Below are 57,671 nucleotides of genomic sequence, written 5' to 3'. Positions count from 1 at the left end.
AGTCCGAAGGTTTTGTTCCAGTCGAATTGGTCACGGTTTCCGAGGTTATAGATGGCTGTTTCATTGAACTTGACGCGGCTGCTGATTCCCTTAGGGTTGGTGACGAGGCCGTAGCCGTGATAAGGGCTGGGATGGTGGTTTACTTGGGATACTGTGGATTGGAAGGATTGCATAAGGATGATGGTTTGAGTAGGTTGCTTCGCATTGACTTATTTTATTGCTTTAGCTTGGTTGTTGTCCTCATGGGCGGACGGCCCTCGCTCTCTCATTCAGCACTGCGGCCTTTGGGGTTGCTGCCGCAACTTATCCCAAATTCCTAATGTGCTTCACGAGAGAGCTGGAAATGAAGGGCTGACGCCCATTAAGGTTGTATATACTCCGCTTTCCTTGTTTTATAGGGCTAAACAGCGGTTCCGTTGGAGTTGATGAAGACGGCGTCTATGTTGAAGGTAGCGATGGCCGTACGGTGGCCTTCGGTGCCGTTGCAATAGATAAAATGGAGGCGATCCAGCGTGGCTTTTACCGTACCATGGGTGGTCAGTTCGGGGTTGATTTCTACATACTGATTCGTTTCGTAATGCCAGCGGCTTAGGGTGCAGGTATTGCGGTGTTCAATGGGACATACACCTGCGCCAAACCATTCAATGCGAAAAGGGGCATCAAGGTTATAGCCATCGCCGCAACCAATGAGGTGAAAGCGGGAATCGGGGTGATTGGTGACGTAGTCCTGAAACCATTGATAAAATTCTTCCCAATTAGTAAAAATACTGGTGTTGGGTGAATGTGCGCCAGCGATGTTGACATGAATGCCACAATGGCGTAAAATGGCGATACCGTGTGAGGGATTAAAAGACATAAAAGAAGCTGTTAATAAGTGAACGATTGTTTTGGCAGTTAGCAGTTAGCAGTCAGCAAAAAGCATATAGTGCTTGGAGAACTGCTTGACGAAATTAGAGTGATTAGTGCAGTAGTTGGGTTGAGACTGTCAGGGATGATAGGGGTTGAGCGGAATTTGTTAGGCAGGAATGGGCAATTGTGGCGCGTGTTTCTTTGTGAATGGGTTTGAGGAGTTATTTTGTTTCACTGCTTGTGAGGACAAAGCCGCTTCAGGTCTGGGCGGTCTCGCTTGTTGTATTCGAACTTTGACCTTTCGGGCTGCTATCGAAGCTTTTCCGAAATTCCTGAAGTGAGGATGCAATAAGCCGGAAATGAAGGGCTGACGCCCGTTGACTTTTTCTATCGTTTGCAAGGGATAACATTAATCAAACTAAACAATTTTATGAAACGAACAGAGAGTTTGAATGGAGTTTCAAAAAACCTCAAAATGGATGAAATACCAATCGAAGAATTGGAGAATCAGCACAATGCTTTGGCAGCACTGATTGAGGAACGCAAAGAGATACAACGACGAGCCCGGGAAAAGCCTACCTCCTCTATGCCAACTAACACGGTGGGTCGTTTAAAGAGTTTGTCGTGGGTGGTTTTCTTGCTCTTGGCAGCAGGGTTTCTGTACAATTATATTGTTATCAACGACCTCTCAATGCGACCGATTGACATAGCAGGCTTTCAAAAAGTATTGCTGTCGGTGATTGTGTTTTTCTCAGCGTTGTTACTCGTAGAAAAAGCTTTACGGTATTTTGTGCCGTATCTACACCAGTACTTTGTTAATGACCGCGCGTCAGAACAGGATTTTTCGACTCATCTTCAACAACTTCAACCATGGCAATTGATATGCGTTACCTGCTTTTTTATTGGGCTTTTTTTCTGGGGATTTGTGATGGTGCTTACGGTCAAGTGGTAACAGCCCCCCCCGCCCCCAGTGGGGGAGCCGAATTGCGGAAGTGTTTGGTAAGGACGGCTTTGTCACAGACGCGGGTACGGGAGCGGACGGGGAGGAATGACGGGGGACAGGTAATGAAGTATCTGAAAATTCTACATTTGCCAGAAGGTACGCCTTATTGTGGGGCTTTTATCGAATGGGTCTTTCAACAGTGCGGTCTCCAATCAAACGTACAGTCTCCTGCGGTAGCATATAGCTGGATACGTTATCCCAATCGAGTGATTTGGAGAAACGGCCCGTCGGGTGGCAGGAAACTACCCCAACCGGGAGATGTAGCCGTGTTTGCATGGCGGCAGCGGACAGGTGGAGTGCGGTATCATTCAGAACTGGTACTGGAGTGGGACTCCGACGAAGAAACGGAGGACTTTGTGACAGTTGGAGGCAATACTTCGGCTCCTTCTTTTGTAAAAGTTAAAGGGGAAGGAGTGCATCGGAAGTTAAGGGAGAAGGAGGAGGCGACGGTTTCGGATCATGTTTCGTTTGGGATTGCACCGAAGCCACGACCGCTTTTTTAGATTTATGACCCTGACGTTAGGAAGTGTTTGCTTCGATTTGGCTTTTTATGAACATGTTGAAACATCGAGTTGAGTTTTATCTATTGGCAGTCATACTTAAAATTTATCTGATTATGCAGAACACGGATTTGAATGTACTTGAGCGGGTAAAAGCGCCTACTCCCAAGTTTTTCCGAGTGATTCGGAATGTGGGATTAGTTTTAGGGATGGTGGGAACAACGATTTTCACCGCAGGTGCGGCACTGCCTGTGGTGGTGACAACCATTGCAGGGTATATGGTGACGGCAGGGGCAGTAGCGGCGGTGGTCAGTCAGACGACTGTGGATTGGAAAGCATACGAGCGACAGCAATTCAGGGGGATTTAGCCTTTCTTATGCCAAGTGGTGTGTCCCCAGCCTACAGCGTTAAAATTGGCTTTGATTTTCTTGAAGAAATATTCGGTAACCGTAATGCGGAAAGGTCGTGGCCGTTGGCTGCGACCTTTTTTGTTTTGAATGGTTAACTTGGAAAACCGTAAACAAGTCAGAAGCCTTATCGCTGGGATATAGCTGCTATTATGGACGGGTAAAGCACGGAATTCACCTAATGAAAAAAGCCGATGATGAGTCGGCTTTTTCATTAGGTGAATTTGATTTTACAGGATACCCGTATCTACCGAGGCAATTTGAAAAGGGTTAAATTGCCCATTTTGTAACAAGTACTTTTGACCATTGACCTCTTGATAAAACTCCAGACCCACTCCGATGAAAATAGGTTTAGCAGCATTAACGTCCACGTTCACAGCAAGTGGTATGGCGGCTTGTGGGGCATTGTTAAGGGTAGTATATCCCGAGGTCGCGTTGGCCGCCTTGATGCTGCCGTTCTCAAAATCCACTTCGGACGAACAGGCAATGTAACGCACGTGGGTAGCTCCCTGCGGTGCAGCAATGGCCACGGCAGGGGTGAGCGCAGGAATAATGACCTGACAATCGCCCGTGGTGCGGTCGAGGGTAGTGGACACCTGCGCGTACAATACGCGGCCGATGGGAGCATTGCCGTTGAAATCATAACCCTGATAGAGCGAGGTTTCGTCGTCAATGATGCCGCGCTGACCGCGTGGGTTGGTCAAATCAAGTTTCAACACCTCACGGGTGACTTTGGATAAACGATTGTGCCAATCGGAAGATTTGGCGTTGGCGATGCAGGTGCGGAAGGCTTCTCCAATCAGGGAAGTGGCCTTTGCCTGGGTACTGAATTCGCTGTTGTTTTCCAACGTACGCTCTGCCGTGATAGGACGTGAGGTAGGTTTTTGACGGACTTGGCCGTCTTTGGTAAAGTTTAGGTTGCCGAGGTTACCTTGTAACTGAACGACTCCGACGTTTTTTGCCATGTGCTGTTGATAGCCCCCACCCCCGAAGGGGGCATGTTGTTTAGTATGAATTGTGAGGGTTGTATAAAAAGTAAAAAATTGATTTTAGGTTTTGCAGTTTCTCCTTTTGTCACTCGTAGGGATTTATTTCTTGTATTTCTGCTACTGAGGGTTTTGTTTGGTTGTGTCGCTCTGGGACTGGGCGTCCCCGCCTCTGGGCCTCGCGTTCCCATTCATCACTTCGGTCTTTCGGGTGCTTCGCACTTTATCCGAAATCCCTAATGTGCTTCATAGGAACGCTGGAAATTCAGGGCTGACGCCCGTTGGGGTTTCTTGGGTCACTTATTAACCTGCTTATGCTCCGAGTGTCAGGCTGAACCGTTTTTTGCGGAGGGCTTTGCGGAAATTGGGGTCGGAGTATTCTTTGCCGAGACGAACCAGTTCGCGCAGGGCTTCGCCTACTGTTGACCAATTTGAGGCTTCTCCCCCGTAGCCAATAATGGCCACGATGAAATTACTGCCTGAACCTGTCACCGTGGCCACGGCATCGAGGGTGGAAAGGTCCTGACTTGTAATGTTAGCGACAAATTCAATAATCAAGCGTTGTTGGGCTTTGAGAACCTGATTAGTGAGGGCCGTCAGGCCGCGCGGCTTGGGAGCGACGTTAAACATTCTGCCTTTGGCATTGGTATAAGAATAAGCCAACATGAATTGTTTGGCAGCAGTATCATAAGTGATGTTTGTCATGGGTTTTTATGCAATGTTAATGTTGATTTGGAGGGTTTTAACGGCATTCCGGTGGTATTCCGTGCCATTTTTTGAGAGCATAAACAGATACTGCAATACCTGGAGTAATGACCCAGAGGTGACTGTAAGCGGGTTTCCATTCTCATAGCGATAGAGATACGCCTCGGCTGCATTTCCTTCCAATGACAGTACAGGGTTGTCCGTGGTATGCTGCCAAGAGAAAGTGGTTTTACCTCTGCCTTGGGCTCTTATCACCTGAGTAGCCAGCGAACGGAACGTCTTTGGTTTCGGATTGGCGCTGCGAACAGCTTTTCGTTTGGTGGTATAATTGTAAACGAGGGAAAAGCGTTTCTCGCCCGTGAGGTAGGTGATAGTGACCATTTCTTTTAAGTTATTGACATTGATAAAGACGTTTGACAGGGGCTTTGAAGCGGCGCCAAATCCATGGAGGGACAGGATGGTGACATTTCCACAGACCGCGGTCGAACCAGCGTGCATCGGCCTGCACAGGATCGGCATCTGCCTGATAGCCTTTGGTATTCCAACCACGTACCGACCAAGCCCAACCACGCGAGATAAGGATGCTGTCGAGTGCTACCGGGTGGTAATTAAGGTGGGTAACTTTGACCAGCCAACGGTGGTATTGGTCGTGAGCAATGGGGCGACAAGTGACACATTGATTTAGAAGCAAGGCTTTCAGGGAGTCGCCTGACTCACGCCCGAAGGATTGGTCACGTTCGGGAGCGTCAATTTCGACGATGCGGCAACGAATACGTTGAGCCCCTGTTGCATCGCTGTTTTGCAGCAATTCAAAGGTGTCGCCGTCGAGTACGCGTACGACGCGGCCCTGCATCAGCGGGAGTTGTGCTTGGGCTGTGAGCGTGGCCAGAGCAATGATAAGACAGAAAAATATTCGTTTCATGGTGTTGATTGGTTAATTTTGACACAACTTTAACACCTATAAACAGAATATTTTTAGCTTGCGTGACTGCTGACTTAAACTGACCGATTATGACACCCCTGCGAATTGTTTTGTACGCTTCGGACATTGTAGCCATGTTAGGCTGTTCGGAGGCTTCGGCCTACCGATTGATTCGAAAGATTCGACGCGAGAAGCAAAAGCCGTCTAAGTCGCACGTATCGGTCTCGGAGTTTTGTGAGTTTACCTATTTGAAATACGAGGAGGTATTATTTGCTTTGAACCGAGGAAAAGCGTCGTTGGACGTAACGGTGATTCGACGGGAGCAGTTACGGGAGGTTCAGGTGAAGTAGGTTCTTTGCGGCAGTACTACTTTCGCATTGGCTATTTTAAGGCAAAATACGTGTGCATCGCAACTTCAGTAACAGCACAAAGTTTATCAACAAAGGAATAAACTGCCCGCTGACCAACCATACGAACTATCTGGGAACTGACCGCCCTCCCAAAGCCCTCCAAATCATCCGTCAGGCCGGCAGGATACGATAATCAGGGAAGCCGTACAGGAATCCTTCGGTTATTTCCAAAAATAATTCAATTCCCGAGGTTACTTTTTGTTAAACGATGTACCTCTCCTTTTGTATAGAATCTATTTTCTCCATTCAGTATGAAATTTTTCTTAGACACGGCAAACTTAAAGGAAATTCAGGAAGCGCATGACCTCGGAGTACTTGATGGCGTTACCACCAACCCTTCCCTGATGGCCAAAGAAGGGATTACTGGAAAACAGACCATTTTGGAGCATTATAAAGCCATTTGCGCCATTGTGGAGGGCGATGTAAGTGCCGAGGTGGTATCCACCGACAGTGCGGGTATGCTTCGAGAAGCCGAAGAACTCATCAACATTGACCCAAAAATTGTCGTCAAAATACCCATGATCAAAGAGGGGATCAAAACCATTAAAGCCCTCAGCGACCGTGGCATCAAAACAAACTGCACGCTGGTCTTTTCAGCCGGGCAGGCGCTGCTGGCTGCCAAAGCGGGTGCCACCTACGTTTCACCCTTTGTGGGAAGGCTGGATGATATTTCAATGGACGGGATTCAACTTATCGCGCAGATCATCACCATCTACCGGAATTACGGATTTAAAACGCAGGTATTGGCTGCTTCCGTACGGCATCCCGTTCATATTCTCAAATGCGCCGAACTCGGAGCCGACGTAGTAACCTGTCCGCTCAATGCCATTACGGCACTGCTCAACCATCCGCTAACCGACAGCGGTCTGGCAAAATTTCTGGCTGATTATAACAAAGGAAATCAATGAATGTATTAAGCTTTTTTCGACTGTCACTGTTTTTAGGCACCGTTTACTGTGCCGTGGCCCAATCCCCGTCCACTCGTCCGATTGACCTCGTCAACCCGTTAATGGGGTCCGGATTCGACGGACGTATAAGTCCCATCGTTAGCGTCCCTTTCGGCATGGTCCAACTCGGAGCCGATACCCGAACGGGTGGTTCCGGTTATAACAAAATGAGCGGCTCCGGTTATCATTACGACGACAAAGCCATTACTGGTTTCAGCCACGTTCACAAGAGCGGGGCGGGTTGCGGCGACTTTTTGGATTTGCTTTTTGTACCCCTCAACGGCAGAAATCTCCCCGCCGGAGCAGCAAACTATCCTGATTATGCGTTAAAGTCGGCATTCTCCCATGACAGAGAGCAGGCCAAACCCGGGCATTACAGCGTTTTTTTGGATGATTACGGCATTAAAGCGGAACTCACAGCTACTGCCCGCTGCGGTTTTCACAGATATTCCTACCAAAAAAATGACGCTCAGGGGTTACTTATTGATTTAAAATACGGCAGTACGGGGGCTTGTACCATTGTCAAAGAGGACAGTTATGATACAGTACGCGTGTCGCATTTGGAAGTAGTGGATAAATATACGGTAAAAGGCTATCGAATCTCCAATGGTTTTGCCCCGGAGCAGCACGTTTATTTCTATACCAAGTTCTCTAAGCCTATCAAAAGCGTGGATTTATTTTTTAAAAATCAACGCCAAACCAATCAACAGTCAGTGACCGGAACGGACGTAAAAGCGGTATTTTATTTTGAAGCAGGCACGACGGAGCAGGTTTTGATCAAAACTGCCCTTTCGTCCGTAGACATGGAGGGAGCGGAAAAAAACCTTACTTCAGAACTCAAAGCATGGGATTTTGAAGAAGTTATCAGGCAAAATCAGCAGGCGTGGAACAAAGAACTTTCCCGCATTGAAATAAGTGATGCAAATGAGGCCAACAAATCCACGTTTTATTCGACGCTCTATTTTACGCTGATGTATCCGATGCTGTATTCGGACGTGGACGGAAAGTACAGGGGGCCCGATATGAAAGTACACCGTGCTGACTTCCCCTATTACGGGCAGGTGGTCAGTATTTGGGATACATTTCGGGGAGCCGTACCGCTGCTGAGTTTTCTGCAGCCCGATGTGATCAACGATTATGTCAAAACCTTTCTCAAACACTACGACGTTTTCGGGCAATTGCCCATCAATGTGCTGGCTGGGCAGGAGACTTTTCAGATGCTGGGTTTGCACAGTATTCCCATTATTTCCGACAGTTATTTTAAGGGCATTCGCGGCTATGATGCCGATCATGCTTTTGAGGCCATGAAAACCTCCGCCATGAAAGATACGTCCGGCTTTTCGATGCGGTATTTTGTAGGACTCAAAAATTACAAAAAGTACGGCTACGTACCGGCAGATCTGGAAATGGAGGCGGTAGCGCGCACCCTTGAATACGCCTACGATGACTGGAGTTTGGCGCAAATGGCCAAAATGCTTAATAAAAAAGCGGATTATCGGTACTTTCTCAACCGGGCTTCTTCATACCGCAATATATTCAGTAAGGAATCGCAATTGATGCGGGGTCGTTTTGCCGACGGTAGTTGGCGAACCCCCTTTGATCCTTATGCTTCCAATCACCGGCGGGACGATTATTGTGAAGGCAATGCCTGGCAGTGGAGCTTTTTTGTGCCGCACGATGTCAAAGGGCTTGCCCAAATCATGGGAGGCAAAGAAAAATTAATTGCCCGCCTGGATACCCTCTTCAGCTTAAGATCGGACATAGCCGGTAAAAATACATCGGGAGACATTACGGGTTTGATCGGACAATACGCCCACGGCAATGAGCCGAGCCACCATACGGCTTATATGTATGCTTACTTGGGGCAACCCTGGAAAACCCAAAAATACGTCGACAAAATTCGTACAACGCTTTATAACAATTCACCGACGGGGTTGTGCGGCAACGACGATACGGGGCAGATGTCGGCCTGGTATGTACTGAGTGCGTTGGGTTTTTACCCCGTTCGTCACGGCGATGGTACGTACGTCATCGGTTCGCCCCTGTTTAAAAGTGCAAAGGTTCATTTGCCAGCGGGAAAAATACTGGAGATAACGGCCAAAAATCTCAGTAAAAACAACATATACATTCAATCGGTCAGGCTCAACGGTAAGGCTTACAACAAAGCTTATTTCAATCATTTTGATTTGGTAAACAACGGAAAAATTGAGTTTACAATGGGTGCCTATCCCAATACGAAATGGGCGGCTGATGCGGCAGCGGCTCCCCCTTCGCTGGCCGATGAACTTAAAAATCTTAAATAAATGGCAATTTTACCCACAAAAACTGCATTACATTCCAAAGATAAGCGGGCCCAAAGCAATGTTTTTGCTTTTAGTGTCATTACGGGTCTATTTTTTATTTGGGGGTTTATTACCTGCCTCAACGATATTCTTATTCCTTATCTCAAACACCAATTTGTTCTGAATTACCTGCAGGCGACACTCGTACAGTTTGCTTTTTTCGGAGCGTACTTTATTGGGTCAGTGGTGTATTTTTTGTCTTCGGTAAAATACGGTGATTTAATAGAAAAAATCGGGTATAAAGACTGTATCATTTGGGGGCTGCTGATCGCCGCTGCGGGCTGTTTGCTTTTTTATCCGGCCGCTGGTTTTCGGATCTATGGCCTGTTTTTAGGGGCTTTGTTTTGTCTTGGTTTGGGTTTTACGCTTTTGCAAATAGCCGCCAATCCTTACGTTGCCATTTTAGGTTCGGAAGAAAGTGCTTCGGGGCGGTTAAACTTGGCGCAGGGGCTTAATTCGTTCGGCACCACGATTGCGCCTTTGATTGGAGGCTACTTTTTATTCAGTCATTCCGGAACGTCCGATGCTGATTTGGGAAGCAGTACCATCCAAACGATGTATCTGCTGTTTGCCGGGGTATTTTTTGTAATGGCGTTGGTCTTTCGATTCATTAAACTTCCTGCTTTCAAATCTGAAACTGAATTGGTAAAAGGAGCCAGGGCATTGAAGTACCCCCATTTAGTTTTGGGCATTTTAGCCATTTTTACCTATGTGGGCGGAGAAGTAGGCGTAGGCAGTTTGTTGATTAATTTTTTCAAACTGCCCGAAATTGCAGGATTGACTGAAGCTCAGGGAAGTCGGTATGTAGCGTTTTACTGGGGCGGTTTGATGATCGGTCGGTTTATTGGGGCTGTTTCGTTAAGTACAGGATTAGCGAGGACGCAAAAAACAGGCCTGATGATTTTGATTCCGCTCGTGTCTTTTGTAGCAATTGGCTTGCTGACCGATTGGACAACGGCAGGTTTTTACAGCATCTTTTTATTACTGACCCTTCTCGCTTTTTTTGTTGGCGCATCGCTGCCTGCCCGCACGTTAGGCGTGTTTTCATTCATTCTGGTCGTGTTGATTTCGACAGCGATTTTCACCACCGGCCCCATAGCTATGTGGTGTTTGATTGGAGCCGGGCTGTTCAACTCAATTCTGTGGTCAAATATTTTTGCGTTGGCGATTGCGGGGCTGGGAAAATATACCTCACAAGGGTCTTCTTTGTTGATCATGGCCATTTTAGGAGCGGCCTTACTTCCTGTTTTGCAGGGAGCCATTGCCGATGCTTATGGCTTACAATACTCTTTTTTTATCCCCGTCCTTTGTTATGCTTACTTGGTTTTTTACGGTTTTTTGGGGTATAAAGCGGGACGGGAAAAGAAAATAAAATCAATCGAATTAAAGCTGTTAAAGCAATGAGAAACAACGCTTTTGTAAACTTTTTGCTGATTGGATGGGCAAGTTTTTGCGCGATTGGGTGTGATACTGCCGAAATACCTAACGATGTTCAGACGGCGATGGAGCAATTGCCCGAGCATCTTGACTATAATATTCATGTAAAGCCAATTCTTTCAGACAGGTGTTTTGCCTGTCACGGACCGGATAAAAACAAACAAAAGGCCAACCTTCGGCTGGATGTGCCCGAAGGGTATGACAAGGAATGTGAAAGCGGCCGAAAAGCCATTGTGAAAGGGAATCTTACCAAAAGTGACGTCTTTCACCGTATTACCTCATCAGACCCCGATATGGTGATGCCCACGCCCGGGTCTCATCTTACCCTCTCGACGCAGGAAAAGGCTATTCTGCTTCAATGGATCAAAGAGGGGGCCGAATGGCAGGAGCACTGGTCATTGTCCAAAATTGAAAACCCTGAGGTTCCGAAGGTAAAAAATGAAGCTTGGGCCATTAATGATATTGACCGATTTGTTCTGAAAAAGCTGGAAGAAAAAGGGTTAAAACCGGGTCTGCCGGCCGATAAGGCTACTTTGCTGCGAAGGGTATCACTTGATTTGACCGGTCTGCCGCCCACTCCGGAAGAACAGACCGCCTTCATAAATGATAAAGATAAAAATGCGTACGAAAAGGTTGTTAACCGATTAATAGCCTCACCGCATTTCGGCGAGCATCTTGCATCAAATTGGCTGGACGTGGCCCGTTATGCCGATACCCGCGGCTATCAGTCCGACCCCTTTCAGAATGTATTTCCGTACCGTGATTGGGTCATTGAGGCATTCAACCGAAATCTGCGGTATGATAAGTTTATCCAATGGCAACTGGCGGGCGATCTGTTACCCAACCCAACCCGCCGTCAGCTCCTGGCCACCTGCTTTTTAAGGCTTCACCCCCAAAATATAGAAGTGGGCATTATCCCGGAAGAATATCGTACGGAGTATGTCATTGACCGGGTGAATACGTTCGGCAAAGCATTTCTGGCCCACAGTGTGGAGTGCGCACGCTGTCATGATCACAAATATGACCCCATTTCACAAAAAGACTTTTACCGATTGTATGCGTTTTTTAACAATAATCGTGAAATTGGCGAGGTGGCTCATGCCGGCGAGCCTTCGCCCTCCATGGTATTGCTGTCTCGTTCGGCGGAAGATTCGCTAAAGTCCATTCGGCAGTGGATTGCCAAGCTCAGTAAAAATACGGCTTCCTATCCTGATCTGCCCGTACGGACCGTTGCCAATGAAAATACGGTGGAAAAAGCCCTGAATTCGGCGCTGCTGACCCGGCATGGGTTTGATGATACTACCGGTGGAAAGGTAAAAAATATCGGGGCTAAAGGAATATTTAAAAACAGCGGCAATTCTCCCGTAACTTTCATTCCGGGAAAAGTGGGAAAAGCCCTGCGGCTGGAAAACGAACAATCCGTAAACTACACCGAAAAGTTGCTTTTTGACCGTTTTGAGCCATTCAGCATTAGTATTTGGCTCAATCTTCTCGACCGCGCTGCCAACGGTATTGTGCTGGGTACCGTCATGAACGGCATGATTGACGGCTACCGGGGTTACTGCGTGCAGTTAAATCCGGACCGCACGCTGTCGGTTATTTTCGCTCATTCCTACCCTGCCAACGGCATCGAAATGAAGAGCAGGGAGAAAATCACGCCAGGGCAGTGGAAACATTTGGTGCTTACCTACGACGGCAGCAGTTCGGCGAAAGGAATCTCGGCCTATGCAGACGGTCAACGACTCGGGTTTACCGTTCTTAACGATCAGCTCGAACGCAGTCTGTTATATACGTTCGGGGAAAATTACCTGCTGAAAACCCAACAGGCATTCCGCATCGGTTCCCGTATTCAGGCGAGCATAAAGGGAGTGGCCGTGGATGAATTCAGTGCCTATAACCGCGTTCTTTCCCGCGCCGAAATACAGTACCTTGGCGGAGATAAACAGGCCGTTCAGCAAATGATTGCCGCCGTTAGCCCTACTCCTCAGCAGCGTGAACTGCGGGCGGAATGGTATCGGCTAACCTCTGACCGCGCCTATGCCGAAACCCAGGCGGCACTTCGTTCCCTTAGGGAGGCGGAAAACCGTATCCTGAGCACGCAGCCGGAGGTAATGATCTACCGTGAAACGCAAACCCCTCGCTCTTCCTTTGTCCTCAACCGTGGTGCCTACGACGCGCCGGGCGAGAAAGTCAGCGCCGATGTCCCTCATAAGTTACCGCCGCTGGCTAAAGGGCTTCCGCGCAACCGGCTTGGACTGGCACAGTGGCTGTTAAGCGATGAACACCCGCTTTTTGCCCGGGTGACCGTTAACCGTTACTGGCAAATGATGTTTGGCCGGGGGCTGGTAAATTCTTCGGATGACTTCGGCAATCAGGGGGCGCTGCCCACTCATCCGGAATTATTGGATTGGCTGTCCTTCAGGTTCCGGCAGCATTGGAATACCAAAGCGCTGCTGAAAGAAATGGTCATGTCAGCCACGTATCGCCAAAGTTCTGTACCATCGCGGGCAAGCCTTGAAAAAGACCCCGACAATTTGCTTCTGAGCCGTTATCCGACTTATCGGATGAGTGCCGAGATTGTGCGCGACAATGTGCTGGCCGGAGCCGGCCTGCTCAACAGAACCGTGGGCGGAAAGAGTGTAAAGATCTATCAGCCCGACGGTATATGGGAAGCGCTGGGTAACGGTAATGTAATTAACAGCCGGTATGTGCAGGATCACGGAAAAGACTTGTACAGAAGAAGCATGTACACCTTCTGGAAACGCAATGCCCCGCACCCGGCCATGGTCAATTTTGATTCACCGGATCGGTTCAGTTGTGTCATCAAACGGCAGAAGACAAGTACTCCGCTGCAATCACTGGTAACCCTCAACGATCCTCAGTTTTTTGAGGCAGCCCGCGTGCTGGCGCAGCGAGGCATGGAAAAAGGGCTTAAAAATGACGCAATGGTTGATTTTATTTTTCAATCTCTTATCAGCCGTCGTGCCCGAAGCGATGAAAAAACAATAATGGCCGAAATGTATAAAAATGCCCTCGGCCGGTACAGTGACAAGCCCGCAAAAGCCCGACAGGTGCTGAGTGTGGGTGAATACCCTGTGCCTATGGGCTTGCCCGCCGCCGAAACAGCGGCCTGGGCCCTGGTGGCATCTACGGTAATGAATTTTGACGAAGCAATTGTAAAACGTTAACGTGCCTTTACAATGAATACACTTATTGATGAATTGCATGACCAAATGAGCCGCCGGACTTTTTTGGGAAAGACAAGTGCCGGACTCGGAGCCATGGCCCTGTCCTCCCTGCTCAACCCTTTTGGGGCACTGGCGGCATCGGACGAAAACCAATCGCTCGGTAAACCGCATTTTGCTCCCCGCGCAAAACGGGTCATCTACCTGTTTCAGAGCGGTGCCCCTTCTCAGTTGGAAACTTTTGACTATAAACCCAAACTGGAACAGATGTGGGGGCAGGATTTGCCGGAGTCGGTTCGAAACGGGCAGCGACTAACGGGCATGTCGGCCTCGCAGTCAAAATTTCCGTTGGCTGGCTCAACCTTCAAATTTGCTCAGCACGGCAAAAACCGGATGTGGGTCAGCGAGTTATTGCCCCATACGGCCAAAATAACGGACGAACTCTGTTTTATTCGCTCCATGCATACGGAGGCTATCAATCATGACCCCGCCGTTACTTTTTTTCAGACGGGCTCGCAACAGGCAGGGCGGCCGAGTTTCGGCTCATGGGTCAGCTACGGGCTGGGCTCCGAAAACCGCAACCTGCCCGCTTTTGTGGTGCTGCTCAGCAAGGGCAGAAACGGTGATCAGCCGCTGTATGCCAAACTGTGGAATAATGGATTTGTGCCTTCCATTCATCAGGGAGTCGTTTTTCGGTCGGGTCCCGATCCGGTATTTTACCTTAACAATCCCGCAGGAGTTGATAAATCCGACCGCAGAATGATGTTGGATTATTTGGCCAAACTGCACCAAAATCAGGCTCAAAAGGTGCTGGATCCCGAAATCAATCAGCGAATGGCGCAGTATGAAATGGCCTATCGCATGCAGACTTCGGTGCCCGAAACGCTGGACATCGGTAAAGAGCCCGACTACATCTTCGATATGTACGGGGAAGAATCCCGCATGCCGGGTACATTCGCCGCCAACTGCCTTCTGGCCCGAAAATTAGCGGAAAAAGACGTTCGGTTCATTCAACTTTATCATCAGGGCTGGGACCAGCACGGCAACCTGCCCAGAGATATTCAGATTCAGTGCAAAAGTGTGGATCAGGCGTCAGCGGCACTTATCAAAGACCTTAAACAAAGGGGGCTGCTCGAAGATACGCTGGTGATTTGGGGCGGCGAATTCGGCCGAACGAACTATTCACAGGGTAAACTCACGAAAGAAAACTACGGACGTGACCATCATCCGCGCTGCTTTACAATCTGGATGGCCGGGGCGGGCATCAAAAAGGGAATGATTTACGGCGAAACCGATGAGTTTGGGTATAACATTCTCCGGGATCCCGTCCATGTGCATGATTTTCAGGCAACGGTCATGCACCTGATGGGCATTGACCATGAGCGTCTGGTATTTAAACACCAGGGGCGGCGTTACCGACTCACCGATGTACACGGTCACGTAGTGAAACCCATTTTAACCTGATCATCAATGAAATCAAGAAGAGCATTTTTACGCGCAGGATCACTGGCCGTTACGGCTGCATTTCTGCCAAAAGCAGGCGCTGCATCACGCCGGGGTAACGAGGTCATTATCGGTCACGGAAGTCATCGTTACAAAGTTGTTCCCGGCTGGGGAATTTTGGATGCCGGTAAAAATCCGGTGAATAACTGCCATGAACTGATCGAAGATTCTAAAGGCCGAATTTTGCTTTTGACCGATGAAGTTAAAAACAATGTTTTGGTGTACGACAAGTCAGGGAAATTAGTGGAGACCTGGGGGAATTCCTATCCGGGAGCGCATGGGTTTACAATTGCCGGGGAAGGCAGCGACCAGTTTTTATTAATTACGGATCACAAACGGAATCAGGTCATCAAAACCGACTTGAAAGGGCGAGAAATTTTAAAACTGGATTACCCGAGAGAAACAGGATTATACGAAGCTCCTTATCAGTATCGTCCTACTGAAACGGCAGTGAACCCTGCCAACGGCGATATGTACGTGGTGGACGGATACGGACTGAATTATGTATTGCACTACGACAGACACGGAAAGTTGATTCGTCACTTCGGGGGAGGCGGGGAAAGTCTTACGGAAAAATTTGACTGCTGCCACGGGATCACCGTCGATACCAGAGACAGCAGAAATTATCGACTGTTCATTACCGACCGCAAAAGAAACTGCTTAAAATATTTCACTTTGGACGGGAAATACTTAAGTGCCGTTCCTTTGCCGGGCTCATTTGTTTGTCGTCCCCGTATTCATAAAGACTACATTTTTGCGGCAGTGTTCCGCTCCACCTCGCAGGAATATGCCAACTCAGGATACTTTCAAATTTTAGATAAAGAAAACAAAGTGATTTCTACCCCCGGAGGCTCAGCACCAACCTATATAAACGGAGTGTTGCAACCCCAGCAAAAGGAAGACCCGTTTAAAGTGTTTATGCACCCCCATGATGTTTATATTGACAGCGACGAGAATGTATACGTTGCGCAGTGGTTATCCGAAAAGACCTATCCCATTAAGTTGGAAAGGGTATAAATCATCCTTTTACTTTTCATAAATGTCTCCTTCAGAAGCTCTGGTACAGTTTGCGGGCCGATTACATCCCCTGATTATTCACCTGCCAATCGGTATTTTGGCCATTGCCGTTGTTTTGGAATTTTTTATCCATAAACCTGCAAATCAAAACCTGATGCCTGCCCAAAAAATACTCCTTTTCTGGGGAGCGGTAAGTGCCGTTGCAGGCTGTGCAGCGGGTTTTTTACTCAAACAGGAAGGCGGTTACAATGATGAGGCCGTCAGTTACCACCAATGGTCGGGCATAGCCTTGGCCGTCGCCGCCTGTACGGCTTATTTGTTGAAAAGGTTTCCCGTCAAGGCGACTGTTTCAAAAGCGCTGAGTGTCTGCATCGGGCTTCTGCTTGTGCTTGCAGGGCATTTCGGCGGCAATCTGACCCACGGCTCTGATTATTTAACCCAACCTATCCTTGCCATGGCGGGAAGAGGAGCCGCTTCCTCTCCGCTTCCTAAAAAAGTACCCGTTACCGATTCGACAAAAGCGCTCGTCTATGCCGATCTCATCGAACCGGTACTGGAACAAAAATGCCGTCAGTGTCATAATGCCGAAAAACAGAAGGGAAACTTACGACTGGATAATATTGATTTTCTTAAAAAAGGAGGTAAGAACGGTCCGGTCATTACTGCCGGAAATCCTGCCGAATCTGCCTTGTATACCCGGCTGCTGCTGCCGGAAGAAGATGAAAAGCACATGCCTCCGAAAGGAAAACCGCAGCTTAATGAAAATGAAACAGCCCTGATTCACTGGTGGCTGGAGCAGGGAGCAAGTTTCGATAAGACGGTAGCACAGGTTCCTAAATCCGATCTGATCAGGAAAATAGTGTCTAAACTAACAGTCGGGGGACCTGCCGGGAATGAAGGAGAGCCGAAAGGCTCATCGTTGGTGCCTGTATCTGAAGTAGACAAGGCCAATGACCGCGATATTGATGCATTGCTTCAATTGGGGGCTTACCTTAAACCCATTGCCGCAGACAACAATTACCTTTCCGCCAATTTTATCAATCTGCCTTCCTTTAATGACCGACAGACAAAACTGCTTTTGCCGCTGTCTAAACAGCTCGTGTGGCTGCGCCTGAGCGATACCGAAATTACGGACGGCGGGTTGGCGGATATTGCAAAGCTTGAACAGCTGACCCGCCTGGAATTGGATCATACTTCCGTGACGGACAGAGGAATGGAATACATTGCCCGTTTAAAAAATCTGCAAACGCTCAATCTGTATGATACACAGGTAAGTGATGCGGGCCTTCAGAAACTTTCAGCACTTAAAAATTTAAAGGCAATCTATCTGTACCATACAAATGTGACGCCGACAGGAATTGAAAAAATTAAATCCGGGTGGCCTTCAACGGAATTAGTAACCCAATAAAATGCAGAACTTAAAATGACTTTACAGGAAACCGTTCGATACGAGTTCATGGAAGCACAGAAAGTGCTTCAGGATTTTGTGAATAACAATGACCATTTTTTTCAGATCGGGAAAGCGGTTGAAATGATGGCTGAGAGCCTTCAGTCAGGCGGTAAGATACTGAGTTGCGGCAACGGCGGCTCACACTGTGATGCTATGCATTTTGCCGAAGAACTTACCGGAAGGTACCGAAACAACCGTCGGCCGCTGGCGGCACTGGCCATTTCCGATCCTTCCCACCTTTCCTGCGTCGGCAATGATTTCGGTTATGACCACGTATTCAGCCGCTTCGTGGAAGGCGTGGGTCGCCCCGGTGATATACTGCTGGCCATCAGCACAAGCGGTCAATCCGACAGCATTGTCAATGCGATAACTACAGCCCGTCGTCAGGGAATAAAAACGGTCATTCTGACCGGAAAAGACGGCGGAAAACTGGCCGATATCGGCGATGTCGAAATACGGGTTCCGCATTTCGGATACGCAGACCGTATTCAGGAAATCCATATCAAAATCATCCACAGCCTTATTTTAGGCATTGAACAATTATTAATCGAACAGCCATGAACATCGGAATTGAGATCGGCGGCACCAAACTGCAGATTGCCGTCGGCAACCCTGACACCGGAGAAATTGAGACCCTGTTTCGATTCAACGTTGAAAAAGAGAAGGGAGCGGCAGGTATTTTAGAAAAAATTGAGGAAACCCTCAATGACCTTGCACAACCGTCGTGTCACATCGGCGTGGGTTTCGGCGGGCCCGTGAACCGAAAGACAGGAGTTGTTGCCGCTTCTCATCAAATCGGCGGGTGGTCGGGTTTTGAACTGAAAAAATGGTTCAACCTTCGTTATTCCGCTGATGTGTTTATTGAAAATGATGCCAACACAGCGGCCCTGGGGGAAGCTCATTACGGGTCGGGTCGGGGATTTGAACAGCAACTGTACGTTACGCTGGGCAGCGGGGTCGGCGGAGGGATGGTTGTCGGCGGCCGCCTTTATTACGGCAACGCGCCCGGTGAAGCGGAGGTTGGGCTCATGACGCTTGACCGACAGGGAAATACGCTCGAATCATACTGCTCCGGCTGGGCACTGGATGCCGTCATCAGAAAGGTATTACCGCAATTGCCTGAGGATTCGGCATTAAAACAACTGGCCGGGGGAAAGAATACCGGAGAAGCGGAATTTTTGCATCCGGCACTTCTGAAGGGAGATGTCGTCGCCGAAGAGATACTCGCTGACTACGCCGATACGCTGGCCTGGGGTCTGTCGCACTGCGTTCATCTTTTCAACCCTCAGGTGATTGTGCTGGGCGGCGGGGTGTCGCTGATTGGTGAGCCGCTGGCCGAAGCGGTACAGCGTGCATTGCCCCGGCATTTGGTCAGCGCCTATCGGCCCGGACCCGAGGTTCGTCTTTCCGAACTCAAAGAAAAAGCGGTGCCGGTCGGTGCCTTATGCCTTATTCATCAAAATACCGAACAGAAATAATAATGGAAAATACTGAATTTATTACCGATTATCTTCAAAAACATCAACGGGTAATAAGCAGCCTCCCGCACGAACAAATCAAGCAGCTTATTGCCCTGTATAAAAAGGCGCTGGACGAAAATCGTCAGATTTTTGTGTGCGGTAACGGCGGTAGTGCCGCCAACGCGTCTCATTTTATCACCGATCTGAGCAAAGGGGCGTCTGACAAACTCAACAGAAGATTTCGGGGTATGTCGCTCAATGACAATACCGCCTGGATGACTGCTCTGGGTAATGATTACGCCTACGACGATGTGTTTGTAAGACAACTCATGAATTTTGCCCAACCGGGAGACCTGCTCATGGTGATGAGCGTCAGCGGTAATTCCCCCAATCTAATCAAAGCCGTCGACTGGGCGCGGAAAGCGGGTGTTTTTACCATTGCACTGGTCGGAAAACAGCGGGGAAAACTGGCCGACACCGCCGATTTTGTGATTGTTGTAGAAGACACGCATTTCGGAAGGGTAGAAGATGCCCACATGGGAATTTGCCATTTGATTTGTTATGCCTTTATGGAAAACGCTGTTATTTAAGACATTGTCTCCTTCAAAACCGCTTCATATCTCCGTTTTCCACCTGAACGAAAAATATAAATTGCTAACCTTCATTTATAATGATTTTAAATGCTGACCGTACAAAGCTTCAACAATTATTTAGTATCCCGGTCATTGTAGCGGCGCTGGGCTATTTTGTAGATATTTATGACTTACTTCTTTTTGGAATAGTAAGAATACCAAGCCTTAAAGATTTAGGTCTCAGTGAACAAGAGGTTTCCACAGTTGGAGCAAGCATTCTCAATTGGCAAATGACCGGCCTTTTGCTGGGCGGCATCTTATGGGGAGTTTTAGGTGACAAAAAAGGTCGACTTTCGGTGCTTTTTGGCTCAATCCTCACCTATTCTCTTGCCAATATCGCTTGCGGATTTGTTCAAAACCCCGAAATGTACAAAGTGATTCGTTTTGTCGCAGGTATTGGCTTGGCAGGCGAATTGGGTGCAGGTATTACGCTCGTGTCAGAGAGTTTACCAAAACAATTACGCGCGATAGGGACATCTTTGGTTGCGGGTATAGGGCTTTTAGGGGCAGTATTTGCCTATTTTACAGTGGAAATCTTCGCATGGCGAACTGCTTATTTTATTGGTGGCGGTATGGGCATCGCATTATTGTTGCTCAGAATAGGTGTGTTTGAATCCGGGGCATTTGCAGCTATCAAAGAACAAAAGCATATCCGGAAAGGCAATTTCTTTTCGCTGTTTACTAATCGGGACCGCTTGATTCGCTATTTGAAATGTATTGGTATGGGTTTGCCGACTTGGTTTGTGATTGGCATTTTGGCGACTTTCAGTAATGAATTCGGCAAAGCGTTGAACATCACTGAGCCCGTCAAACCGGGTCTTTCCATCATGTGGTGTTACATCGGGCTTTCGGCGGGTGATTTAGGGAGTGGTTTTCTGAGTCATTGGCTGCAATCGCGCAAAAAAGCCGTACTGTATTTAATGTTGTTTACGTTGGTATGCAGTGTAGTGTACTTATTCGGAGGCATTGAAAAGGCGAAGGTGTTTTACGGGCTGACGATGCTGTTAGGCATCGGCATCGGGTATTGGGCGATGTTTGTCACAATTGGTGCCGAGCAGTTCGGTACGAACCTTCGGGCAACGGCAGCGACGACAATCCCGAACATGGTTCGGGGCACGGTGGTGTTGATGACGACGCTGTTCGGCTATTTCAAAAACACATTCAGTGTGACGGAGTCGGGGGCGCTGGTGGGGGCGGTATGTTTTGTGATTGGCCTTTACTGCACGCTGACCATGGCCGAAACCCACGATAAAGACCTCGATTTTCTGGAAAAATAAGAAATGGGAGTTGAGAATCAAAGTAGATAGATAAAGTGATGAATGTAAAAGGGTGGTTATTTAACTGCTCTTTTTTATTTGTAAATTAAAGTGTCGCTAAGTCAGAGTCAATACAATATTTGTTTAACCCTTTGCCAAAATAGTGGAATTATACGCTAAAATTGCGGCAGATAATCTTAGAATAAGTCTATTTATTTATCGAATAAAACAATTACATTTGTGTCAAAAAGTAATACAAATGTAATTAACTTACCTACTTTGGCTACAAATCAAACGGATACCGAGCTATGGCTTTCCTTTAAGCAGGGCAGCGATCAGGCATTTGAGCAACTTTACCGACAGTATGCCAAATCATTGGCAGGATATGGGTATCGAATCGTGTCAAACCGATCGTTGGTGGAAGACGCCATCCATGACCTGTTCATGGATCTATGGCGTCGCCGTGAATTTTTAAGCGAAGTATCTAATGTCAAATTCTATCTCTTTCGTGCCCTGCGGAATCAGCTTTCGCGTACTGTAAAAAATGATGTATTGGAAGGGGCGGAAGATGTTAACGATTTTCTGGATTATTTGGTGACGCTCTCCGGCGAGAACCAATCCTTTGAGGTGGAAGCGGCGGTCAACCGCTCGAAAGTTATTGAAACGGCCCTCGGTAAACTGACCAATCGGCAGCGGGAAGCGATCCACCTGCGTTTCTATCAGGAATTGACACTGGACGAAACCGCTGAACTCATGGCACTGCCCAAACAGGTAGTGAAAAATCTTCTGTCCAAGTCCTACGCCGTTCTTCGCCTGAGCCTCAGAACCCTCATCTCCGTTTTACTGTTATTCATCCTGCGATAGATATTTTTGTCCTTAAATACATTACTTTAGTATAGCCTGTAAACGTTTTGTAATGTTTACAGGCTTTTTTATAAAAAAGTTTTCTTTTTTCGGTTACTATTTTCAATTCACAGTACCTCTACTTATAGAGAAGTATTTAGACTTCAATCAAGATGAATTATCACTATTATCAGATTCAGGACTTTCTAAACGACGACCGTTTTGTCAATTGGGCCTTAACGGGTGGAGACGATGCCTACTGGCAGCATTTCATGGGTCAATACCCGATGAAGACTGAGCTTATGCAGGAAGCCCGTCGGCTGGTACTGGAAATGAAGGAAGCGGAAGAACGTGACCTTCCTGAATTTGATCTGAATCGGATTTGGGCAGATATTCAAAGAGATAAAGTAACGGAAACAGTCTCGGAAAAATTGCCGATTGTTCGCCGACTTCCGGGCCTGCCAGCCCTGCGTTGGGCCGCCGGGATTGCGCTGGCCCTCGGTTTGGGATGGTATCTTCAGAAGAATCCGCAAATTGATACCGTAACCTACGGAGATTTGGTGGCTGCGGTGGAGGATAAAAATTCATTAATTGAAAAAATGAATGCTAAGGATGCGCCCCTCCGGGTGAATCTGGAAGACGGAAGTGTGATTTGGCTGGAAAAAAACAGCCGCCTCAGTTACCCCTCTCATTTTGAAAAAGAAAAACGAACGGTTTTTCTAAGCGGCGAAGCCTCCTTTGACATTGCCAAAGACCACCACCGTCCCTTTTACGTCTATGCCAATGAAGTAGTGACGAAAGTACTGGGGACAAGTTTTCGAATCAGAGCTTTTGAGGGGGATAAACAGGTGTCTGTAAAAGTCAGCAGCGGTCGGGTATCGGTTTTTCAACAGAAACGTATCAACCTGACCGACCCTGAAACCAAAGGGGTTATTCTGTTGCCCAATCAGCAGGTGGTTTACAGCAGGGAGACGGAAAACTTCAATCGTAAATTGGTGGAAGTTCCCATGCCGATTGTACAGCCACAGGTGTCAACGCTCCCGGTTCGCTACGAAGATGTATCGGTGATTGAAGTATTGAAGGCCGTTGAAACCCGCTATGGCGTCAAAATGCTGTATAATGAAGAGGCGCTGGCGGGTTGTGTCATCACTACGGCGTTGGGCAATGAGTCGCTGTATGATAAGCTTGATTTGATCTGCGGTATCATCGGTGCTACGTACAAAGAAGTGGATGCCCAGATCGTAATCGAATCCAAAGGATGTAAATAAAATAAACCGTTAACCTTCTCCCGTTCAACCCAACTTTATACCCTATGAACAAATAACCTTTTTCCGGATTTACAAAAAAGGGAACGATGCGGCTACATCATTCCCGATTGATTTTCACCGCTGCCCGGCAAGGCAGGAGGATGAGAGTGTTTTGCTTATTCAAACAAAAACAAACAAAATTATGTCAAATTTATTTACCAAAAAAGCGATTGGCAGGCTTATGAAAATCTCGGTCGCCCAACTCATGTTAATGGTCTGTATTGTGGGGGTGGGCAATGCCCGCCCCGGTCACGGACAGGAACGCCTACAGGAACGCGTTTCGCTCTCGCTCAGAAACGGGAGCTTTAAAAACCTGCTCAATACCATTGAAAAACAGGTGGATGTGATATTTTCGTACGAACGGGAGATCATTGCGTCGCAGGCACCGATAACGATAGAGTTACAGAATGAAACGCTGGAAAGCGTTTTGCAGAAAGTACTGTCACCTCGCAATATTTCGTATCGTTTATTCAGAAATAATCAAATTGTACTGAGTCGTGCGCCGGTCATGGGAAACGGACAGAGCCCGGCGGTGATCAGCGTCGAAAAAAGCAGTGAAGCCAAAGTCGATATTCCGGTCAAAGGAACCGTGACCGACGATAACGGCAGCGGCCTGCCGGGGGTCAGTATTGTGGTGAAAGGAACAAACCTCGGAACCACCACAGATCCCGAAGGTAAATTCAAAATTGACATCCCCACTGCCAATTCCATACTGATCTTCAGTTATGTGGGCTACCTCGCGCAGGAAGTTAACGTTGGCGCTCAAACTACATTCACTATTTCTCTGAAAGCCGATACAAAAGCCCTGAATGAAGTGGTAGTGGTGGGATACGGGACCGTAAAAAAACGGGATCTGACCGGCTCGGTTGCTTCTATCGGTTCGGCTGAAATTAAAGCACAGCCGGTTTCCGGCCTGAATCAGGCCTTACAGGGGCGCGTATCGGGGGTTCAGGTAACCCAATCATCTAATGCTGCAGGTGGCGGCGTACAGGTAAGAGTGCGGGGAGGTAATTCCATTTCGGCCAGTAACGAGCCTTTGTATGTCATTGACGGCTTTCCTGTCACCAACCCCACGCCGGCACAGGGACTCAATAGCGGCAATACCAGATCTGATGCATTTCCCAACGTACTGGCAACGCTCAATCCGAATGATATTGAATCTATGGAGGTATTGAAAGATGCCTCTGCCACGGCTATTTACGGGTCAAGGGGGGCAAATGGAGTGGTATTGATAACCACCAAAAGGGGCAAAGAAGGACAATCCAATATTGAATTTGAAACTTTTTACAGTATTTCCCGAATCACTAAAATGCACGAGCTTGTTAATGCCTCAGAATCACTGAAAGCAAAGAACGAACAGTTGGTGAATTTAGGCCGTACCGAACGCTTTGGTACAGACCCTGCCTACGGAACTAAAAAACCCGATGATTACCTGCCGGGTACAAATTGGCAGCGGGAAATTTATCGGGATGCACCTACACAAAGCTACCAACTTACTCTTTCAGGCGGAAGCGATAAACTTCGCTATTTGGTGAGTGGAAACTACTTCAATCAAGACGGGATTGTACTTACTAACAACTTTAAGCGCTACTCAGCCCGAATGAATTTGGATGCACGCCTGACAAACCGCATCAAAGTGGGTACCAATTTTACCATGACCCGAAGTGACAACAATTTAGTAAGTGAACCGAGCGTAAGCGGAGCGGGAAGTACTTCTTCTCCTGTGCAATCAGCGCTTGCCGCAACCCCAGCCATGACCATTTTCAATCCTGATGGCACCTATACGCTGAATTTTTTGGGGATGTCGGCAGCGGCAAATCCCGTAGCGGTGCTTAAAACCAGTACCAACACCCTGCAAAGCGACCGTATTTTAGGTTCTTTATTTGGCGAAATCAACCTGGCAGAAGGCTTAACAGGGCGTATCAGTGTGGGTGGAGACATTATTAACACCCGTCGCAATGTATTTTACACCCCTCAAACATCACTTGCCAATACATTAAATGGATACGGAAGCGTAGGTAACGCAGTAAGTACTAACCTACTTAATGAAAATACCCTCAATTACTCCAAAACATTGAACAAAGATCACGGATTTGATGTATTAGCGGGAGTTACCTTTCAAAAAAACCGTGAAGTACGTACCTATACCGAAGCGCAGGATTTCCCTAATTTCTCGCTCGGTGCGGGAAATCTCGGACTTGGGAACAAATTGCTTGCGCCCTCCGGCTCTATTGCTCAGTGGGGTTTGGCTTCCTATTTGGGTCGGGTCAATTATCGCCTGAAAGACCGGTATTTATTCACGTTTACTGGTCGTATGGATGGTTCGTCCCGATTCGGGGCTAACAATAAATACGGATTTTTCCCTTCAGGAGCATTTGCCTGGCGGGTATCCGACGAAAATTTTCTTCGTAACACCACCACAATCAGTGATTTAAAACTAAGGGTGAGTTACGGCCTAACGGGCAACGATGGCATTGGATTATACAACTCGCTTTCTGCTTACAGTACGGGGCGCACCGTGCTGAATGATCAGGAACAATTGTTCATTCAGGCCAGTCGCATTGCCAATCAGGATTTACGGTGGGAAAAAACCGCTCAGTTTGACGCCGGTTTGGATTTTGGATTATTGAATAATCGAATTCAAATCACGGCTGATTACTACATCAAAACGACCAACGATTTGTTGTTAAACGTAGAATTGCCTGCTACTACCGGTTTTACATCGGTACTGCGTAATATTGGCAGTGTAGAAAATCGTGGGTTTGAATTAGGAATCAGTTCAACCAATATTAATACTCCCAAAGGATTGAAATGGACGACCAACGGCAACGTGTCCTTCAATAAAAACAAGGTAACGAAATTAGCTGACGGGGTTTCTCAATACTTTGTAGGCAGCGAAAGCGAAGTAATTGTCAGAGTTGGTGAGCCTCTGGGTTCCATGTATGGTGTTATCTTTGACGGTATTTACCAGACTGCCGACGAAATCAAGGCTGCCGGGCCTTTGGCGGTGGCGGGTTCACTTCCCGGAGCACCTCGTTATAAGGATGTAAATGGTAATGGGGTTTATAACGCTTCCACCGACAGAACCATCGTAGGGAACGGTTTGCCTAAAGCGATTTTTGGTCTAACCAATAACCTGTCTTACAAAAACTTTGATTTATCTATTTTCCTGCAAGGAGTGTATGGCAATGACATTTTTAATTCTACATTTCGTCAGATCTACGGCGGTGATCAGGGAGGTGGAGTATTAAAGGAATGGTACGATAACCATTGGAAAAGTGATAAACCCTCAAACACCATACCTGCAAGCCGTCAATGGACAATACCGGTTAGTGACTATTGGGTGGAAGACGGCTCTTTTCTGCGAGTCAAAAACGTATCTTTGAGTTACCAGTTGCCCCTTAAAACAAAATGGATGAAGCGAGCAAGGGTTTACGTAAGCGGTCAAAATCTCCTCACCTTCACCAACTACCGTGGGTACGACCCTGAAGTCAATTCTGATTTTAACAGCAATACGCTTTACGGATTTGACCGTTTTGCTTACCCTGCCTCCCGTACCGTCACTTTTGGTGCAAATCTTACTTTTTAACTTTAAACCGACTAACTCAAATGAAAATCAAACATACGCTATTAATAGGTTTTCTGCTGCTCATCACGATGAGTTGTGAGAGCTTACTGGAAGAAACACCCGAAAGTTTCTTTGTTGAGGAAAATTCTTTTAAATCGGCTAAAGATGCCACTTCGGCGATAAATGGTGTGTATGACCGGTTAAGAACTGTTTATAATATGAATATCATTAACCTGTCTGATGTAAGCGGTGAAGAATTGGAAGTGAATCCGTTTCTGGCTGAAGCTCGTGAGATTGACCTCAATCGTTATACCTCCGCCAATACCATTTTTGATGGGTTTTATACCAACTCATACCTGCTTATTGACCGGGCAAATCGGGCAATTATTAACGTTCCTACCATAGCTATGGATACCAAACTCCGTGCTCAGGTAGTGGGAGAGGCAAAATTTCTTCGTGCTTTGGCATATTTCAATTTAGTAAGGGTATTTGGTGATGTGCCGCTTATTACAACCCCTACCGCAGATGTTGTCAATGTACAGCGCCCTCGTGACGGGGTTGATAAAATATATGACCAAATTATATTGGATTTAAAAGAAGCAGAAGGCGTTTTACCCTTAAAATACACGGTATTAAGTGAAATCGGTCGTGCCACCTCAGGGGCTGCCAAGTCAATTTTGGCCAAAGTCTATCTTACGCGTAAGGACTATGCCAATGCCGCTTCCAAAGCCAAAGAGGTTATTGATTCTAAGGCTTATAGCTTGGTAGCCGCCTATAAGGACGTTTTTCCGCCTGAAAAGAAAAATGGCCCTGAGCATATTTTTTCAGTACAGTACAGTTGCATTTTAGCCACTTACGGCAGTGCGATGGCTCAATCTTTTGCCATTGTTTTTACGTATCCCATTCAGCAGGCAGGAGGTTTTCATTACGTTACTCCTCTGCATGTCAATTCTTATATTGTTGGAGATACCCGTAAAGAAATAAACGTGGTCACCCAAGGCATTAATCCCTCCACCGGCGCTGTTATTAAACCAGGAGCCGATCAGGGCCCCGGCTCCGGTAAGTACTGGGATCCGCTGGCCTGTGGGGTCAATCAGGCTCGAAACAATTTCATGGTGGTGCGTTATGCGGATGTGCTGCTGATGTATGCCGAAGCACTGAATGAACTCAGCGGCCCAACTGCCGACGCTTACGCGGCCATCAACCAGATCCGGGCTCGTGCCAGAGGCGGAGCCGCCCTTACCACGGGTCCGCAGGATCTAAAAGGGCTTACCAAGGAGCAATTCCGGGATGCTGTAATGCAGGAACGCAGCTGGGAGCTGTGCTTTGAAGGGCACCGCCGCTGGGATCTGCTGCGTACAGGCAAATACATTGAAACTTTAACAAAAGCGGGAGTACCGGTAGCCGAAAAAAATCTGCTGTACCCCATTCCTCAAAATGAGATTGATGTCAATCCAGCCCTGAAGCAGAATCCCGGTTACTAATCTTTTATCATTTACACGGTGGAGCAGTTTTATCGAAAACTACTATACTGCTCCACTTTTTTTAAACAAAACACCTGATCTGATATGTCATCCTCAAAAAACAGCCGCCGTGAATTTGTCAAAAACACCGTAGCGGCCACAGCCACGGGGTCGCTGAGCCTTGCCAATCCGCTGCTTTCCCATTCCTCATTGTCACGATTGCCTTTAAAAACCGTCAAAACTGACGTATTGGTTTGCGGTGGCGGCTGCGCCGGTATCGCAGCGGCATTGTCTTCTGCCCGTAACGGAGCCAAAACCCTATTGGTAGAACGGGCAGGATTTTCGGGGGGGATCATTACCTGCGTAGGGTTGCCGTATTTTGACGGCCTCATTGATAAAACGACGGGTCGTTTTGTCACCTTTGGAATCGTGACTGAACTTCTTCATAAAATGGGGGTTACCCCCAAAGGCGCAAAACACATTGACGACTGCCGTTCGGAGTTGATTTCAAAACAGTGGAGTACCGTAATTATTGACAATGTAGAGCAATTTAAATTGCTCTGCGATTCGTTGATATTGGAACAAAAAAATCTGAGTGTATTGTACCACAGCATGGTATGTGACACCGAAGTAAAAGACGGGCGAATTACGGCCGTAATGATTTCCAATAAAGACGGAATTACGCGTATCGAAGCCAATCAGGTCATTGACTGTACGGGAGATGCCGATGTAGCGACTTGGTCGGGAGCGGTGGTAGAAAAAACGACCCCTTTAATGCCTTTGACCCTGCATTTTAGAATCGGCAATGTGAAAAGGCAAGACCAATCATCCAACAACAGCGGCCGGGCAGAAATGACCGAGGTTGCCAAGCAGGAAATGATCAATGCAAATAAACGGGGAGAGTTGCCCGCGTTTTACGGTCCCGGACTCATATTTGCCTTTGCCAAAGACGAAGCCTATGTCCATGCCGTACGCGTGGCCGCCGATGCCAGTGATGCCGCCGATTTGACCCGAGCCGAAATGCAAGGCCGAAAAGACGCTTGGACGATGTTTCAGGCGTGGAAGAAATCAGTGCCCGGTTTTGAGGACAGTTATTTCATCAGCAGCGGTCCGTATATAGGCGTGCGGGAAAGCCGTCGGATTGTGGGAAAATATGTGCTTTCCGTCGAAGACCTGCGTACCAATCGCCGCCATGATGACGCCATTGCGTCAGGATGCTGGTTTTTAGATATTCACCCCAATAAAGCTACCACCGATAAGCCCTACGAAGGTTCTGGTTTCCAGCCCCTGCCTTATGATATTTCCTATCGCTCTCTTATACCTCAAAAAATATCGAATTTACTGGTAGCAGGTCGTTGTCATTCAGCAAGCGCCAATGCTGCGGCATCTTCAAGGGTAACAGCTACTGCCATGGCATTGGGCGAAGCCGCTGGAACAGCCGCCGCTATTGCGACCAAACTAAATAAAGAAGTAGGCTTAATTGATGGTATAAGGGTAAGGGAACTCCTTGTTAAAAATGGAGGCGGACCTTTTACAGATAGATAAGTTGACATATTTAATTTAGGTAAATAGAACAGGGACTGAAGTTATTATGAGTAAAGATTTCACCAAAATAAAGAATTAAATAGAAATTACGATATGAAAAACAGTGTTTTTAAATGCAGTTTTTTAGTTTTTATTCTTCTTGTTTTCTTCTCATATTTTATCAATGCGCAAGAGAGGCCAATAAGAGATTACGCAGCAGAAGAATCAGCTAAACTGGAACCTGATCGTAAAATTCTTTACAAAACGGTAGATGAAAAGGAATTATATCTGCACTTTTTTGAACCTGAGGGATATAAAAATACCGACAAACGTTCCTGTTTTATCGCCATTCATGGCGGTGCATGGACAGGTGGTGAGCCTAGTAGGTTTTACTCTATAATTAATGAGTTTGTTAAAAAGGGAATGGTAGGTATTAGTATACAATACCGATTGATAAAAAAAGGGGAAAGTACAGTTGTTTTCTATTGTGTGAAAAATGGTCGTACAGGATTGCGATACATTAGGCAACATGCAGATGAATTGGGAATTAATCCACAAAAAATCATTGTCAGTGGAGGTTCTGCAGGATCACACATTGCTGCTGGTACAGCCCTTTTTAATGAAAGTAACGACAATCTATCCATTTCGCCTGTTCCCAATGCGCTGGTATTATATTATCCTGTAATAGATACGTCACCTGAAGGATATGGAAATAAAGTTATCGGAGAACATTGGCAGAAAATTTCGCCTTTGCACCAGGTCCGGGCAGGACTTCCACCAACCATCATTTTTCACGGAACCGGCGATACAGTAACTCCTTATCAAGGAGCAAAAGCTTTTTGCGATACCATGTTAAATACTGGGAACCGTTGCGAACTATACTCAAACGAAGGAAGAATTCATGGTTATATGATGTTTGAAAAGAAATTTTATCAGGAGGCCATGATGAAAACATCAGTATTTCTTAAGTCATTGAATTTTGAACAATAATCTAATAATCAATATTTTATACTTACAATTTTTGGTTAGCTTTTAGGCGTTATTTTAGGTTTTAATTTGGCTTTTGCTCAAGTCCGATTTTTAATTATGGCTTGCCCAAACAAAATGGTTGAAATGTAAGGTGAATTGACATTTAAAGATTTAATAATTAATTAAAATACTAAATCATTAATTCAAAACATTATGAAAAAAAGATTTTTATTTACCCTTTTAGTTGGTTATTTTATGTATGTTTCTTCGGGGAATGTTATGAGTCAATCTATATTCGAGACATCCTTTAATTTATCGCAGTTTAATCCAAAAACTAGTGAAAAATCAGATAATACGCCTGCATTTTTGATGCTTTTTGATACTACTTTAAAGGTCGGTGGGGGGACGGCAACTATTCCATCGGGCGAGTATTATTTATCAGGCTTAGGCTCGATTAAAATACCATCTAACACCATACCACCATGAGCAACTGCTGTAAAGAAAATTCTATGTGTGGAGTTAAACTAATTTGGCTACATATGAATTATTTTTGCTCACATACCGAAACATTTTCGGTTCAAAAATTCAAATTAGATTTTTAATATTAATTTAAAATTATGAAAAATAGTAATTTTTTTTTGTATCTAATAATAGTTGTTATTTGCTCCCTAAATTATTCTTTTGCTAAAGGAATAAATATTATACCGTGGCCAACAAAAGTTGAAATTGGTAAAGGTGATTTCATTCTTAATAAGAATACCTTAGTTTGTTATAACCACCGTGAACTTAACAGTTTATCCGAATATTTATCAAAAGGGCTACAATTAGCCATTGGATCCTCATATAAACTTGAACAAATAAATAGAAATGCTCCATTGAGCAAGGCAATAAATTTAATAGTCAACCCTTCTATGTCCATAGGAAACAAAGAGGGCTACGAGCTTACGGTAACCGAAAAACAGATCATTATAAAATCCATCGATCAGAAAGGGATTTTTTATGGGATTCAAAGTTTACTTCAACTATTACCCATTACTGGGAGCATGAAAATTCCTTGTGTTAATATTATTGATGAGCCACGCTTTGCCTGGAGAGGAATAATGATTGATGTAAGTAGACATTTTTATACCCTAAATCAACTTAGAAATGTAATTGATTACATGGGCATTTACAAACTAAACACATTACAGTTGCATTTGACAGATGACCATGGATGGAGATTGGAGATAAAAAAACGCCCTAAACTAACCACTATTGGAGCATGGAGAGTTCCAAGAACTGGTTTATGGGCTAAAAGGGATTGTCCGGAAAAGGGAGAAGTTGCATCAGATGGAGGTTTCTATACTCAAAATGAAATGAGAGAACTAATAAAATATGCAAATTCTCGAAATGTGACTATTTTGCCTGAAATCGATTTTCCGGGGCATAGCTTGGCTGCCATAGCATCGTATTCAGAATTGTCGTGTTCTGGTGATTCCCAGTTTGTTAGTCCAGGCTGTCCAATCGGAGGTATTCGTGAAAATATTTTATGTGCCGGCAAAGAATCAACATTTGCGTTTGTTGAAGATGTACTTTCGGAGGTAGCTATGCTTTTTCCTAATAAATATGTACATATTGGAGGTGATGAAGCTTTCTATAAGTGGTGGGAGAAATGTGATAAATGTAAGGCAAGGATGCGAGAAAATGGTTTAAATGATGCTCACGCATTGCAGAGTTACTTTACAAAAAGGGTCAGCGATATTTTGAAAAAGCATGGGAAAATGCTGATTGGTTGGGACGAGATTATGAAAGGTGGGCTGCCGCCAAATGCAGCAATAACCAGTTGGACTGGGATAGAGCCTGGTATAGAAGCATCAAAAAAAGGACATTATGTAGTTATGAACCCGACAAGGGAGACATATTTTGATTTCCGACAGGGAGATCCTGCTATTGAGCCACCTGCCGCTACATATGGTAAGTGTATTTTACTATTAAAAGATGTGTATAAATTTAATCCATTGCCAGAAGGCTGTGACCCTAAATTTATTTTAGGTGGGCAGGGAAGCATTTGGACGGAAGAAATTTCAACGTATCCATACTTGGAATATATGTTGCTTCCACGTGCATTGGCTCTTTCAGAGGTTTTATGGTCATCCAGTCAATTAAAAAACTGGGAGGGGTTTACGCATAGGCTTGAGAGGCATTTGGATTATTTTTTAAAAAATGATATTGTTTATTCACGCTCGCATTATGATGCCACCATCGTTCCGTCAAAAGGTTCAAAAGGCAATTTGTTGATTGATGTTGAAACCCAAATTAAGGGGCTTGATGTTTATTATTCGTTCGAGAATTTTTATCCAGATCACCATTGTAAGAAATATATAGCTGGTGAACATATAAGTATACCCAAAGATGCTGAAACCTTCAGGGTCATTACTTATCGAAATGGTAAGCCAGTTGGCAGGATAATTTCGGTTTCATTGGATGAATTACAAACCCGAATTAATCAGAAATAAATACAAAATAATGCGACCAATATTAATTTATATAATATTTTTTTTAGTATACACAACCGGATTGTGTCAGAGTTTTGAAATTACAATGGATGACAAGACCCAAGGATATTTTTTCAATAGTGATGGTGAACTGATGTTCTTTAGAGATTCTATCTGTGTTAAAAATGGACAAGGTCAGATATTTACATATCCGATACATTTTAAGAATGGTGCTTTTTATGCAGATTTAAAATCGTTTTGCTATTATAATGAGTCGATAAGAAAACAGGGGTTCAAGTTCATTGGTAATATTACGGTACAAGGTAAAACTGATGAATCATTCGTTATATACAACTATTTCAAAGTTCCGAAAGCCGGCACTAAGCCTTATTTCTGTATCCCAGATGTGTGGAGAATGTACACAACGAATTGTTGATGTTTACCAAAATACTTTCCCTCGTATTGCAGCTTATGCCGAAGTAGGCTGGACAAAGGATGAAAATAAGGACTTTGTACGATTTTCCAAAGCACTATCAAATCTAAAATTGTATTGGGACAGAAATGGTATTTATTATTTGGAGGAATAATTCCCAAAGAGAGAAAAAAAAATTAGACAATTAAACTGATTTATTAAAAACTAACACATATGAGTGGACTGAATTTAAAAGATTTATACCACTGGTGCAGCATTCCGGTCAACCAACTTGAGAATCACCCCCAGCTTAAAACACCTTTTCGAATGGTAAAGGATTCTGTAGAAATGGGCGAAGTAATGGCGCGTGATTTTATTGAAGAAATCAAACAGGCAAATAATGACAATCGACCTATCAGAGCCATAGTTCCCTGCGGACCCAAATGCTGGTACGCTCCTTTTGCAAGAATGGTAAACTGTGAAAAAGTATCATTAAAAAACCTCACTGTTTTTCACATGGACGAATGTCTCGACTGGCAAGGAAATCTGTTGGCCAAGAATGATCCCTATAATTTTAGAACCTTTATGGAAAAACATTTTTACGGGGATATTCGTCCTGAACTCTCAGTCCCGCAGGAACAGCAATTTTTTCCAGAGCCCAAATCCATTGAACTTATCAAGGGCAAAATAGCAGAAGCGCCTATTGACATAACCCTTGGTGGCTGGGGACAGGATGGGCATATTGCCTACAATCAGACACGGCGGCACCCATTCAGCAAAATCTCTATTGAAGACTTGCGAAATTCTGAGTTACGGGTTCAGGAGAATAATCTGGATACAATCATCACTCTTGGACAAAGGTCATTTGGAGCTGCTTACCAGTTTGTTCCGCCCATGTCCATTACCCTTGGAATCAAAGAATGCTTGTCAGCCAAAAAGGTACGCCTTTACAGTGACACCGGAACATGGAAACAGACGGCATTACGGGTTGGGCTTTTCTCTGAAATTACCTCTGAATATCCTATGACCCTGCTACAGGAACATCCGGATGCGCTCATAACTGCAACTATTGAAACAGCATCACACCCCATTTCGGAAAATCTGGACTGGGAATTTAAAGGTATCAATGCATGATAACCTTAAAACCTATAGGTAAACTATTCTATAATCATATTGTTGGTACCGGGGGCATTGGTTCTGGCATTTTCTTTTCGCTCGAAGGTGACCACACCCTTGGGAGAAATGAAAGCCGGATGGGAAGACTGGAACCTTTCAGGGATTACTGCAAGCAGCACATCATTATGCACTACATAGCAGTACTGCTGGGGGCTGGTAAAACAGGTTCTTTCCAGTCTTTTCCTATTGGTAAAATTGGGAACGACGATGTTGGCCATCGTTTGCGGTCTATGATGGAAAAGGCAGGCATGGATATCGGTCATGTCAAAGTCAGTAACAATGCCGCCACTCTTTTTAGCGTATGCTATCAATATCCCGACCATTCGGGGGGTAACATTACAAGCGCCAACAGTGCCAGTAACCTGGTGCACCCCCGGGATATTGATGCCTTTTTTGACAATTATACAATGAATGGAAAAGAAGGTATTGTGTTGGCCGCTCCGGAAGTTCCTTTAATAGCCCGAATCCGCATGCTGGAACAAGGTAAAAATCACGGAATGTTGAATGTGGCTTCGGTACTTTCATCTGAAATTGAAGAGTTTGAGCAAATGAAAGGATTTGAGCTTACCGATCTTTTGGCCGTTAATATTGATGAAGCCCAACGCATAGCTAAGATAGAAGGCGACCAACCAGAGACCGGGGATATTGTTCAGTCATGCACCTCCCGGTTACAAAAGGCAAATCCTGAAATGCGTGTATTGATAACCGATGGTTCACGGGGCAGTTATTGTTATTACAAAGGGGTCGTTGAGTTTACACCCTCGCTGAAAACAACTGTTGTTTCCACAGCAGGGGCAGGCGACGCATTTCTTTCGGGAACCATTGCAGGCCTTTGTTGTGGTTTACCGTTATCCAAAGGAATTAGCACTGCTGAACTGAATGAATTTCCCCTGCAAACAGCTGTTGAACTGGGGACACTGCTGGCTTCTTACTCGGTCACCTCGGCAGATACGATACATGAAGGAGCAAGCGCTTCCGCCCTATGCAATTATATCCAGCAGTCAGGTTTATTGATGTCTGAGTCATTTGAGAATCTTTTTAATTAAAAAATGAAAATTCCATGAGCTATAAATTACGCTTTGTACAAAAATTTGAACTGGGCAAATCTTCAGAATTTCTCGATATCGAGAAGCAGTTTGCCAAGTTTGAGGAGCAGTATCCAGAGTTTCCGAAAGGCAGGCGATACCTGCCGCTAACAGGCATGCACCCTTCCAATACGCTGATCTGGGAATGTGATTTTGATACCTTAGAAGAGCTACATGCAACACACAATTTTTTAATGAACGACAATCGACATGAAGAATTGTTTCAGGTACAATCTCAATACATGATTGATGCCTATACAGAGATTTACCGTCCGTATAATTCCTAAAAAACGTTAACCTAAAATTATAAGTTATGAAGATATATCCGATACAAGAGATTATTCCTGAAAAACATATAGTGGTATTTTCGCCCCATTTTGACGATGTCCTGTTTATGCTTGGAGGCTATATCCTTGAGCTAAAAAAGGCAGGTCTGCTTGATACAAAGCATTTCCATGTCAACCTGTTGTTTTCAAGGAGCAACTACCAGGCGGGCTCTGGTTCCGCCAATTTTGATACAAGCCTGGAGCGAATTAAATTGGCAACAGGTAATCGAATTATTGAAGACCAGCAGTGCAACAATGAGCTGCTGGGTGCATTTAACTACGTGTACCAGATCATCGGTGAAGATGAATGCTTTACCCGTGGAAAAGCAATGGCCGACAGTGAAATGGAATTTCCCCACGGCATGTACGAAGACTTTTCTCCAGCCGATGAGTTAATTTTTGAACGTATGAAACAACGGGTAATCCAATGGGCCAGCCATGAAGATACAGCCCTGATTTTTCCAATGGCCATCAAGGAACACATTGACCATTTCATCACCCGGGAAGCCGGGTTGGAAGTTGCCAAAGAATTGGGAGACAAAGCCAAAGCCAGGTTTTATTTTCAGGAAGACAAACCATACGGTGGCATTGCAACAAGGGAAGAGTTAGGCCGGATAGAAGATTTTATCTATCAGAACCAACTGGAAAGCCGCCTCTATGCCTACGATCCGCAAGCGATTATCGATTTGGCTTTTAAACATTATATCAGCCAGGTCGAAGAGGTTTATAAATCAGGTATTCTAGCGCGGGCTGAATTTTGGAAAGACAAAATGCAGGATAGCAATTACTTCGACCGGATTTGTATTAGCCAATAATATTTGCATAAAATATTAACCATTGAAAAATGGTAATTACTTAGCACAACTTGGGCTTGATAATCAGGCAGTTACGTCATTTTTCAAAACCTCTAAAAAAATTAAAATACTGATAATCAAGTATTTGTATTTTTTTTGGTTTGCCAATTTTTGAAAAATATTTTTGTAACTTATTGATTTTCAAAAGGTTATTATGGCTAAGTTTTTACGAAAAATGAATATTACTACTACCGAAGAAAATACGCAGGTGTAACACTAAAATAAAAAAGTTTATGTTGGAAGAATTGAAAGATAAAGTATTTAATGCAAATCTCAAATTGTTTGATTAGGGGCTGGTCATATTTACCTTTGGAAATGTAAGCGGCATAGATCGGGAAGAAGGCCTGGTTGTGATAAAACCCAGTGGTGTTTCCTATGATATGATGAAAACTTCAGATATGGTCGTGGTTGATATGGATGGAAAAGTTGTTGAAGGAAAACTTAAGCCTTCAAGTGACTTACCAACAAACTTGGGCTGGACAAAAACACGCTGGTCATTTTTATGTCCGACAATGGCCTTCAGGGAGGAAAACGCAAAGAAAAGGCATTGTATAATGCCGGTTTGCGGGGCACCAAAGGCAGCGTGTATGAAGGTGGGGTACGGCCTGATGGTCCACTGGCTAACGCAGTACCCCAGTCCGGTCAATAAACCGGTCATTACACCCCTACCCGCCAAAGGCCCTTATCTCGCCGATTTAAATGAATCGGTGGATAAGTTCGAACTGAAGTGTCAAACAACTGAAAAAGGCAATGGCCGTGCACTGATTCTTTAACTTTTTTAAAACCGATTTTTAATGGTACGATTCCTTTTTTTGGTTTTTATAGCTATTGCAAAAGCGGGTTACGCTCAGGACTTTGGCCGGCAATTGGAGATGAATCATGCGCGTATGTATGCGCGTTTAAATCAATACGATCCCGACCGCTATAACCTGTTGGTTGAGAGCGGGCGTATTGAATTGAAAGCCGACAAACAGGTGCTTGACTTTCAGGGAGCTCATTGGCAGATCAACTCACGGGTAAAAACCCTGGAAAAAAACGGACAGTTTCAGGTGGAGGTTACGTTTAAATGTATTTCGGGCGAAGTGCCGAATGCCTCCGTTTCCGTGGATCTTGACATAGAACAATGGAACAGGGACAATTATGTACTTATGCCCTCGGCTGCGTATAACGGAAACCGTTACGAAGCCGTACAACGGAGCTATACCCCGTTTTTTGTGCATAAATCGCAGATTGGCCTCAACAAACCGCTTCTCCTTTCCGATCATCCACGCCTGAATTTCCGAGACGGTTACTCCCGCATTCAGGAACGCAGCGGCAGCATGGCGTTGCCTTCCGTCGGCTTTCATGCTCCTGCCGCTCAAAAAGGGGTTTGGGTTTGTTTTACGCAGGGAAATTCTCTGGGTGATTATGGCGTCGATATTGAAGAAAACAAAGGCCGAACGAAAGCCGTCGTTACCCTTACAAGTCCAGTGGTGCGGCAACTGTACAAACACAGTATGACCCGGATGGACGAAAAGCCCTCGTCTGATGTTCCGGCTCATTTTAAAGCGGGAAGTGAAGTAACCATTGCCTTTCTGATTGATTTTTTCGAGAGTTCAAGTGTTCAGTCACTGTACACCGAACTGAGGGATATACGAAAAAAGCATTATCCCGCACCGCCAGCGGCTGACCTTATTCCGTTCTCAAAGGTGTATGAAATTATTGAAAATCATAAAAACATTGACATTTGGAATGAGAAGGGATACTATGGCAATAACACGAATCTCAACTGGATGGCGGGCTGGTGCGGGGGCTTTCTGCCGAGCTTTGCCATGTTTGTCGAAGGGAATACGCTTACCCAGCAGCGGGTTCGAAAAAGTTTTGATTGGATGAGTGCCAATGCACTTTCTCCTTCGGGGTATTTTTACGATGTTTTTTGGAACAACCGTGGGTTCGGTTCTCAGGGCGATGATTTGCCTTTCGGTACTGACCTTGTGCTTACCCGCAAAAATGCGGAGGGGATTTACTACGGTTTCAGGTATTATGATTATTGTAAAAAACAAAACATTCCTATAAAGAATGAATGGATTACAACCACCCAAAAAGCATTAAATGCTCAATTGGCTACGTATGCTAAGTACAAACAGCTTGGGCAGTATGTCAATCAGCAAACGGGCGAATTGGTGATTGGCGGAACAACCTGTTCGGGTATTTTTCCGGCAACGCTTTGTGCCGCTTATCAATTTTCGGGCAATGCCGACTACCTCGAAACGGCCAAGGTCATCGGAGAGTACTACTACACCCATTTTGTTCAAAAAGGCATTACCAACGGCGGCCCGGCGGATGCGCTTCAGTGTTTCGACAGCGAATCCTGCTACGGTTTGCTGGAGAGCTTTATGGAGCTGTACGAATCCACGCTCGATCCCAAATGGCTCACCGCCGCCCGGGAAACGGCAGACCAGTTTGCCACCTGGGTTGTCGCCTATGATTACAAATTTCCGGCCGAATCGGACAACGCGAAGGCGGGTACGAAATCAACGGGAACGGTATTTGCCAATACCCAAAACAAAACCGCTCCTGCCGGCATCTGTACCCATTCGGGGGTGGCTCTGCTCAAATTGTACCGTGCCTCGGGAGATGCCTTTTACCTGAATCTGCTGCGGGATATTGCCCATACCATTCCTCAGTTTATGTCGTGGCCGGAGCATCAGCTTCCCGGGTATAAAGACGGATGGATCTATGAACGCTGCAACCTGACCGATTGGGAAAAAGGCATCGGAGCCATGAGTGCCGGCTCCTGCTGGGCCGAAACCTCCATGTTACTCTCTGCGGTTGAATTGCCGGGAGTGTACGTCAACAAAGAAAAAAAAGAAGTATTTGTGATCGATCACGTGGAAGCCAAACTCAACCCGAAAGGACAGTTGGAAATAACCAATCCTACCCAATACGATGCCGTCGTAAAAGTATTGATTGAAACCAATGAGCAGAGGGCAAAACCACTGAGACAGAATGCTTTTTTGGGGTGGAGGAAAGTTAAAATTGAAGCAGGTAAGGCAATAAATCTGACCCTCTGACAACTAAATGAATACCGCATGTTAACATCCCATAAAATTTAATAGACCTTTTATGAAACCGCAAGGAACAAGTCTCCGAAAAGCAGCAATCCTTTTTTTCTGCTTTATACACTTCATGTGTAAGGCCCAGTATTTCGTAGACCCGCAGAAAGGAAACGATCAAAATGCGGGAACCCTCGGCGCTCCTTTTCGTACTGTAGAACGGGCAAGGGATGCCGTCAGGGCCAAAACCAACTCCATGCAGAAAGACATCACCGTTTATTTACGCGGCGGTAAATACTTTTTTGATGAAACAGTTCAATTTACGGAAGTCGATGGCGGGAAAAACGGCCGTCAGGTCATCTATCAGGCATACAGGAATGAAAAACCGATTTTTGAAGCCGGCCTGTCGGTCAAAGGTTGGAAGTTGGCAGAAAGGGGAATATGGAAAGCTGAAAACATTTCCGTAGATAACTTTCGGCAGTTGTATGTCAACGGCTTACGGGCCGACCGGGCCCGTTCTTCCCTAAAATATACCGGTTCGGGTTGGCCTAAGCCTTACGTTTTCTTTACCAATGACGATTGGCAGTTGGAAAAGCAGTTTCATCCGGACGGTATCAAAATAACGGCAGCAGCGCTGAAACCAGAGTGGAAAAATCAGCGGGACATTGAACTGGTCTGGATCGGTAAAGAGTCTAACTGTACCTGGCGCAGTCACCGAATATTGGTCAATGAACTCATTGCCGGCGGCCCGGACTCAACCATCATTAAGTTAGATAATTACGGTTTTCCGCTTACGGGTGCTTCGATGTCCCGTCCGCTGCCCGAAAGCCCGTTTTACGTTGAAAATGCATTGGAACTGCTCGACAAACCCGGGGAGTGGTATTATGACCGCAGCGCGCATGTGCTTTACTACATGCCCCGGCCGGGGGAGGATTTACGCACCGTTGAGGCAGTGATCCCGTCGAAGGTTGAGACAATCTTAAGTATAAAAGGCAGTTCCCTCACTCAGAAAATTAAAAATTTAACTTTCAGCGGAATCACTTTTCAGCACACCTCCTGGCTGCGTCCGAGCAGCAGCAGGTTAGGGGCCTGCTCAGGACAGGCCGACCGGTATATCAACGGGCACGGTCAGATCGGGAGAGCACACAAAGCCATCCACCGAAAGGAATCGTTTTTTGACCCTGCCTATGATTTTGTCGTAGACAGCAACGGCGAAGCGGAAGGCTTTAAACCGGATGCCTGTGTGGAATTGGATGCGGCCGAAAATATTTCATTCCAAAACTGTACTTTCCAACACCTCGGAGCGGTCGGTATTGACCTGATGCAGGGATGTAATTCCATAAAAATACACAACAATGTGTTTGAAGATCTGTCGGCTACGGCCATTGTCATCGGTCGCTGGGACCAGGATTATATCAGCGACGGGGAAGAAGTGTGTAAAGATGTTTCCATTACCGATAATTATATTCATAAAATCGGGCAGGAATATTATAACTCACCGGGCATTACCGCTTTTTTTACGGATAATATGTTGATTGCCCATAACGAAATCGTTGATGTGCCTTACAGCGGAATTTCGTCCGGTTGGGGGTCGTGGAAAGGAAAAACCGCCTGGACGACGAGTAATCGCAGAAACGTCATTGAGTACAATTATATTCAGAATATTTGCCAAAAATGCAGCGACGGCGGGGGTATTTATACGATCGGAATCGGCAAATCAAGAACCGACCCTGATTCCTTAACTGGTAAAATCAGGTATAATTTTATTAAAGATACAGGTTATGCTCATGGGGCTTTATACCCCGACGAAGGCAGCTGTTATTATGAAATATCGGGCAATGTGGCGGAAAATGTGGAAGGATACGAAAAGGGGAAATGGCTGCACCTGTGGTCAGTCAATCACCACAATATAAAAGTGGAGGGTAATTTCAGTAACAGTGCCAAATATATCAATAAAGGCGTTTTGTGTCCCCTAACCAACCATACCGTTTATCAGGGAAATAATCGCCCCGAGGCGGCACTTAAAATTATTAAAATGGCCGGCAGAATGTCAAACCGGAAGGAAATCTCCAATTGACTTAATATCAATGAACAATCGTTTTTTTTATCTCGCATCCATTCTTTTTATGTGCCTGCACGGGCAGGTCCGCGCGCAGGCTGTTCACAAAACCTCGTTTCATTTATCCTCCTATAAGCCGGAGGCTACGGGACGCACGGATGATACGGGCGCTTTTCAGCGACTTTTCAGGGATGTCACCAACGCCGGCGGCGGCAGGGTGACCATCCCTCCAGGTAAGTATCTACTGCAGGGAAAACAATCCATTGTCATTCCTTCCAATACGACGGTATTTGCCTACGGAGCCACTTTTCTTTTACCCGAAACCCTGGGCGACAGCGCACGAATTGTCCTTTTTAAAGGGGAGAATGTGAAAAATTTTACTTGGTTCGGCGGCCATTTTAAAGGTTACTGCTTTGACCACCGCAATCCGCCCAATACGTGGGAGCCCAACGTTAATACCCGCCTGTTTGTGATTCATACCTCCGAAACGGGCACAACCGACAATCTGCTTTTCCGGGATATAAGTTCCGAGAAAGTCGCCGGCGCGGCGGTCAATGTCGAGGGCTTCAAAAAAGTACACATGTCTCCCGAAACGCAGCGGTTTGCCACCAACGTGACGGTAGAGAACTGTACATTACTCAATACGGGTAAATTTATGTGGGACTACGGTCTTCTCTGGCAGATCATCGTTTTTTCGGACGAATATACCGCTGCCGATCTGGCCATGGCTAAAAAGTACTTTCGAAATGACCTGATTCGGGAAGGAATACGGATGGCGGATTCCGACGACAAAGTGTATCTCAACAACATCAGGGCGCCCATTTTCAAAAGTATATCCAATGCTCCTACGCAGGCGGTTTGTTTTTACGATGATATTCTGCCCCATAACATTGTGCGCGGCAAACAGTACTTTGTGGTTGAAGCGGCTGCCGATTACCTTAAAATCAGCGATTCCTTCGACGGAAAACCCATTCAGTTCAAAGGAGCTGCCGGCCCGAAGACCAAACTGATGACTAACCTGTTCGAGACGTTTTTGTGGCTGTATGCCCCCAAAGGAGCCGGCCCTGGCAAGGGCTGCATTGACCTGGTGGCCTGTAAGAACACCCGGATAACGGGCTGCAAAATCAGTGCACTTGGCGATGCCATGCACATTTTCAGTTGCCACAACAACGTGTTTTCCAACAATCAGATTCAAGGAGCCCGCATGGGGGCTTTTTTTCTGGCGGAATATTCAAAAAACTCCACCATCATCGGCAATACCGTGGACGGCACCAACGGTTCACGCGTCATCAGTATCGAACGCTCCAACGAAGATGTAACGGTGATTGGCAATACCTTCCGAAACGGCGGGCGCGGAAGCTGGATCAATCAGCCCAAAAACCTCATTATGCAGGGGAACGTGTTTATCAACAATACCACCAAATGCGAGCCTGACCCGTGGAAAGGACGAAAAACCTTCAAAACGGGTACGTGGGAGACCTACGCCGAAATCTATTTTACCACCTGGCAGGAAGGAGGAAAATATGGGCCGGTGATCCTCAAAGACAATATTTTTGAAACGGGGCAAGGAGCGGCCGCCGCCATTCAGTTTGAAAAAAATGGAGCAGACGTACTGGTGGAAGGAAATATCTTTAAGGGACACACAGGAATAATCAATATGGATGCCGCCGATACCACTATTTCCTTCGGTAAAAACAGCGGGGTAAAAGTGATGATTAGTCAGGACGGTGGTAAACCCAAATATCGAAACGAATAATGAGAAAAAAAGCTGAATTCGGCGCATTCGGGCGGCAGCTGCTGTTTTTAGGTGCTTTTCTGACGGTTTTCACGGGAACCTTTGTTATTGCCCAAACTACCCAAAAGGAAGATTATGCCGCATCATTGGCGGTTACCCTGGAGCCTGACCGAAAAGTTGTTTATAAAACGCTGCCGGACAGAAGTCTGGCGCTGCACATTTTTGAACCGAAAGGTGTGGCGATCCCTGAAAAAAAGCCAGTGTTTGTGGCCTTTCACGGCGGAGCCTGGGCCGGTGGAGAGCCGCGTCGTTTTTACCCCATTGTCAGTCACATGGCAGAAAAAGGAATGGTAGGTATCAGTGCTGAATACCGGCTGCTGAAAAAAGGAGACCCCACTACGGTGTATGACTGTGTGAAGGATGCCCGTTCCGTCATTCGCTATCTACGCCGCCATTCCGATGAACTGGGGATAGACCCCGACAAAATCATTGTCAGCGGTGGATCGGCCGGTGCACATTTAGCGATTGGAACGGCTCTTTTTGACGAAATAAACGAACCCGAGGATGATTTGAAGGTTTCCTGTGTTCCCAATGCCTTGGTGCTGTATTACCCGGTGATTGATACTTCCCCCGAAGGATACGGCAATAAGACGATCGGTTCGGGATGGCAAACGCTGTCGCCGCTCCACCGTGTCAGGAGTGGGATGCCTCCCGTCGTCGTTTTTCACGGAACCGGCGATACCGTGACTCCGTTCGAAGGAGCGGCCGCCTTTAAAAAGGTAATGGACAAAGCCGGCAACCGCTGCGAGTTATATGTAAACGAGGGCGGCATTCACGGGTACATGATGTTTCAGAAACCGCTTTATGAAGAAGCGATGGAAAAGACAGCGGCCTTTCTTTCCGCGCTCGGATATATTAAACAGGAACGGGAGTCGGAATGGAAACCCCTTTTTACAAATTCACTTTCCAACGCCGTTTTTCCCAAGGGTATATGGCGTGTAGAGAACGGCGAACTGACGGCCACTGAAGACCAACCGATCTGGACTCAGGAAGTCTATGAAAATTTTGAGCTGGACCTTGAATTCAAAAATGCGGCGGGTACCAACAGCGGGGTTTTTGTCTATGCCGATACCTCACGCTGGATATCGCATTCGGTCGAGGTTCAGATTGCCGATGATTATGATTCGGTTTGGGCCAATAAACCCAAAAGCTGGCAGTGCGGAGCGATCTTCGGGCATCAACCGGCAATTAAACAGGCAGTCAGGCCGGCGGGAGAATGGAATCATTACCAGATTATATGCAGGGGGCAAAAAGTGCAGGTATTCCTCAACGAAACGTTGGTCAATGAACTGTCAATGAACAGGTTCACTTCTGCCAAAACCAATCCGGACGGTACACCGATTGCTTCGTGGCTGTCGTTTCCACTGTCGGAATTGCCGACCCGAGGCCATATTGGTTTTCAGGGAAAACATGCGGGTAAACCGATATGGTTCAGAAATATCAGAATCAAAACGGGCGTTAAGCCAAGATAGTGGAAAAATTTGCCAACATGTGCGGAGTAAACCCAAGGGAAACCAAGGTTATTTGCCGTACAATTTCCACAAGAAATTGTACGGCATTTCTTTAACTTTCACTATGAAATCATTTTATCAATTTTTCTTTATACTTCTGGTCAGTGCGCAGAGAGCATTGGGGCAATACTTCGAAGTCAACATCCAACCCGAGAGCGGGGAACAATTCAAATCGGCCGTATATCGGCTATGGCTGCCCCGCAACACCGCAACCATTCGCGGCATCATTGTCAAACAGCACGGCTGCGGGATCGGTGCATCCAAACACGGGTTAAACCACGCTAATGATTTGCAATGGGAGGCATTGGCGCAAAAGCACCAAATGGCGCTAATAGGAACAGAACTGACCAACTACGAACTCTGTGCCCAATGGTTTAACTTGGCAGGCGGTTCGGGGAAAGCGTTTTTGAGGGGATTGGATACGTTGGCAAAACAAACCAATCACCCTGAACTTACCAAAGTACCCTTGGCGTTGTGGGGGCATTCGGGGGGCGGCTTTTGGTGTACGAGTATGCTGTTTGAATATCACGAGCGTATTTTATGCGCCCTCCCACGGTCAGGCGGGTATTCCTCCATGGAGTGGAACCCAGCGGTAAAACAAGTCCCTGTGATGTGGATGGCGGGTGAAAAAGACATTGTTGACAATCAGGAATACGCTCGGGCATTGACCGTTAAATCCTTTGCCACTTACCGCCGATTGGGGGCATTATGGGGCGTGGCCATTGACCCTAAAGCTGACCACGGAAACCGTGACGGTCGAAGCTTTTACGTACGGTGGTTTGATACCATTCTTTCTTTGCGGTTGCCTGATTCAGGAAATATACCGATGCCGTTGGATTCATTGAAAGGTTGGTTAGGACATCCAACCACCTACGAAATCAGACCTTTTAACGAAGTGGAGACCGACCGTAATAAATGGGTGTGGCTGCCTACGGAGTCAGTGGCTCAAAACTGGCAGGAATTTGGGCGTACGGGATGGGTGACGGATACATCAGCGCCGCCCGCTCCGCAAAACCTGTCCCTTAGTACGGGAACACCGAACGGCGTCATGTTGAAATGGGCGGCAGACATTGACTTGGAGAGCGGTATAAAGCAGTTTAATATTTATAGGAATGGTGCATTGGCCGGAACTGTCCCGGGGCAAAAATCCAACTTTCACGATGCTCCAGAGCCTGCGATTCCGCTTTTTGAGTATGTATTTACTTCACTGAGTCAATCGGATAAAATCACGGTTACGGCCGTAAATCATCAAAATCTTGAAAGCGCAAAAAGTAAGGAGATCAGCATCAAACAGGAGTAACTTTCACTTCAGATTATCCTTTATTTTTGATTGCTTTATTAATCATTTTTCCGTTATTATTTTTATGAACGAAATGAAAATGACTGCGTTGAAATTTCTGTTACTGACCTTGTGTTTTACTGGATTCACGGTCGCGACAGATGTTCCCACCAAACCCGACGACAGCCGTTTTACCAAGATTGTGCTGGACGATGACCTGAATGAACCCATGGAACTGGCGATTGCCGACGACGGGGTTGTTTATTATATCGAACGGATCGGTAACCTCAATAGTTTTGACCCGAAAACCAATAAGAAAAAGCTCATTGCCAAGCTGAATGTCCGTGCCACCGCCGAAGACGGCCTGCTGGGTCTGGCCCTCGATCCGAACTTCAGCACCAATCATTGGCTCTATATGTATTACGGCGACCCGGTACCTCAAAAAGAGGGGTATGCCAACGTGCTTTGTCGTTTTGAGGTCACAGCCACCGGATTGATCAACAAAAAAGAAATTCTGCGCGTACCGCTGCTGCACGAAGGAGTCAATCATTCAGCGGGCTCGCTTGCCTTTGACGCGAAAGGGAATCTGTATCTTTCCACCGGCGATAACACCAGTCCGTTTGAATCTGACGGTTATTCTCCTTCGGATGACCGTCCCGGTCGCTTACGCTTTGATGCCCTCAAATCATCCGGAAATACCAATGATCTGCGCGGCAAAATTCTGCGTATTCATCCCACAACGGAGGTTGCCGCATCCGACGGCACCTATACCATTCCGGATGGAAACCTGTTTCCCAAAGGTACGCCCGGTACCCGTCCGGAGATCTACGTAATGGGCTGTCGCAATCCCTACCGGATATCGGTAGATCGTCGCACCGGCTTTCTGTACTGGGGAGAAGTAGGGCCCGATGCCGGCAATGACAGCCTGACGCGCGGCCCGAGAGGACATGACGAGATCAATCAGGCTCGTCAGGCAGGAAATTTCGGTTGGCCGATGTTTGTCGGCAACAACAAGCCGTATTACCGCTATGATTTTGACGCAAAGAAATCGGGAGAACTGTTTGATGCGCGGAAACCCATCAATTTTTCCCGTAACAATACGGGGCTGAAAGAACTTCCTCCCGCCCAAAACGCCTTCATTTGGTATCCGTATGCCGATTCTCCCGAATTTCCGGAGCTGGGTACCGGCGGGCGCAACGCCATGGGCGGACCGGTCTATTATTACGATGATTATGATGATTTTGCGGGAAAGTTTCCCCGGTATTTTGACAGAAAACTGTTTGTATATGACTGGATGCGCGGGTGGGTCTTTACGGTAAAAATGAAAGAAAACGGTGATTTGGAAAAATTGGAGCGTTTTCTGCCGGAGACGGAATTTAACCATCCTGTCGATATGGCCTTTTCAAAAAAGGGCGAGCTGTACATGCTGGAATACGGCACTTACTGGCGGGCCAAAAATACCGATGCCAGGCTGGTTCGCATCGAATACAACGAAGGTAACCGTGCGCCGGTAGCCAAAATTACGGCGAATAAAACCGTGGGAGCGGCACCGCTGAAAGTCCGGTTTTCGGCCAAAGGCTCGTTTGATTACGACAAAACCGACTCCCTGAAGTACGAGTGGTTTTTTACGACCAACACCTTGCAGGGCCGGGGGCCTGAGCCAACCTTTACCTTTACCAAGCCCGGTATTTACCGAAGCCGCGTACGGGTCACCGACCCCAAGGGAAAAGCGACGGAAAACAGCCTGACATTACGCGTCGGTAATGAACCGCCAACAGTTAGGGTGGATTGGCAGGGAAACCGTTCGTTTTATTTCGGGGCAAGCGAAGTGGATTATCAGGTAAAAGTGACGGACCGCGAAGACAAAACCACGGATCCTAAACGCACCAAGGTGCTGTTTCACTACCTGCCCGAGGGCGAAGACGCGGCAGGAATGATGGCGACCGGAGAAGTGACGCTGAAGGGCAAAACGCTGATGGAACAAAGTGACTGCAAAGCCTGCCACGCCCTCAACAATAAATCCGTCGGGCCGAGTTATCGGGAGGTAGCCAAACGTTATTCCGAGGCCGACATTCCGAAACTTGCCGAAAAAATCATCAATGGCGGAGTAGGGGTATGGACCAAAGACCACGTGATGTCGGCGCACCCTCAACTCCTGAGGGAAGATGCTACCGAGATGGTTCGGTATATTCTTTCCCTTACTAAACCGAGTCCGCAGATCTCATCAAAAGGAAGTGTAAAACTGAGTCAGCCGCAGGGAAGCTATTTCCTGATTGCCCGCTACACCGATGCCGGGGGGCTGTTAGGGCAGGACATTGTTCGATTGCGTCCAGCAAAATTTATGGCTGCCGAAGCGGATGTTTTCTATAAGGTAGCCAAGAAAAACACCCCGTTCACTTCCACCATGAGTTATAACGAAAACGGTGCGTGGATCTGCTTTAAGAACCTGGATTTAACGGGATTGAAAACCGTAAAAACCAGTATTTATACGCCGAAACTGGTAGGTACGCTGGAATTTAGAACGGGCAGCCCGACAGGATTGGTCATTGCAGAAGTGCCCGTCAACGGAAAAGATACGGAACAAACTACGGCTCCCCTTCGTACACAGGAAGGACCACATGATGTATATGTGGTGTACCGTGAAGCATTGGGAGGTGCCAATATTTGGAAAACACTGAATCTTCAATGGCTGGAGTTTGGGAAGTAGAATCACGAAATGGGAACCGCCCATATAGATAAAGATACTAAAACATCGGCATGGAACAAATACAAATAGGTGCAGGGCTGCAAAAACGTGTTCGTCACCGACGGAGGAGGGTCCCTGCGTTAATCCTTCTTTGACCTATTTAACGCTGACTTAAAGAGCCGCAAACCATGCGGTTGAGGGATTTGTAGAATTATCAACATCGAAAGAGCTGTAGTAAATAATCATAAAGTTTTGTTTCATACTTAAATCCCCTCTGACCTTCCTTTGGGGGATTTCAATAACTATAATTAAAAAATAATGGAGGAACTTTATCAATCATTAGAAAAAGAATTAGCCCAGATTCAGGAGGGAAATCAGATAAAATATGCTAACCAAGCGGTCAACATTTGTGATAAATACCTTGAACGATTGAGGCAACAGGTACTGAAGACGGGTTTTGAGTCTGCGGAGGAGGAAATTAATTTTTTCAAAAAAGTGAAGCCTAAGTTTTTGGCGAAATTGCTCTACCACGTTTGGCTCTATAATTCATCTGCCCGCAAGGCAGAAGACACAACGGAAAGTGTGAGAAATCAATACCACAAGACGCTCAAGCGAATTCGGGAATATCGCAAACGTCATCATAGCTTTTACCGCTATATAAAGTCGGGCGATACTTTCTTAGATGAGAAATTGTTTATGCGAGGCAATAGCGAAATGAATAGGTACCTCGTCGACCCGGACTATTATTGTTTTGAACGTAGTTTCAGTACCTCCTACGACCATGTGTTAGCAAAGCTATTAGCCAACAAGTCCATAGTTGCCTATATTCAAGACGAGTTAAAAGTAAAAGGCCATCCGGTAAGGTCTTCATCAGTGAGCCAATTAAATTGGACGGACTCCAAAGTGGATTTGGTAGAGTTGATTTATGCGCTGCACTCGGCACAGTCTTTGAACAACGGCAATGTGGAGTTGAGCGAAATAGCCCTTGTTTTTGAGCAGGTATTCCACATTGAATTGGAAGACTTTTACCGAACCTTTGCCGACATCAAAAGCCGCAAGACTTCTACGAAATTTCTAAATCTACTGCGTTCGCAGTTGGTTGAACGGATTAGAGAAGAGCAACAAAATACCTAAAAAGCCAAAACTCCCAATATGTGAACTTGGGAGTTTTGGCTTTTCGACTCCTATTTTCTTCTTTGCTTTTGCTTCTGTTAGATAATTCTACCCAAAGTATATCAAATAAAATGTTTTTCCCCAGTTGTTCATCTTGGGAAATTAGTTGGAAATTGATTGAGAACTTTGCCACTCCTTTCAAGGGAGTTTAAACGAGGGTAAAGGGGCTCATTTATCCTCAAATTTTCTCACATCAAACCAATATGTATGGCAGTAGAAATCATTACCAAAGAAGATTTGCAGCATTTTAAAAAAGAGTTAGTGGCCGAAATTAAGGAGGCTTTGAAAGATCAGCCGGGCAGTAACAAAAAGTATCTTCAATCGTCCGGAGTCAGAGAACTCCTGGGCATATCTCCGGGTACACTTCAACATTTACGGGTAACGGGGCAGTTGCCGTTTACCAAGATTGGGGGCAAGATTTTTTATGAGATGGAGGATATTGAGGGGATGATGGAAGGAAATAAAAAGGGGTGATTTTGTGTCGCTCCCGGCCGCTGGGCCTCGCTATCTGTTACAACACTTCGGCCTTTGGGGTTGCTGCCGCAACTTATCCCAAATTCCTAATGTGTTGTAACAGATAGCTGGAAAATTAAGCAACAGAGTTGCGTTGGGGTTACTCTTTGCAATGGAATTATGTTTTTTTACTATCCCTCTACTTTTCGGAAGAGGTTATTCAACTAAATTTTATGACAAAGGAGGAAATATTGGGTAAGACCCGAGGGGGGCTTGCTGTGTTTAGACATTTCATGACGGGTGACTGGAAAGTAGGAAAGAATTTTTTGAATCCATTTTATGATGACAAAAAAGCTTCCTGTAATGTTTATTTTGATAAGGGCTCGAAACAGTACAAAATCAAAGATTTTGGTGATGTCCGTTTTAACGGAGACTGCTTTACGCTGGTAGCCCTGTTGCATCAATTAGACGTACGAACGGATTTTGGGGAGGTGTTGCGCGTTATTGCGTCTGAAATGGGACTCAATTCAGGACAGAGGGTGGAAGTTCTTCCCAAAGTGGCCTTAGTGGCGCAGTTTCAAAAGGAAGAACTGTCCGCAACGGAGTATGAGGTAAAGCCTAAAAGTTACTCAGAAACAGAGCAGCGGTTTTGGCAGTCCTATGGTATCAGACCGGAGGTTTTACGGCGGTACAATGTGGTCAGTATTCTTTACTACACGGCCATCAACAAACAGGGCAAACCCTATATCATCCGAAGCAATGAACAAGAACCGCTGTTTGGCTATGTCCATCAAAGCTACGTGAAGGTCTATCGTCCGTTTTCAGAGCCACGATTTCAGTTTTTGGGACATAAGCCCGGTACTTACATTTTTGGCTTGGATTATTTGCCACCGCGAGGAGATATGTTGTTTGTTACGGGGGGTGAAAAGGATGTTTTGAGTTTGTCGGCGCGAGGTTTCTCCGCTATTTGTTTTAACTCCGAGTCGGCAGCGATACCAGCCGAAGTGATTAAAAAGCTATCTTACCGCTTTCGGCACATTGTGCTGCTCTACGACGTGGACAAGGCTGGGTTAGAAGCCATGACATACCACCAAAATCATTTGAAAGAGTTGGAGGTGAAGGCACTGTTGCTACCGTTAGCAGGTACAAAGCAGGAAAAGGATATATCGGATTTTTTTCGTTTGGGCAAGACATCTGAGGAATTGAAGCGGCTATTCAATCAATTGTTGGAGAGCCTGTACGCCCAAACTTTTGCCATGCTCCGTTCGTGCGAAATTGACTTTGACAATCCACCGATTACACCCAACCCGCTGGTCACGATTGCGGGGGTGACCATTGGGAGTCCTGGAAACTTGCTGGGCATCACGGGGAGCGAGGGGTCAGGGAAATCAAACTTCTTAGGCGGAATGTTGGCGGGAGCATTGGCCAAACCTGCTCAAGAAGTAGATAGTTTGGGAACACGGGTATTACCCAACAGGGCCGGTAAGGCGGTGCTTTATTTTGATACGGAACAGTCGGAAGACCAATTGTACCGCAATTTGACCATTGTGCTGCAACGCTGTGAATTGAACAGTCCACCTGAATGGTTTAAAGCCTACTGCCTGACCAATCTCAGTCGTAGAGAACGCTTACAGGTGATTTTGCAGTCGGTAGATCAATTTCATCATCAATTTGGTGGGGTGCATTTGATAGTGATTGATGGGATTGGTGATTTGATTGGCAGCCTGAACGACGAACGGGAGAGCATCAGTCTTATTGAAGAATTGCATCGCATGGCGGGAATTTACCACACGTGCATTTTATGTGTATTGCACTTGGTACCAAATGGGGTAAAGCTACGGGGGCATTTAGGGTCGGAGTTACAGCGGAAATCAGCGGGTATATTGTGTATTGAGAAAGAGGAAAATACTGATGTGAGTTGTGTGCGAGCCTTGAAGGTTAGGAGTGGAAGCCCGTTGGATGTGCCATTGATTCAATTTGCGTGGGATAAAGAGAAAGGGTATCACGTTTATCTTGGTGAAAAATCCAAGGATAATAAGTTGCAGCGTAAGATTGAAGACTTAGCTTCACTGGCTGAGGAAGTTTTTAAGACAAACGAAACGGTGACTTATACAGAACTGATGAATTCACTGGCTGAAATGATGGGTGTAAAAGAGCGGATGGCGAAAAACTACATTGGATTCATGGTAGAACATGGAATTATTGAACACCATAAAAAGGGTCGGACTTTCAGTTTGGGAATGGCGTTTGCTGAGTGATTCTGTTTTTGGGCAATTTGGGCAATGCACTATATAAGTGATTGCCCAAATTGCCCAAACTCTTTTCAATTGGAATCTAAGCCCCCCAAGAGGTCATTTTGGGTACGCAGTTGGTCAAAATCAGTCTTACTTTGAATTTGGTTAACAATGGATTGGGCCGCCGTTTCAATCATTTCTACTCCTTTGGAACTGATGATTTTTTGCGATACAGCCGTAGTAAGTCCTTGACCAATGACAAATGCCAGCAACAAGGCATCTTGAGGAGTGAGTTCGAGTCGGATAGTGATGGAGTTTGATATCATATTGTTGAGTAAAAAAAAGCGTGAAACGCCACTTACACTTTGCATCTGAGGCTCTGGTAAGCCCATGTAACAAAGTAAAGCAACGCCCACGCATGGCATGGGCGTTTACACTTTACCTCCTGTTACATTAAAATTTACCAGATTTCAGATGCAGGAACTTCAGCTAAACGCTATCAATATTTTTAAGTGTACGTTACTTTTTTATCTTCATTCAAAACGGCATTGGTTCTGAGGGTAAAGTTACGACAAATCAAGGATTGGACAAAAAAGCCTCTGACAAATCAGAGGCTTTCAATAGGTTAACAACAACGAAAGACTATATCTGAGGCTGTAGAACTACTTTCAATCCAAGAGTTTCTTAAGGCTTTCAGCGTCGGGAAGTACGTTTTTGAGATGCTCGGGAAGTCGTTCCGAAAGTTGATAGACGGCGACTCCCATTGGATTGGAGATTTGCTGAAAGGCGTATTCTACCGTCTTATCATTCTTGGCTGAACAAAGTACGATACCAATGGCGGGATTCTCCTCGGGTAGTCGCTCGATGTCGTTGAGGACGTTGAGATAAAAATTTAACTGCCCTGCATCTTGGGGCCTGAACTTCCCTTTTTTGAGTTCAAAGGCTACAAGGCATTTCAAGATTCGATTATAAAATAAAAGGTCAATATAGAATTCGTCTTCATCAACAACCAAGCGATGCTGATTACCAATGAATGAGAAGCCTTTCCCCATTCGCATGATGAATTCCTTTATGTTGTTGACGATACCTTTTTCAACCACACGTTCGTCGTCCGTTTCGATGTTGATATAGTCAAGTAGATATTCGTCTTTGAAAGCCAACGTAGAGCTTTGTTGTAAAGCTGGCGACAGGGTTTTGCCAAAGTTGTTTTGAATGGTTTTACCTTGTTTTTGATATAATTGGGTTTTGATTTGCCATTCCAGCATTTCCCCTGTCCAGTGGTTCTCAACCGTTCGGGTCATGTAAAAAAGCCTCTCTTGCCAAATTTTGCATTTATTTAGCAATAGGATATGTTGAGTAAAGCCTATCCCAAAAAACAGGTCAGGAGTTAGCCCTTCAAATTGGCCAGTTGTCAACTGGCTATTTATAATACTCTCATTTTCTACGCCTTGCACTTTTACAGTTATCAACTCCAAAAGTGCGTTAGAAGAATACTCGTCGGCAAACTGCCTCATATTTTTGAGGTTTGTAAAAGAAAAGCCCCGCAGTCCGGGCAGTTCTTTTTGCAAATCAGCGGCTATCTGCTCAATGACCTTAGCTCCCCATTTCTCCGCAGCCACCTTTTCAGAAAGCCGCTTGCCGACTAAAAAGTAGAGCAAAAGTTGTTCACGATTGACGAGTCGAGCCGCGATGTAGCGGCTTCTGACAATATGTTCTTTAACTTCTTGTATGAAAGACAGATAATTGATTTCGTTCATGGATTAAAAGGGTGACTTGGTTGGACAAAGATAAAAATCAATTATTAAAGTCCCCTCTGATATTATCAGAGGGGGTGAGTATTTGGATTGGGAGGAGGGTTGGATGTGAACCTCCGATTATTGAGTCGGATTAACTCCCTGTATCTGCGTTATTTGTCTGGAAAGGAGTCAGTTTTTTCTGCAAAGCCTTCATATCACCACTTAGTTTTGATTCGACTACTTTAGCGTAAATCTGCGTGGTACGAATGGTACTGTGGCCAAGCATCGCCGATACTGATTCAATTGGTACACCGTTAGTCAGCGTAACCGTTGTGGCGAACGTATGACGTGCAATGTGAAACGTCAGATTTTTGGAAATTCCGCACGTATCGGCGATTTCTTTAAGATAAGAGTTCATTCGTTGGTTTGAGATAGGCGGAAATAAACGTCCATAAACCACGGCTTTGGGATGATCTTGATAGCGATTCAAGATCTCAAGCGCTTGGTTCAACAGCGGCACTTTGATGGCTTGGTCAGTTTTCTGACGGCTGGATTCAATCCACAATTGTCCATCAATACCCCTGACGAGGTTTTCGGACGTTAGATGTATCAAATCAGTGTAAGCCAGACCTGTGTAGCAACTGAATACAAATAAATCTTTGACCTGCTGCAGCCTTTGAATGGGGTATGCTTTTTCTACAATCAAGGTCAATTCTTCGGCGGTTAAGAAATGGCGATTGGTTTTATTGAATGAAAGGCGGTATCTCTGAAAAGGATCCTTTGTAATCCATTCATTTCTGATGGCGACGTTGATCATTTTTCGCAGTCGTTCAATGTGTTTCATGACGGTGTTGTTACCGCAACGGCGCAAAGGGTCCAAGGGTGCTGCCGTATTTTTGATGAATAGTTCAAAGTCCACTACAAATTTATGATTGAGTTCGGATAGAAATATGTCAGAGGTTTTTAGTTTCTCTTTCAGGAATCGTTCAACGTATTTATGGGTGGCGAAGTAATTTTTGAGGGTACCAGGTTTGATGGTAGTAGATAGTTCTTCATTGTGGTACTTGATAAGACTGAGCAGGGTATGTTCACGCTCTCCAGTTCCCAGATAGCCATTTTTGATGGCTTCGGCAGTGACGAGGCGTTTTTCTCTCAGTAAAGTTTCCTGACACTCAAGTAAACGGCTTTTTACCTGATCAAGATAAGCATTGAGGGCTTTGGCCTCCGCTTTCGTGCCTCTGGCTCTTCCTTTGACATTGTCCCATGCCTCATACGAAATGGAGCGTTTTAGCGAAATTTCGGAACGCTTACCATCAACGGTGATGCGAGCGTAGATGGGAGCGAGACCATTTCGGCTTTTTGCTTGATTTGCCCAGAAGAGAACACTAAATGTAGTAGTTGTTGTCATTTGACGAAATTTGAATGATTTTGGTAACCGAACAGTTTAAAGTTGCCCTTGTGAAATGACCAAAATCCAACAAATTGAATCAATATAAATGACTGATAATCTGTTTATTACAGGCGATTCGGTTACCTTTTTTCAATAATACAAATAGGTAACCGAATAGGTGTAATATTTTTTGAAAAACCTTGATTTTCTTTGAGCTTATTCCAAACAAAAAGCCGCTAAATCATGCGATTTAACGGCTTTTGTGAGTATTTAGACTCTTTGTTGTCGGGATAGCGGGATTTGAACCCACGGCCCCTTGCCCCCCAGACAAGTACGCTACCGGACTGCGCCATATCCCGAAACATGTAAGGCTTATTGCCTTTTATGTGGGTGCAAAAGTAGTTTTTTTTTATATGACTGTCAACTCAAAACCTGATTATTCTCCTAATTGCCTACTTTCAGTTTCTAAAAAAGTCTCAAATCTTTTTCTGAGAAGATGATAATACATAATTAATTGTTTAGCTTCTTCCGTTATGATAGCACCTCCTCCTTTTTCTCCACCTGTTTGAGTCATTACAAGCGTTGTGTTTACTTGAGAATTAAGTGAATTAACCATTTCCCAGGCCTTCTTATATGACATCCCCATTTGTTTTGCTGCCTGATTTATTGAGCCTGTATCATTAATACGTTCCAATAATTCGACTCGTCCTGGTCCTAAAAAGCGTTTTTCTTCGCCTTCAATCCACAAGCTTCCACTTACACGAAAATGAGAATCTTTTAAGATTTGTTTCACTTTTGATAACATTTAAAAAAATATTTCACCAAAAGTACTGACTATCAACGATTATAAAATAGTTTTTAAAAAATAATAGCTAAGGGGTTGACACAATCAAAAATAAACGTACCTTTGCACCACGTTTTACTAATGCAGCGAACAATGGAACCAGTCGGCCCGTTCGTCTAGCGGTTAGGACACGACCCTTTCACGGTTGAAACAGGGGTTCGATTCCCCTACGGGTCACAAAATCGCGCGTGGTAACGTTAAAAGCCTCAAAACAGCTCGTTTTGGGGCTTTTTAATTTTTAGCTCTTTCCAAAACGTACTGTAATTGTTTTAAAAACGTACTGCTTCTGGAACAAAACCAAAAGTTGTGGAGGACGTTGGATTTTTTTAGGTTTGTACTTTTAATCAATAGTCCGCTACGAATTAAGCGGCGATTTTAGTATAATTGATTAGATTTTGATAATTGTCTGAATTTTTAGTGGTTTCAGGGCAAATTCCCAGACCGATAATAAATTTATCAAGTAG

The 57,671-nt window shown here is 45.7% G+C and carries 48 protein-coding genes and 2 tRNA genes (1 of these 50 running past the window's edge); 38 read left to right on the top strand and 12 right to left on the bottom strand.

Going from position 1 to position 57,671, the window contains the following annotated elements; all coding sequences use genetic code 11:
• Together Q0081_RS08000 and Q0081_RS07995 are read right to left on the bottom strand one after the other, a co-directional pair.
• Positions 1-173, bottom strand: partial view of a hypothetical protein gene (locus tag Q0081_RS08000; protein WP_298351162.1) — the beginning only. The gene continues 286 nt to the left of window position 1, outside the view; the window shows 173 of its 459 coding nt (coding positions 1-173); its start codon is at positions 171-173; its stop codon lies off the left edge, out of view.
• Between the two features lie 227 nt (positions 174-400).
• Complete coding sequence (locus Q0081_RS07995; protein ID WP_298351158.1) at positions 401-856, bottom strand: hypothetical protein; 456 nt, start codon at positions 854-856, stop codon at positions 401-403.
• 423 nt (positions 857-1,279) lie between these two features.
• On the opposite strand from Q0081_RS07995, the gene Q0081_RS07990 reads away from it, so the two are divergent.
• The 3 genes from Q0081_RS07990 to Q0081_RS07980 all read left to right on the top strand — a co-directional run bounded on the left by Q0081_RS07990 (position 1,280) and on the right by Q0081_RS07980 (position 2,720).
• The gene (locus Q0081_RS07990; protein ID WP_298351153.1) at positions 1,280-1,801 is read left to right on the top strand and encodes a hypothetical protein; all 522 of its coding nucleotides are present in this window, start codon (positions 1,280-1,282) and stop codon (positions 1,799-1,801) included.
• Entirely contained in the window at positions 1,732-2,355 is a 624-nt protein-coding gene (locus tag Q0081_RS07985) for a CHAP domain-containing protein (RefSeq protein WP_298351151.1), read from the top strand. The genes Q0081_RS07990 and Q0081_RS07985 overlap by 70 nt, the downstream gene beginning before the upstream one ends.
• A gap of 113 nt (positions 2,356-2,468) precedes the next feature.
• Positions 2,469-2,720: a hypothetical protein gene (locus Q0081_RS07980; protein WP_298351148.1), complete on the top strand. Its 252-nt coding sequence runs from the start codon at positions 2,469-2,471 to the stop codon at positions 2,718-2,720.
• Here Q0081_RS07980 and Q0081_RS07975 read toward each other — a convergent pair.
• The 5 genes from Q0081_RS07975 to Q0081_RS07955 all read right to left on the bottom strand — a co-directional run bounded on the left by Q0081_RS07975 (position 2,717) and on the right by Q0081_RS07955 (position 5,372).
• Complete coding sequence (locus Q0081_RS07975; protein ID WP_298351145.1) at positions 2,717-2,974, bottom strand: hypothetical protein; 258 nt, start codon at positions 2,972-2,974, stop codon at positions 2,717-2,719. The two genes, Q0081_RS07980 and Q0081_RS07975, sit on opposite strands and share 4 nt — an antisense overlap.
• A gap of 15 nt (positions 2,975-2,989) precedes the next feature.
• A complete protein-coding gene (locus tag Q0081_RS07970) occupies positions 2,990-3,724 on the bottom strand; it encodes a hypothetical protein (protein WP_298351143.1) in 735 nt (244 codons plus the stop codon).
• A gap of 333 nt (positions 3,725-4,057) precedes the next feature.
• Entirely contained in the window at positions 4,058-4,450 is a 393-nt protein-coding gene (locus tag Q0081_RS07965) for a hypothetical protein (RefSeq protein WP_298351140.1), read from the bottom strand.
• A 6-nt stretch (positions 4,451-4,456) separates the two neighbouring features.
• Positions 4,457-4,831 carry a hypothetical protein gene (locus Q0081_RS07960; RefSeq protein WP_298351137.1) on the bottom strand — a complete coding sequence of 125 codons (375 nt, stop codon included), beginning with the start codon at positions 4,829-4,831 and terminating at the stop codon, positions 4,457-4,459.
• A gap of 10 nt (positions 4,832-4,841) precedes the next feature.
• Positions 4,842-5,372, bottom strand: a complete 531-nt coding sequence (locus Q0081_RS07955; RefSeq protein ID WP_298351134.1) for a thermonuclease family protein — start codon at positions 5,370-5,372, stop codon at positions 4,842-4,844.
• An 89-nt stretch (positions 5,373-5,461) separates the two neighbouring features.
• Between Q0081_RS07955 and Q0081_RS07950 the strand changes: the two genes are divergently transcribed.
• From Q0081_RS07950 to Q0081_RS07780, 34 genes are all read left to right on the top strand, one after another.
• On the top strand, positions 5,462-5,722 hold the full coding sequence (locus tag Q0081_RS07950) for a hypothetical protein (RefSeq protein WP_298351131.1): 261 nt from the start codon (positions 5,462-5,464) through the stop codon (positions 5,720-5,722).
• 311 nt (positions 5,723-6,033) lie between these two features.
• Complete coding sequence (gene fsa, locus Q0081_RS07945; RefSeq protein ID WP_298351129.1) at positions 6,034-6,690, top strand: fructose-6-phosphate aldolase; 657 nt, start codon at positions 6,034-6,036, stop codon at positions 6,688-6,690.
• A complete protein-coding gene (locus Q0081_RS07940; RefSeq protein WP_298351127.1) occupies positions 6,687-9,032 on the top strand; it encodes a GH92 family glycosyl hydrolase in 2,346 nt (781 codons plus the stop codon). Before fsa ends, Q0081_RS07940 begins: the two co-directional genes overlap by 4 nt.
• On the top strand, positions 9,033-10,475 hold the full coding sequence (locus Q0081_RS07935; protein WP_298351124.1) for a sugar MFS transporter: 1,443 nt from the start codon (positions 9,033-9,035) through the stop codon (positions 10,473-10,475).
• Complete coding sequence (locus tag Q0081_RS07930) at positions 10,472-13,696, top strand: DUF1553 domain-containing protein (RefSeq protein ID WP_298351122.1); 3,225 nt, start codon at positions 10,472-10,474, stop codon at positions 13,694-13,696. The genes Q0081_RS07935 and Q0081_RS07930 overlap by 4 nt, the downstream gene beginning before the upstream one ends.
• A gap of 12 nt (positions 13,697-13,708) precedes the next feature.
• Positions 13,709-15,157 (top strand): DUF1501 domain-containing protein, encoded by a 1,449-nt coding sequence (locus Q0081_RS07925; protein WP_298351119.1) that lies wholly within the window; start codon positions 13,709-13,711, stop codon positions 15,155-15,157.
• 6 nt (positions 15,158-15,163) lie between these two features.
• The gene (locus tag Q0081_RS07920) at positions 15,164-16,213 is read left to right on the top strand and encodes a 6-bladed beta-propeller (RefSeq protein ID WP_298351117.1); all 1,050 of its coding nucleotides are present in this window, start codon (positions 15,164-15,166) and stop codon (positions 16,211-16,213) included.
• A 22-nt stretch (positions 16,214-16,235) separates the two neighbouring features.
• Positions 16,236-17,621, top strand: coding sequence for a c-type cytochrome domain-containing protein (locus Q0081_RS07915; protein WP_298351114.1), 1,386 nt, complete (start codon positions 16,236-16,238; stop codon positions 17,619-17,621).
• A 15-nt stretch (positions 17,622-17,636) separates the two neighbouring features.
• The gene (lpcA, locus tag Q0081_RS07910) at positions 17,637-18,224 is read left to right on the top strand and encodes a D-sedoheptulose 7-phosphate isomerase (protein ID WP_298351111.1); all 588 of its coding nucleotides are present in this window, start codon (positions 17,637-17,639) and stop codon (positions 18,222-18,224) included.
• Complete coding sequence (locus Q0081_RS07905; RefSeq protein ID WP_298351108.1) at positions 18,221-19,141, top strand: ROK family protein; 921 nt, start codon at positions 18,221-18,223, stop codon at positions 19,139-19,141. Before lpcA ends, Q0081_RS07905 begins: the two co-directional genes overlap by 4 nt.
• A gap of 2 nt (positions 19,142-19,143) precedes the next feature.
• Positions 19,144-19,713 (top strand): SIS domain-containing protein, encoded by a 570-nt coding sequence (locus Q0081_RS07900; protein ID WP_298351107.1) that lies wholly within the window; start codon positions 19,144-19,146, stop codon positions 19,711-19,713.
• A gap of 80 nt (positions 19,714-19,793) precedes the next feature.
• Positions 19,794-21,032 carry an MFS transporter gene (locus tag Q0081_RS07895; RefSeq protein ID WP_298351104.1) on the top strand — a complete coding sequence of 413 codons (1,239 nt, stop codon included), beginning with the start codon at positions 19,794-19,796 and terminating at the stop codon, positions 21,030-21,032.
• A gap of 219 nt (positions 21,033-21,251) precedes the next feature.
• Positions 21,252-21,875, top strand: a complete 624-nt coding sequence (locus Q0081_RS07890) for an RNA polymerase sigma factor (RefSeq protein ID WP_298351101.1) — start codon at positions 21,252-21,254, stop codon at positions 21,873-21,875.
• Positions 21,876-22,027: 152 nt separating this feature from the next.
• Positions 22,028-23,122, top strand: coding sequence for a FecR family protein (locus tag Q0081_RS07885; protein WP_298351099.1), 1,095 nt, complete (start codon positions 22,028-22,030; stop codon positions 23,120-23,122).
• A 181-nt stretch (positions 23,123-23,303) separates the two neighbouring features.
• A complete protein-coding gene (locus Q0081_RS07880; protein ID WP_298351096.1) occupies positions 23,304-26,750 on the top strand; it encodes a TonB-dependent receptor in 3,447 nt (1,148 codons plus the stop codon).
• A 20-nt stretch (positions 26,751-26,770) separates the two neighbouring features.
• Complete coding sequence (locus Q0081_RS07875; protein WP_298351094.1) at positions 26,771-28,213, top strand: RagB/SusD family nutrient uptake outer membrane protein; 1,443 nt, start codon at positions 26,771-26,773, stop codon at positions 28,211-28,213.
• Between the two features lie 84 nt (positions 28,214-28,297).
• The gene (locus tag Q0081_RS07870) at positions 28,298-29,737 is read left to right on the top strand and encodes an FAD-dependent oxidoreductase (protein ID WP_298351091.1); all 1,440 of its coding nucleotides are present in this window, start codon (positions 28,298-28,300) and stop codon (positions 29,735-29,737) included.
• Between the two features lie 93 nt (positions 29,738-29,830).
• The gene (locus Q0081_RS07865) at positions 29,831-30,706 is read left to right on the top strand and encodes an alpha/beta hydrolase (protein ID WP_298351089.1); all 876 of its coding nucleotides are present in this window, start codon (positions 29,831-29,833) and stop codon (positions 30,704-30,706) included.
• 192 nt (positions 30,707-30,898) lie between these two features.
• Positions 30,899-31,171: a hypothetical protein gene (locus tag Q0081_RS07860; protein WP_298351087.1), complete on the top strand. Its 273-nt coding sequence runs from the start codon at positions 30,899-30,901 to the stop codon at positions 31,169-31,171.
• A gap of 131 nt (positions 31,172-31,302) precedes the next feature.
• Positions 31,303-33,180: a beta-N-acetylhexosaminidase gene (locus Q0081_RS07855; protein ID WP_298351085.1), complete on the top strand. Its 1,878-nt coding sequence runs from the start codon at positions 31,303-31,305 to the stop codon at positions 33,178-33,180.
• A gap of 718 nt (positions 33,181-33,898) precedes the next feature.
• A complete protein-coding gene (locus Q0081_RS07850) occupies positions 33,899-34,705 on the top strand; it encodes a hypothetical protein (protein WP_298351082.1) in 807 nt (268 codons plus the stop codon).
• Complete coding sequence (locus tag Q0081_RS07845) at positions 34,702-35,793, top strand: carbohydrate kinase family protein (RefSeq protein ID WP_298351080.1); 1,092 nt, start codon at positions 34,702-34,704, stop codon at positions 35,791-35,793. The genes Q0081_RS07850 and Q0081_RS07845 overlap by 4 nt, the downstream gene beginning before the upstream one ends.
• 14 nt (positions 35,794-35,807) lie before the next feature.
• Positions 35,808-36,119 carry a hypothetical protein gene (locus Q0081_RS07840; RefSeq protein ID WP_298351077.1) on the top strand — a complete coding sequence of 104 codons (312 nt, stop codon included), beginning with the start codon at positions 35,808-35,810 and terminating at the stop codon, positions 36,117-36,119.
• 26 nt (positions 36,120-36,145) lie between these two features.
• Positions 36,146-36,973 carry a hypothetical protein gene (locus tag Q0081_RS07835; protein WP_298351074.1) on the top strand — a complete coding sequence of 276 codons (828 nt, stop codon included), beginning with the start codon at positions 36,146-36,148 and terminating at the stop codon, positions 36,971-36,973.
• Positions 36,974-37,362: 389 nt separating this feature from the next.
• Positions 37,363-37,785: a class II aldolase/adducin family protein gene (locus tag Q0081_RS31830; protein WP_409034052.1), complete on the top strand. Its 423-nt coding sequence runs from the start codon at positions 37,363-37,365 to the stop codon at positions 37,783-37,785.
• Between the two features lie 21 nt (positions 37,786-37,806).
• A complete protein-coding gene (locus Q0081_RS07820; protein WP_298351072.1) occupies positions 37,807-40,065 on the top strand; it encodes a hypothetical protein in 2,259 nt (752 codons plus the stop codon).
• Between the two features lie 115 nt (positions 40,066-40,180).
• Complete coding sequence (locus Q0081_RS07815) at positions 40,181-42,124, top strand: right-handed parallel beta-helix repeat-containing protein (protein WP_298351069.1); 1,944 nt, start codon at positions 40,181-40,183, stop codon at positions 42,122-42,124.
• 10 nt (positions 42,125-42,134) lie between these two features.
• Entirely contained in the window at positions 42,135-43,862 is a 1,728-nt protein-coding gene (locus Q0081_RS07810; protein ID WP_298351066.1) for a right-handed parallel beta-helix repeat-containing protein, read from the top strand.
• The gene (locus tag Q0081_RS07805) at positions 43,862-45,373 is read left to right on the top strand and encodes a family 16 glycoside hydrolase (RefSeq protein WP_298351064.1); all 1,512 of its coding nucleotides are present in this window, start codon (positions 43,862-43,864) and stop codon (positions 45,371-45,373) included. Before Q0081_RS07810 ends, Q0081_RS07805 begins: the two co-directional genes overlap by 1 nt.
• 103 nt (positions 45,374-45,476) lie before the next feature.
• A complete protein-coding gene (locus Q0081_RS07800) occupies positions 45,477-46,712 on the top strand; it encodes a fibronectin type III domain-containing protein (RefSeq protein WP_298351061.1) in 1,236 nt (411 codons plus the stop codon).
• 64 nt (positions 46,713-46,776) lie between these two features.
• Positions 46,777-49,398 carry a PQQ-dependent sugar dehydrogenase gene (locus Q0081_RS07795; RefSeq protein WP_298351058.1) on the top strand — a complete coding sequence of 874 codons (2,622 nt, stop codon included), beginning with the start codon at positions 46,777-46,779 and terminating at the stop codon, positions 49,396-49,398.
• A gap of 297 nt (positions 49,399-49,695) precedes the next feature.
• Positions 49,696-50,511 (top strand): RteC domain-containing protein, encoded by an 816-nt coding sequence (locus tag Q0081_RS07790; protein ID WP_298351056.1) that lies wholly within the window; start codon positions 49,696-49,698, stop codon positions 50,509-50,511.
• A gap of 246 nt (positions 50,512-50,757) precedes the next feature.
• Positions 50,758-51,024 carry a helix-turn-helix domain-containing protein gene (locus Q0081_RS07785; protein ID WP_298351054.1) on the top strand — a complete coding sequence of 89 codons (267 nt, stop codon included), beginning with the start codon at positions 50,758-50,760 and terminating at the stop codon, positions 51,022-51,024.
• Between the two features lie 212 nt (positions 51,025-51,236).
• The gene (locus Q0081_RS07780) at positions 51,237-53,261 is read left to right on the top strand and encodes a bifunctional DNA primase/helicase (RefSeq protein ID WP_298351051.1); all 2,025 of its coding nucleotides are present in this window, start codon (positions 51,237-51,239) and stop codon (positions 53,259-53,261) included.
• 65 nt (positions 53,262-53,326) lie between these two features.
• Here the strand turns inward: Q0081_RS07780 and Q0081_RS07775 are convergent, their stop codons facing one another.
• From Q0081_RS07775 to Q0081_RS07755, 5 genes are all read right to left on the bottom strand, one after another.
• A complete protein-coding gene (locus Q0081_RS07775) occupies positions 53,327-53,563 on the bottom strand; it encodes a hypothetical protein (RefSeq protein WP_298351049.1) in 237 nt (78 codons plus the stop codon).
• 342 nt (positions 53,564-53,905) lie between these two features.
• Positions 53,906-54,994 carry a YhcG family protein gene (locus Q0081_RS07770; protein WP_298351046.1) on the bottom strand — a complete coding sequence of 363 codons (1,089 nt, stop codon included), beginning with the start codon at positions 54,992-54,994 and terminating at the stop codon, positions 53,906-53,908.
• A 130-nt stretch (positions 54,995-55,124) separates the two neighbouring features.
• Positions 55,125-56,381 (bottom strand): site-specific integrase, encoded by a 1,257-nt coding sequence (locus tag Q0081_RS07765; protein WP_298351044.1) that lies wholly within the window; start codon positions 56,379-56,381, stop codon positions 55,125-55,127.
• 267 nt (positions 56,382-56,648) lie between these two features.
• Positions 56,649-56,722, bottom strand: a tRNA-Pro gene (locus Q0081_RS07760).
• Between the two features lie 77 nt (positions 56,723-56,799).
• Complete coding sequence (locus tag Q0081_RS07755; RefSeq protein ID WP_310586482.1) at positions 56,800-57,156, bottom strand: LysR family transcriptional regulator; 357 nt, start codon at positions 57,154-57,156, stop codon at positions 56,800-56,802.
• Between the two features lie 156 nt (positions 57,157-57,312).
• Between Q0081_RS07755 and Q0081_RS07750 the strand changes: the two genes are divergently transcribed.
• Positions 57,313-57,384 (top strand) — tRNA-Glu (locus Q0081_RS07750).
• The last annotated feature ends 287 nt before the right edge of the window (positions 57,385-57,671 follow it).

Source organism: Runella sp., assembly GCF_027484545.1.
Lineage (GTDB): Bacteria > Bacteroidota > Bacteroidia > Cytophagales > Spirosomataceae > Runella.
The sequence above is the reverse complement of the archived record's forward strand: the minus strand, read 5'-3'. Positions and strand labels throughout refer to the sequence as shown.

Coding starts and splice junctions, on each gene's coding strand:
- Q0081_RS07995 (WP_298351158.1), bottom strand. CDS start 856: ATGTCTTTTAATCCCTCACACGGTATCGCCATTTTACGCCATTGTGGC.
- Q0081_RS07990 (WP_298351153.1), top strand. CDS start 1,280: ATGAAACGAACAGAGAGTTTGAATGGAGTTTCAAAAAACCTCAAAATG.
- Q0081_RS07985 (WP_298351151.1), top strand. CDS start 1,732: ATGCGTTACCTGCTTTTTTATTGGGCTTTTTTTCTGGGGATTTGTGAT.
- Q0081_RS07980 (WP_298351148.1), top strand. CDS start 2,469: ATGCAGAACACGGATTTGAATGTACTTGAGCGGGTAAAAGCGCCTACT.
- Q0081_RS07975 (WP_298351145.1), bottom strand. CDS start 2,974: ATGAAAAAGCCGACTCATCATCGGCTTTTTTCATTAGGTGAATTCCGT.
- Q0081_RS07970 (WP_298351143.1), bottom strand. CDS start 3,724: ATGGCAAAAAACGTCGGAGTCGTTCAGTTACAAGGTAACCTCGGCAAC.
- Q0081_RS07965 (WP_298351140.1), bottom strand. CDS start 4,450: ATGACAAACATCACTTATGATACTGCTGCCAAACAATTCATGTTGGCT.
- Q0081_RS07960 (WP_298351137.1), bottom strand. CDS start 4,831: ATGGTCACTATCACCTACCTCACGGGCGAGAAACGCTTTTCCCTCGTT.
- Q0081_RS07955 (WP_298351134.1), bottom strand. CDS start 5,372: ATGAAACGAATATTTTTCTGTCTTATCATTGCTCTGGCCACGCTCACA.
- Q0081_RS07950 (WP_298351131.1), top strand. CDS start 5,462: ATGACACCCCTGCGAATTGTTTTGTACGCTTCGGACATTGTAGCCATG.
- fsa (WP_298351129.1), top strand. CDS start 6,034: ATGAAATTTTTCTTAGACACGGCAAACTTAAAGGAAATTCAGGAAGCG.
- Q0081_RS07940 (WP_298351127.1), top strand. CDS start 6,687: ATGAATGTATTAAGCTTTTTTCGACTGTCACTGTTTTTAGGCACCGTT.
- Q0081_RS07935 (WP_298351124.1), top strand. CDS start 9,033: ATGGCAATTTTACCCACAAAAACTGCATTACATTCCAAAGATAAGCGG.
- Q0081_RS07930 (WP_298351122.1), top strand. CDS start 10,472: ATGAGAAACAACGCTTTTGTAAACTTTTTGCTGATTGGATGGGCAAGT.
- Q0081_RS07925 (WP_298351119.1), top strand. CDS start 13,709: ATGAATACACTTATTGATGAATTGCATGACCAAATGAGCCGCCGGACT.
- Q0081_RS07920 (WP_298351117.1), top strand. CDS start 15,164: ATGAAATCAAGAAGAGCATTTTTACGCGCAGGATCACTGGCCGTTACG.
- Q0081_RS07915 (WP_298351114.1), top strand. CDS start 16,236: ATGTCTCCTTCAGAAGCTCTGGTACAGTTTGCGGGCCGATTACATCCC.
- lpcA (WP_298351111.1), top strand. CDS start 17,637: ATGACTTTACAGGAAACCGTTCGATACGAGTTCATGGAAGCACAGAAA.
- Q0081_RS07905 (WP_298351108.1), top strand. CDS start 18,221: ATGAACATCGGAATTGAGATCGGCGGCACCAAACTGCAGATTGCCGTC.
- Q0081_RS07900 (WP_298351107.1), top strand. CDS start 19,144: ATGGAAAATACTGAATTTATTACCGATTATCTTCAAAAACATCAACGG.
- Q0081_RS07895 (WP_298351104.1), top strand. CDS start 19,794: ATGATTTTAAATGCTGACCGTACAAAGCTTCAACAATTATTTAGTATC.
- Q0081_RS07885 (WP_298351099.1), top strand. CDS start 22,028: ATGAATTATCACTATTATCAGATTCAGGACTTTCTAAACGACGACCGT.
- Q0081_RS07880 (WP_298351096.1), top strand. CDS start 23,304: ATGTCAAATTTATTTACCAAAAAAGCGATTGGCAGGCTTATGAAAATC.
- Q0081_RS07875 (WP_298351094.1), top strand. CDS start 26,771: ATGAAAATCAAACATACGCTATTAATAGGTTTTCTGCTGCTCATCACG.
- Q0081_RS07870 (WP_298351091.1), top strand. CDS start 28,298: ATGTCATCCTCAAAAAACAGCCGCCGTGAATTTGTCAAAAACACCGTA.
- Q0081_RS07865 (WP_298351089.1), top strand. CDS start 29,831: ATGAAAAACAGTGTTTTTAAATGCAGTTTTTTAGTTTTTATTCTTCTT.
- Q0081_RS07860 (WP_298351087.1), top strand. CDS start 30,899: ATGAAAAAAAGATTTTTATTTACCCTTTTAGTTGGTTATTTTATGTAT.
- Q0081_RS07855 (WP_298351085.1), top strand. CDS start 31,303: ATGAAAAATAGTAATTTTTTTTTGTATCTAATAATAGTTGTTATTTGC.
- Q0081_RS07850 (WP_298351082.1), top strand. CDS start 33,899: ATGGTAAAGGATTCTGTAGAAATGGGCGAAGTAATGGCGCGTGATTTT.
- Q0081_RS07845 (WP_298351080.1), top strand. CDS start 34,702: ATGATAACCTTAAAACCTATAGGTAAACTATTCTATAATCATATTGTT.
- Q0081_RS07840 (WP_298351077.1), top strand. CDS start 35,808: ATGAGCTATAAATTACGCTTTGTACAAAAATTTGAACTGGGCAAATCT.
- Q0081_RS07835 (WP_298351074.1), top strand. CDS start 36,146: ATGAAGATATATCCGATACAAGAGATTATTCCTGAAAAACATATAGTG.
- Q0081_RS07820 (WP_298351072.1), top strand. CDS start 37,807: ATGGTACGATTCCTTTTTTTGGTTTTTATAGCTATTGCAAAAGCGGGT.
- Q0081_RS07815 (WP_298351069.1), top strand. CDS start 40,181: ATGTGTAAGGCCCAGTATTTCGTAGACCCGCAGAAAGGAAACGATCAA.
- Q0081_RS07810 (WP_298351066.1), top strand. CDS start 42,135: ATGAACAATCGTTTTTTTTATCTCGCATCCATTCTTTTTATGTGCCTG.
- Q0081_RS07805 (WP_298351064.1), top strand. CDS start 43,862: ATGAGAAAAAAAGCTGAATTCGGCGCATTCGGGCGGCAGCTGCTGTTT.
- Q0081_RS07800 (WP_298351061.1), top strand. CDS start 45,477: ATGAAATCATTTTATCAATTTTTCTTTATACTTCTGGTCAGTGCGCAG.
- Q0081_RS07795 (WP_298351058.1), top strand. CDS start 46,777: ATGAACGAAATGAAAATGACTGCGTTGAAATTTCTGTTACTGACCTTG.
- Q0081_RS07790 (WP_298351056.1), top strand. CDS start 49,696: ATGGAGGAACTTTATCAATCATTAGAAAAAGAATTAGCCCAGATTCAG.
- Q0081_RS07785 (WP_298351054.1), top strand. CDS start 50,758: ATGGCAGTAGAAATCATTACCAAAGAAGATTTGCAGCATTTTAAAAAA.
- Q0081_RS07780 (WP_298351051.1), top strand. CDS start 51,237: ATGACAAAGGAGGAAATATTGGGTAAGACCCGAGGGGGGCTTGCTGTG.
- Q0081_RS07775 (WP_298351049.1), bottom strand. CDS start 53,563: ATGATATCAAACTCCATCACTATCCGACTCGAACTCACTCCTCAAGAT.
- Q0081_RS07770 (WP_298351046.1), bottom strand. CDS start 54,994: ATGAACGAAATCAATTATCTGTCTTTCATACAAGAAGTTAAAGAACAT.
- Q0081_RS07765 (WP_298351044.1), bottom strand. CDS start 56,381: ATGACAACAACTACTACATTTAGTGTTCTCTTCTGGGCAAATCAAGCA.